General features: G+C 34.9%; 57 protein-coding genes and 1 tRNA gene (2 of these 58 cut by a window edge). 17 read left to right on the forward strand and 41 right to left on the reverse strand.

The window, feature by feature from the left end; translation table 11 throughout:
- On the forward strand, positions 1–119 hold the end of the coding sequence (locus tag J2772_RS20670) for a serine hydrolase (protein WP_209920038.1). 1,426 nt of this gene lie to the left of the window's left edge; the window shows 119 of its 1,545 coding nt (coding positions 1,427–1,545); its start codon lies off the left edge, out of view; its stop codon occupies positions 117–119.
- 254 nt (positions 120–373) lie between these two features.
- Here J2772_RS20670 and J2772_RS20675 read toward each other — a convergent pair whose 3' ends face one another.
- Positions 374–850 (reverse strand): SixA phosphatase family protein, encoded by a 477-nt coding sequence (locus J2772_RS20675; protein ID WP_209920040.1) that lies wholly within the window; start codon positions 848–850, stop codon positions 374–376.
- Positions 851–966: 116 nt separating this feature from the next.
- Between J2772_RS20675 and ruvX the strand changes: the two genes are divergently transcribed.
- From ruvX to J2772_RS20700, 5 genes are all read left to right on the forward strand, one after another.
- A complete protein-coding gene (gene ruvX, locus J2772_RS20680; RefSeq protein ID WP_209920042.1) occupies positions 967–1,383 on the forward strand; it encodes a Holliday junction resolvase RuvX in 417 nt (138 codons plus the stop codon).
- Positions 1,380–1,952 carry a peptide deformylase gene (def, locus tag J2772_RS20685; protein ID WP_066698489.1) on the forward strand — a complete coding sequence of 191 codons (573 nt, stop codon included), beginning with the start codon at positions 1,380–1,382 and terminating at the stop codon, positions 1,950–1,952. The genes ruvX and def overlap by 4 nt, the downstream gene beginning before the upstream one ends.
- Positions 1,953–2,028: 76 nt before the next feature.
- Entirely contained in the window at positions 2,029–2,586 is a 558-nt protein-coding gene (locus J2772_RS20690) for a DUF5606 domain-containing protein (RefSeq protein ID WP_209920044.1), read from the forward strand.
- Positions 2,587–2,855: 269 nt separating this feature from the next.
- Complete coding sequence (gene mazG, locus J2772_RS20695; RefSeq protein ID WP_209920046.1) at positions 2,856–3,623, forward strand: nucleoside triphosphate pyrophosphohydrolase; 768 nt, start codon at positions 2,856–2,858, stop codon at positions 3,621–3,623.
- A 59-nt stretch (positions 3,624–3,682) separates the two neighbouring features.
- A complete protein-coding gene (locus J2772_RS20700; protein WP_209920048.1) occupies positions 3,683–4,561 on the forward strand; it encodes a hypothetical protein in 879 nt (292 codons plus the stop codon).
- 77 nt (positions 4,562–4,638) lie between these two features.
- Here the strand turns inward: J2772_RS20700 and J2772_RS20705 are convergent, their stop codons facing one another.
- Complete coding sequence (locus tag J2772_RS20705; protein WP_209920050.1) at positions 4,639–5,094, reverse strand: hypothetical protein; 456 nt, start codon at positions 5,092–5,094, stop codon at positions 4,639–4,641.
- Between the two features lie 127 nt (positions 5,095–5,221).
- Positions 5,222–8,938: a metallophosphoesterase gene (locus J2772_RS20710; protein ID WP_209920052.1), complete on the reverse strand. Its 3,717-nt coding sequence runs from the start codon at positions 8,936–8,938 to the stop codon at positions 5,222–5,224.
- Between the two features lie 26 nt (positions 8,939–8,964).
- Here J2772_RS20710 and J2772_RS20715 point away from each other — a divergent pair, with 26 nt between their 5' ends.
- Positions 8,965–10,140: a Pycsar system effector family protein gene (locus tag J2772_RS20715; protein ID WP_209920054.1), complete on the forward strand. Its 1,176-nt coding sequence runs from the start codon at positions 8,965–8,967 to the stop codon at positions 10,138–10,140.
- 94 nt (positions 10,141–10,234) lie between these two features.
- Here J2772_RS20715 and J2772_RS20720 read toward each other — a convergent pair whose 3' ends face one another.
- The 26 genes from J2772_RS20720 to J2772_RS20845 all read right to left on the reverse strand — a co-directional run bounded on the left by J2772_RS20720 (position 10,235) and on the right by J2772_RS20845 (position 37,802).
- The gene (locus J2772_RS20720) at positions 10,235–12,553 is read right to left on the reverse strand and encodes a GAF domain-containing protein (RefSeq protein ID WP_209920056.1); all 2,319 of its coding nucleotides are present in this window, start codon (positions 12,551–12,553) and stop codon (positions 10,235–10,237) included.
- 209 nt (positions 12,554–12,762) lie between these two features.
- The gene (locus J2772_RS20725) at positions 12,763–13,254 is read right to left on the reverse strand and encodes a hypothetical protein (protein WP_209920058.1); all 492 of its coding nucleotides are present in this window, start codon (positions 13,252–13,254) and stop codon (positions 12,763–12,765) included.
- A gap of 13 nt (positions 13,255–13,267) precedes the next feature.
- Complete coding sequence (locus J2772_RS20730; protein WP_209920060.1) at positions 13,268–13,924, reverse strand: ankyrin repeat domain-containing protein; 657 nt, start codon at positions 13,922–13,924, stop codon at positions 13,268–13,270.
- Positions 13,925–13,937: 13 nt separating this feature from the next.
- Positions 13,938–14,393 carry a hypothetical protein gene (locus tag J2772_RS20735; protein ID WP_209920062.1) on the reverse strand — a complete coding sequence of 152 codons (456 nt, stop codon included), beginning with the start codon at positions 14,391–14,393 and terminating at the stop codon, positions 13,938–13,940.
- 2 nt (positions 14,394–14,395) lie between these two features.
- The gene (locus J2772_RS20740) at positions 14,396–14,893 is read right to left on the reverse strand and encodes a hypothetical protein (protein WP_209920064.1); all 498 of its coding nucleotides are present in this window, start codon (positions 14,891–14,893) and stop codon (positions 14,396–14,398) included.
- Positions 14,894–14,931: 38 nt separating this feature from the next.
- Complete coding sequence (locus J2772_RS20745; RefSeq protein ID WP_209920066.1) at positions 14,932–15,564, reverse strand: hypothetical protein; 633 nt, start codon at positions 15,562–15,564, stop codon at positions 14,932–14,934.
- Positions 15,565–15,566: 2 nt separating this feature from the next.
- A complete protein-coding gene (locus J2772_RS20750; protein ID WP_209920068.1) occupies positions 15,567–16,433 on the reverse strand; it encodes a hypothetical protein in 867 nt (288 codons plus the stop codon).
- A 216-nt stretch (positions 16,434–16,649) separates the two neighbouring features.
- Positions 16,650–20,009: a peptidoglycan DD-metalloendopeptidase family protein gene (locus tag J2772_RS20755; RefSeq protein ID WP_209920071.1), complete on the reverse strand. Its 3,360-nt coding sequence runs from the start codon at positions 20,007–20,009 to the stop codon at positions 16,650–16,652.
- Positions 20,010–20,026: 17 nt separating this feature from the next.
- Positions 20,027–20,530 (reverse strand): DUF4280 domain-containing protein, encoded by a 504-nt coding sequence (locus J2772_RS20760; protein ID WP_209920073.1) that lies wholly within the window; start codon positions 20,528–20,530, stop codon positions 20,027–20,029.
- Positions 20,531–20,569: 39 nt separating this feature from the next.
- Positions 20,570–21,643, reverse strand: a complete 1,074-nt coding sequence (locus J2772_RS20765; protein WP_209920075.1) for a hypothetical protein — start codon at positions 21,641–21,643, stop codon at positions 20,570–20,572.
- Between the two features lie 349 nt (positions 21,644–21,992).
- Positions 21,993–23,372, reverse strand: a complete 1,380-nt coding sequence (locus J2772_RS20770; RefSeq protein WP_209920077.1) for an NADH-quinone oxidoreductase subunit N — start codon at positions 23,370–23,372, stop codon at positions 21,993–21,995.
- Positions 23,373–23,524: 152 nt separating this feature from the next.
- Positions 23,525–25,018 carry a NuoM family protein gene (locus J2772_RS20775; RefSeq protein WP_160138896.1) on the reverse strand — a complete coding sequence of 498 codons (1,494 nt, stop codon included), beginning with the start codon at positions 25,016–25,018 and terminating at the stop codon, positions 23,525–23,527.
- Positions 25,019–25,020: 2 nt separating this feature from the next.
- Positions 25,021–26,934 carry an NADH-quinone oxidoreductase subunit L gene (gene nuoL, locus J2772_RS20780; protein WP_209920079.1) on the reverse strand — a complete coding sequence of 638 codons (1,914 nt, stop codon included), beginning with the start codon at positions 26,932–26,934 and terminating at the stop codon, positions 25,021–25,023.
- Positions 26,935–26,936: 2 nt separating this feature from the next.
- Entirely contained in the window at positions 26,937–27,266 is a 330-nt protein-coding gene (gene nuoK / locus J2772_RS20785; protein WP_045492868.1) for an NADH-quinone oxidoreductase subunit NuoK, read from the reverse strand.
- A 4-nt stretch (positions 27,267–27,270) separates the two neighbouring features.
- Entirely contained in the window at positions 27,271–27,768 is a 498-nt protein-coding gene (locus J2772_RS20790; RefSeq protein ID WP_045492870.1) for an NADH-quinone oxidoreductase subunit J, read from the reverse strand.
- Positions 27,768–28,325: a NuoI/complex I 23 kDa subunit family protein gene (locus J2772_RS20795; protein WP_040996950.1), complete on the reverse strand. Its 558-nt coding sequence runs from the start codon at positions 28,323–28,325 to the stop codon at positions 27,768–27,770. The genes J2772_RS20790 and J2772_RS20795 overlap by 1 nt, the downstream gene beginning before the upstream one ends.
- Before the next feature lie 57 nt (positions 28,326–28,382).
- On the reverse strand, positions 28,383–29,447 hold the full coding sequence (nuoH, locus tag J2772_RS20800; RefSeq protein WP_209920081.1) for an NADH-quinone oxidoreductase subunit NuoH: 1,065 nt from the start codon (positions 29,445–29,447) through the stop codon (positions 28,383–28,385).
- 77 nt (positions 29,448–29,524) lie between these two features.
- The gene (locus tag J2772_RS20805) at positions 29,525–30,526 is read right to left on the reverse strand and encodes a 2Fe-2S iron-sulfur cluster-binding protein (RefSeq protein WP_209920083.1); all 1,002 of its coding nucleotides are present in this window, start codon (positions 30,524–30,526) and stop codon (positions 29,525–29,527) included.
- Between the two features lie 41 nt (positions 30,527–30,567).
- Positions 30,568–31,440 carry a hypothetical protein gene (locus J2772_RS20810; RefSeq protein WP_209920085.1) on the reverse strand — a complete coding sequence of 291 codons (873 nt, stop codon included), beginning with the start codon at positions 31,438–31,440 and terminating at the stop codon, positions 30,568–30,570.
- A 5-nt stretch (positions 31,441–31,445) separates the two neighbouring features.
- A complete protein-coding gene (gene nuoF, locus J2772_RS20815; RefSeq protein ID WP_209920086.1) occupies positions 31,446–32,804 on the reverse strand; it encodes an NADH-quinone oxidoreductase subunit NuoF in 1,359 nt (452 codons plus the stop codon).
- A 103-nt stretch (positions 32,805–32,907) separates the two neighbouring features.
- The gene (gene nuoE / locus J2772_RS20820; RefSeq protein WP_045492885.1) at positions 32,908–33,417 is read right to left on the reverse strand and encodes a complex I 24 kDa subunit family protein; all 510 of its coding nucleotides are present in this window, start codon (positions 33,415–33,417) and stop codon (positions 32,908–32,910) included.
- A 91-nt stretch (positions 33,418–33,508) separates the two neighbouring features.
- A complete protein-coding gene (gene nuoD, locus J2772_RS20825) occupies positions 33,509–34,732 on the reverse strand; it encodes an NADH dehydrogenase (quinone) subunit D (protein ID WP_209920088.1) in 1,224 nt (407 codons plus the stop codon).
- Positions 34,733–34,793: 61 nt separating this feature from the next.
- The gene (locus J2772_RS20830; RefSeq protein WP_209920090.1) at positions 34,794–35,288 is read right to left on the reverse strand and encodes an NADH-quinone oxidoreductase subunit C; all 495 of its coding nucleotides are present in this window, start codon (positions 35,286–35,288) and stop codon (positions 34,794–34,796) included.
- Between the two features lie 6 nt (positions 35,289–35,294).
- Positions 35,295–35,855: an NADH-quinone oxidoreductase subunit B gene (locus tag J2772_RS20835; RefSeq protein WP_047377761.1), complete on the reverse strand. Its 561-nt coding sequence runs from the start codon at positions 35,853–35,855 to the stop codon at positions 35,295–35,297.
- A gap of 79 nt (positions 35,856–35,934) precedes the next feature.
- Positions 35,935–36,306 (reverse strand): NADH-quinone oxidoreductase subunit A, encoded by a 372-nt coding sequence (locus tag J2772_RS20840; protein WP_045492896.1) that lies wholly within the window; start codon positions 36,304–36,306, stop codon positions 35,935–35,937.
- A gap of 362 nt (positions 36,307–36,668) precedes the next feature.
- Positions 36,669–37,802 (reverse strand): GTP cyclohydrolase, encoded by a 1,134-nt coding sequence (locus tag J2772_RS20845; RefSeq protein ID WP_209920092.1) that lies wholly within the window; start codon positions 37,800–37,802, stop codon positions 36,669–36,671.
- Between the two features lie 105 nt (positions 37,803–37,907).
- On the opposite strand from J2772_RS20845, the gene J2772_RS20850 reads away from it, so the two are divergent.
- Complete coding sequence (locus tag J2772_RS20850) at positions 37,908–38,618, forward strand: zinc metallopeptidase (RefSeq protein WP_123859058.1); 711 nt, start codon at positions 37,908–37,910, stop codon at positions 38,616–38,618.
- Here J2772_RS20850 and J2772_RS20855 read toward each other — a convergent pair.
- The 9 genes from J2772_RS20855 to rbfA form a co-directional block, all read right to left on the reverse strand.
- Entirely contained in the window at positions 38,615–39,220 is a 606-nt protein-coding gene (locus J2772_RS20855) for an IMPACT family protein (RefSeq protein WP_209920094.1), read from the reverse strand. The two genes, J2772_RS20850 and J2772_RS20855, sit on opposite strands and share 4 nt — an antisense overlap.
- A 159-nt stretch (positions 39,221–39,379) precedes the next feature.
- Positions 39,380–39,565, reverse strand: a complete 186-nt coding sequence (locus tag J2772_RS20860; protein WP_209920096.1) for a bacteriocin-like protein — start codon at positions 39,563–39,565, stop codon at positions 39,380–39,382.
- Positions 39,566–39,607: 42 nt separating this feature from the next.
- Positions 39,608–39,772 carry a bacteriocin-like protein gene (locus J2772_RS20865; RefSeq protein WP_209920097.1) on the reverse strand — a complete coding sequence of 55 codons (165 nt, stop codon included), beginning with the start codon at positions 39,770–39,772 and terminating at the stop codon, positions 39,608–39,610.
- Between the two features lie 65 nt (positions 39,773–39,837).
- A complete protein-coding gene (ribD, locus tag J2772_RS20870) occupies positions 39,838–40,863 on the reverse strand; it encodes a bifunctional diaminohydroxyphosphoribosylaminopyrimidine deaminase/5-amino-6-(5-phosphoribosylamino)uracil reductase RibD (RefSeq protein ID WP_209920099.1) in 1,026 nt (341 codons plus the stop codon).
- A 64-nt stretch (positions 40,864–40,927) separates the two neighbouring features.
- Positions 40,928–42,730: a DUF349 domain-containing protein gene (locus J2772_RS20875; RefSeq protein WP_209920100.1), complete on the reverse strand. Its 1,803-nt coding sequence runs from the start codon at positions 42,728–42,730 to the stop codon at positions 40,928–40,930.
- Between the two features lie 74 nt (positions 42,731–42,804).
- The gene (locus J2772_RS20880) at positions 42,805–43,542 is read right to left on the reverse strand and encodes a shikimate dehydrogenase family protein (protein ID WP_209920102.1); all 738 of its coding nucleotides are present in this window, start codon (positions 43,540–43,542) and stop codon (positions 42,805–42,807) included.
- A 63-nt stretch (positions 43,543–43,605) separates the two neighbouring features.
- Positions 43,606–45,387 carry an endonuclease gene (locus J2772_RS20885; RefSeq protein ID WP_209920104.1) on the reverse strand — a complete coding sequence of 594 codons (1,782 nt, stop codon included), beginning with the start codon at positions 45,385–45,387 and terminating at the stop codon, positions 43,606–43,608.
- An 80-nt stretch (positions 45,388–45,467) separates the two neighbouring features.
- Positions 45,468–46,673 (reverse strand): ABC transporter permease, encoded by a 1,206-nt coding sequence (locus tag J2772_RS20890; RefSeq protein WP_209920105.1) that lies wholly within the window; start codon positions 46,671–46,673, stop codon positions 45,468–45,470.
- A 3-nt stretch (positions 46,674–46,676) separates the two neighbouring features.
- A complete protein-coding gene (gene rbfA / locus J2772_RS20895; protein WP_209920106.1) occupies positions 46,677–47,036 on the reverse strand; it encodes a 30S ribosome-binding factor RbfA in 360 nt (119 codons plus the stop codon).
- Positions 47,037–47,129: 93 nt separating this feature from the next.
- Between rbfA and mce the strand changes: the two genes are divergently transcribed.
- The 9 genes from mce (at position 47,130) to J2772_RS20940 (ending at position 54,277) form a co-directional block, all read left to right on the forward strand.
- Positions 47,130–47,528 carry a methylmalonyl-CoA epimerase gene (gene mce / locus J2772_RS20900; RefSeq protein ID WP_209920107.1) on the forward strand — a complete coding sequence of 133 codons (399 nt, stop codon included), beginning with the start codon at positions 47,130–47,132 and terminating at the stop codon, positions 47,526–47,528.
- Positions 47,529–47,590: 62 nt separating this feature from the next.
- A tRNA-Ile gene (locus J2772_RS20905) sits at positions 47,591–47,664 on the forward strand.
- Positions 47,665–47,754: 90 nt separating this feature from the next.
- On the forward strand, positions 47,755–48,579 hold the full coding sequence (locus tag J2772_RS20910) for a DUF6617 family protein (RefSeq protein ID WP_209920108.1): 825 nt from the start codon (positions 47,755–47,757) through the stop codon (positions 48,577–48,579).
- Between the two features lie 125 nt (positions 48,580–48,704).
- A complete protein-coding gene (locus J2772_RS20915; protein ID WP_209920109.1) occupies positions 48,705–48,950 on the forward strand; it encodes a helix-turn-helix domain-containing protein in 246 nt (81 codons plus the stop codon).
- Complete coding sequence (locus tag J2772_RS20920) at positions 48,943–49,368, forward strand: hypothetical protein (RefSeq protein ID WP_209920110.1); 426 nt, start codon at positions 48,943–48,945, stop codon at positions 49,366–49,368. The genes J2772_RS20915 and J2772_RS20920 overlap by 8 nt, the downstream gene beginning before the upstream one ends.
- Positions 49,355–50,683, forward strand: a complete 1,329-nt coding sequence (locus tag J2772_RS20925) for a DUF3987 domain-containing protein (RefSeq protein WP_209920111.1) — start codon at positions 49,355–49,357, stop codon at positions 50,681–50,683. Before J2772_RS20920 ends, J2772_RS20925 begins: the two co-directional genes overlap by 14 nt.
- A gap of 115 nt (positions 50,684–50,798) precedes the next feature.
- Complete coding sequence (locus J2772_RS20930) at positions 50,799–52,007, forward strand: site-specific integrase (RefSeq protein ID WP_209920113.1); 1,209 nt, start codon at positions 50,799–50,801, stop codon at positions 52,005–52,007.
- A gap of 118 nt (positions 52,008–52,125) precedes the next feature.
- A complete protein-coding gene (locus J2772_RS20935) occupies positions 52,126–53,103 on the forward strand; it encodes an AAA family ATPase (RefSeq protein ID WP_209920115.1) in 978 nt (325 codons plus the stop codon).
- A gap of 250 nt (positions 53,104–53,353) precedes the next feature.
- The gene (locus tag J2772_RS20940; protein ID WP_410494451.1) at positions 53,354–54,277 is read left to right on the forward strand and encodes a DUF3871 family protein; all 924 of its coding nucleotides are present in this window, start codon (positions 53,354–53,356) and stop codon (positions 54,275–54,277) included.
- Between the two features lie 34 nt (positions 54,278–54,311).
- Here the strand turns inward: J2772_RS20940 and J2772_RS20945 are convergent, their stop codons facing one another.
- The 3 genes in view from J2772_RS20945 to J2772_RS20955 are tightly spaced (at most 5 nt apart) and all read right to left on the reverse strand, a layout consistent with a single transcriptional unit that may run on beyond the window.
- On the reverse strand, positions 54,312–56,150 hold the full coding sequence (locus tag J2772_RS20945) for a metallophosphoesterase (protein ID WP_209920118.1): 1,839 nt from the start codon (positions 56,148–56,150) through the stop codon (positions 54,312–54,314).
- The gene (locus J2772_RS20950; protein ID WP_209920119.1) at positions 56,151–57,167 is read right to left on the reverse strand and encodes a hypothetical protein; all 1,017 of its coding nucleotides are present in this window, start codon (positions 57,165–57,167) and stop codon (positions 56,151–56,153) included.
- A gap of 5 nt (positions 57,168–57,172) precedes the next feature.
- Positions 57,173–57,671, reverse strand: partial view of a hypothetical protein gene (locus J2772_RS20955; RefSeq protein WP_209920120.1) — the final stretch only. It continues 773 nt past the right edge of the window; 499 of the gene's 1,272 nt are visible here — the last part of the coding sequence; its start codon lies off the right edge, out of view — the gene reads right to left on this strand; it ends in the stop codon at positions 57,173–57,175.

The raw sequence follows: 57,671 nt of genomic DNA on the forward strand, positions 1-57,671 counted from the left end.
CATATATCATATTCGATTATGATGAAAGCGGAAAAGCTCAGTCTGCAAAATTAAAAGCAATTTCCGATGTTACGGATTTCAGTTTTGATTTTGATGATCTGGATCTGAAGAGAAAATAAGAAGCAAAATAGTAATAGATATAAAAAGAACGGACCAGAGTCCGTTCTTTTTTATTCTCGCAGATTTTCAAAATACTTATAATAATGATTCTATGTAGAAACATATAAATGAATAATATCTGCACAATTTGCGAAATCGTGAGCTATTAACCACCCGTCAAATAATAATTTTTTTGCCACCCCTTCAGAGAAAGCAATATGAAGCTTGTAAAATAAATTAGGTTATTGAAGCACATTTGAAAGCTGGTGTAAAATTATATTTTCCCTGGCTCATAAAAGAACAGCAGTTTTTTCTTGGCACCGTCAAATTCGGACCAGGAATCACAATCTACTTCAAAACCGGCTACACCACAGGTAGGAAAATGGAAAATATCTTCTGAGATGGAATTGGCAAAATTGGAAATTCCATTGTTATGGGAGAAAAGGGCAACCGAACTCAGATTATCATCCAGATCATAGATTACAGATTCGAAATTTCTTTCCGAAGGATTGTATAATTTTTCATTCGTAGTACAATCCAGCTGATAAGCCTGATTGAAAATTCTACACGTATTCAAAGCACGTACTGCCGGGCTTGATACAAAATAATCGATAGAAATATTATTGTTTTTAAGGAATCTGGACATGTTCATAGCATCCTGCAGGCCTTTGTCTGCCAAGGGTCTGTCAAAATCCTCCGTTTCTTCCGGCCAGTCGCTTTTCGCATGTCTTACGAGGATGAGTCTCTTCATATAGTCTGTTTTTTGGAAGATTAAAATTATAAAAAAAAATATGGAATAAAACATGATTTATAGAAAAAAACAGCGTAATGAATAAAATCAGTAAATTTTACTAAATTTGCAGACTTATGGGACAAATCCTTGCAATAGACTACGGAAAAGCCCGTTGCGGTATCGCTGTAACGGATGATATGCAGATTATAGCCAGTGGGCTGGAGACTGTAGAGAACCGTGTTTTAATGGAGTTTTTAAAAAAATATTTCAATGAAAATAAGGTGGATGAAGTAGTGATTGGGCTTCCCATAGATTTGAAAGGAAATCTTTCAGAGGTGGAAACCGATATTTTAAAATTCATTGAAGAATTTAAAAAAGAATTTTCGGATATTGCAGTCCATCGTTTTGATGAAAGGTTTACTTCCAAAATGGCTTCATTCTTTATTTCCCAAAGTGGAAAAAACAAGAAAAAAAGACAGGAAAAAGGATTAATAGATAAAGTAAGTGCAACCATCATATTGCAGAATTTTTTAGAACAAAGATTAAGATGATACTACCGATAAGAGCTTTTGGGGATCCTGTTTTGAGAAAAGTGGGAAAAGATATAGAAAAAGATTATCCCGGATTACAGGAACTGATAGATAACATGTTCGAAACGATGTACAGTGCAAATGGAATTGGTCTTGCTGCGCCTCAGATCGGTTTGGATATCCGTTTATTTGTAATAGACGTAACTCCTCTTGCGGAAGATGAGGATTATGAGGATATTAAGGATGAATTGGCAGAATTCAAAAAAGTGTTCATCAATGCCAGAATCCTTGAAGAATCAGGGGAAGAATGGAAGTTCAATGAAGGTTGTCTTTCTATTCCGGATGTAAGAGAAGATGTGAAAAGAAAGGGCACAATCGTTATTGAATATTATGACGAAAATTTTGTGAAACATACAGAAACTTTTTCCGATATTAGAGCCCGCGTAATTCAGCATGAATATGACCACATTGAAGGGATTCTGTTTACCGATCACCTAAGTGCTTTGAAGAAGAAGCTGGTAAAAGGAAAACTGTCAAAAATCTCTCAGGGGGATGTAAGCATCGGTTACAAAATGAGATTTCCGAAATAATTTAAACAAGGATTAAAAGAAATAATAAAAAGCAAAAAGCTTAATGCTGATTGCAGAATTTACAAAAAATAAAATTATGCTGTTAGAAAAAATAATTTCAATTTCTGGAAAGCCAGGACTTTACAAATTAGTTTCTCAATTAAGAAACGGATTCATCATTGAAGATGTTACCAACAAGAAAAAAGTAAGCATTGGAAACTCAAGCCAGGTAAGCTTATTAGATAATATCGCAATGTTTACATTTGAAAAAGAAGTTCCATTGTTCGAGGTTTTTGAAAATATTGCAAAAAACAACGATTACAAAGAAACAATTTCTCACAAATCTTCAGATGCGGATTTAAAAGACTTTATGTTAGCGTCTCTTCCTAACTACGATACTGAAAGAGTATATGCTTCTGATATCAAGAAGTTGGCTCAGTGGTACAACACTCTTCAGAAAGCTGGATACATCACTCCTGAAAGTTTCGTGAAGGCAGAACCTGAAACTTTAGATGGTGAGCCTGCAGAAGAGGTAAGCTTAGATATTGATGCTAAAAAAGCAGCTCCAAAAGCAGAAAAGCCGGCCGCTCCAAAAGTAAAAGCTACTTCAGCAGCAAAATCAGCTCCGAAAAGTACGCACAGAAAACAAGGATAATTCATTTTTGAATTTACCCATATAAAACCTCGTCAGAAATGATGAGGTTTTTTTGTTTATAATAATTGATAAATATTGTTGATATCATTCTGGGTGGAACAAAGAATTTACAAAAGGTATATTCCAAAAACCTAACAGGTTTTCGAAACCTGTTAGGTTTAAACATTCAGTCTGTCTCGAACCTCGTATTTTATAACTTTCACTCCCAACGTTTGTAATGATGTCCGAATAACCCTTACATTTGTATAATATTGAATTTCCAATTACTTATGAATACAAAACAGGAAAAATTAGAAGCTTTCGGGAGATTACTGGATATTATGGATGATTTGCGTGAAAAGTGTCCGTGGGATCAGAAGCAGACCTTACAATCTCTCCGTCATCTTACCCTGGAAGAAACATATGAGCTTTCTGATGCCATTTTACAGGAAGATTTGCAGGAGATTAAAAAAGAATTGGGAGATGTATTACTTCATCTTGTTTTTTATTCTAAAATAGGTTCAGAAAAAGGAAGTTTTGATATCGCAGATGTTATCAATTCACTGAATGAAAAACTGATCTTCCGCCATCCTCATATCTATGGAGATACTGTAGTGAAAGATGAGGAAGAAGTAAAACAGAACTGGGAAAAGCTAAAACTGAAAGAAGGAAACAAATCTATTTTAGGAGGAGTTCCGAAAAGCCTTCCAAGCTTAGTAAAAGCCTATAGAATTCAGGATAAGGTAAAAGGTATTGGTTTTGAGTTTCATGATGCTGAAGATGCCTGGAAAAAGGTAGATGAGGAGATTCAGGAATTCCATGCGGAAACAGATTTAGATAAAAAGGAGCAGGAATTGGGAGATGTATTCTTCTCATTGATTAACTATGCAAGAATTTCAGGAATTAATCCGGATTCTGCGTTGGAGAGAACCAATCTGAAGTTTATTTCAAGATTCAAGAAGATGGAAGGCCTTGCCGAAGAACAGGATTTAAAACTTGCAGACATGTCTCTTGAAGAAATGGATGTTCTGTGGGAAAAGGCAAAACAGTTATCATAATTTCCGGATTGGAACAATTAATGCTACTTATATTCAGTTAAAAAAAATAAAAAATAAATATGCTACGTTTTCTTATACTTCCTGCTATATTTTTATTAAGTTGTAACCCAAAAGCTCAGAATTCACCTGCTCAGGGTGATGATCTGAAGCCGCAGTTTTCTTTACCTAAAAAACTAAAGGAAGTTTCCGGGATTACGTTGTCAAAAGATAAAAAAACAATCTGGGTCATAGAGGACAGAGGAAATAAAAATGCAGTATACGGTCTTAATGACAGTGGGCAGATGATGGCTAAAGTTCCGGTTGAGAATGCTGAAAATACAGATTGGGAAGATATTATATCAGATGCTCAAGGGAATATTTATATCGGAGATTTCGGAAATAATGATAACAACAGAACAGATCTGGCTATTTTAAAAACCGATCTGAAAGATATTACCCAAACCACCACAAAAGTTGTTCAAACCACTAAGTTCCACTATGAAGGGCAGACAGAATTTCCACCGAAAAAATCAAACCTGTTGTATGACTGTGAAGGATTTGTAGAAATGGACGGTAACTTCTATCTTTTCACCAAGAACAGAAGCAAAGGCTTTGACGGAACTTTCCTTGTATTTAAAGTTCCTAATAAAGAAGGAGATTTTGAAGCTAAACTGATTGGTAAATTAAAGCTGCAGGGTGGATATAATGATGCAGCTATTACTTCAGCAACCATCAACAGTACAAAAGATAAGATTGTACTGTTAACCCACAAAAATGCACATGTTCTTACAGGATTTAACGCTGATGATTTCAGTACTGCTAAGATTAATAAGATTCCATTAAATCATAATTCACAGAAAGAAGCGATTGTTTTTCTTAATGACCAGACTTTAATGATTGCAGACGAAAAAGGAAAAGACGAAGGAGGAAATGTATACCAGTTTTCGCTTAAGCCATAGATTTTGAAAAGGCAATATATAAACTAACAATCCTATGGAAAACTCCATGGGATTTTTTATAAACAGCTTCATTTTTATTATTGTTTCCTTTGAAATTCATCATAAAGCGGTTTCAATTCTTTTGGCGGATTACCGGAATCAAAACTTGCAGAAGTATAAGGTGTGCCATTACTTGTGATAATAAGATTGGCAATCATAGCCTGATCGGAATGTCGTCCTGTAGTAGGAGCTTCAAGAGTTGATATTTTAGATAAATCAATAGCTGCAGCCTGTTTTGAGATACGTTCCCAGTCAGAAGAAGACATAGGTTTATTATTTTCCTCACCATTAAAAGAAGTTGTTCTGGACTTTGGCGTAAAGGTGATTGTTGTATGGAAACCTCTGGTTTGTTCTGTTAACTGTATTTTTTCAATTTTTGTCTGTTGCATACTTACATTTGCATTTTTTTCAATGTTTCCATTTTTGCTTTGGTTCTGGCAATGAATACTTGATAAAACTAAAATGATATTAATAGAAGCAATTAGTGTTTTCATTGTGTGCTTTTTTATAATTGTTTGTTACAGCTAAAGTATAAAAAGGTATTGAATATAAAACTATTATGTTCGTTAAAAAAGAAAAACTCAGGAAACTCCTGAGCTTTTGTAGGTAAATATTTTTTAATTAAAATTTCATTCCTATACCTGCAGAGATTCGTCCACCATCTGCGCCATAGAAATAATTCAGTCTGGCAGACATCATTTCCACGACGCTTAGCCAAATCCCGGCCCCTACTGATTGATGCCATTTTCTGGAGTACTCCCCATCATTCCATACACGTCCAATATCATAGCCTACAAGGATTCCCAGATTGGCAGGGATAATATTATTTCTGATTCTTCCAAAATTCCAACGGATCTCAGAATTATTGATAAAATAAGATCTTCCTGAGAATCTTTCATTTCTGAAGGCACGCATACCATTGTTACCGCCGATAGCTGCAGCCTGATAGAATTCAAAATTATCATTATTGATCCACATGGCATTGCTGGCATTGGCAAATACGAAAACCCCTTTTTTATCAATTCTGTGGTCAATCGCAAATTTTCCTTTTATGGTAAGGAAGTTTCTGTTGAAATTGGAAAATGTAGCTTTCCAGTCGGCATTCAGCATCAGTTCCATTCCCAGAGTTGGGAAGGCAGGGTTATCTGCATTTTTATAACTGAAAGTATAATTAGCACCTAAGAACTGTTGGCTGTCAAAAACTTCAGATCTTACATCTGGGGAAGTATTGATAAAGCGTCCGTCTTTTCTCTGTACTTTATTATCTTCAAAAGTAAGCTGCATCTGATGATTAAAATTCATCCAGCCCTTCTTCGAGATGGAAGGGGCTACATTAAATTTGGAAATTCTTGCCCTGTTGTATTCTCTTTCCGTAGCTTCTTTATCATACGGGCTTTCATTGGATAGTCCAAAAAAGTTCTGTGAAAATCTTGGGGTAGTATAAGCTGCATCAATATTAAAATTCCATCCTGAAATTGCTTTCTTGAAAACACCTTTATAAATAAGGCTGAACCCGGCAGTAGCAGTATAAAAATTGGCTTTTAAACTATGTCTTTGGGTAAAAGGGTCACGGATGAAGTTATTCACAGTATAATTAGCCAAAACACCCACGATAACCCCGTCATCTGGGTTATAATCCAAATTAGGGTATCCTGCGAATGCATTGTATTTTGGATGCTTATAATTGTAGGTGTTTATCTCATAATCATCTGCAATATTTTTGGTAGTATTTCCTGCATTGTAGGTGTTTTTTTGAGATGCAAAGTCATAGATTTTTACTTTTCTTCCATCTGCCACATTATAGATATCATGGTTATAACCGCCAATCAGTCTGATGTTCATTTTAGGGCGGCCGGTTCCCACAACTTCATAAATATCATCATCTTCCAGCCCATAAATCCAAAGTTCTTTTGTTTTTGAATCATGATACGTTTTTTCAAAAACCAGTTCGTTTTTATCTTTGTTTTTACCTAATTTATATTGCTGTACACGTACGGAATGTCCGTTTTTGGAAATGACAAATTTATCAGGTTCCACAGTTCCTGCCAAAGGAACTTTTTCCTGCAGGACATTGTAGTAATCGGATGCGTATTTCTGCAGTTTTGTTTTTCTTATTTTAAGTTTTCTCTGGATCTCTGCTATGGTGCTATCCTGAACTTCTTTAGGAAGGTTATGGAATGCATCATCTATATCCGCATCGGTTAGATGTTCCTGAATGTATTTTGCCTGAGCTTCCCATTCTTCCTGACTAGAACTTTTTAAAAAGACAAGATCCATAGGATAAGGTTCCATAGCCAGCCATTTTACGCTGCTGATATCTTCTGTAAAGGTTTTCATGTGTCGGATAGCCGGAACATTCATGATCAGTCTGAATGCCGACCCGTCATATTTACTGAACGCCTGATCTCTGTCTTTTGGAATCGGTTTATAGATGATTTTATCACCTTTTTCATATTCTGCCCATTTCCACTGATCTGAATGCCTGTCCCAGTCACCAATCAGCATATCAAACAATCTTGCTCTGATATAAGACTCCCTGTCTACGGAGTATTTATAGTTTTTGGTCAGGTTTTTCAGGACATCGTCAGTGGAGACGATATCTTTTGCATTATCGAGGTAGGCCAATGTTTTAGGATCTGAAGAAAAACGTTCTTCAATCATATACATTTCATCACCGTAGTTTTGATTATATTTTCCTAAAGCCTGCTGCTTGGGAATATAATATAACTTCGGATTGCTATGGAAAATATTCAGCTTTTCTGACATATTTCCTATGGTAAACGGAGTAAAAGGATGGTTGGTGGTATAGAAGTCCAAAAGGAATTTCTCCGGGAAAGTATTGGTAAGTTCTTCTCCCAATGTGCTTTTTTGGAAAGCCATATTGTTGAGGAACCGTACTGCACTTTTTTTCACACCACGCATCACGAACTCCTGTCCGTCATTAGCTTTTAACCTTAAACTGTTAGACTGATTCCCTCCTCCTTCTCTGAAAGGGATATAACCGCCATTTAGCTCAGAAAGATTGGCCGTAGGGGCCTCAATAGGAATTCCGTAATAATTTCGGTAGTGATCTCCCCAAAGCCATCGGTAAAAACCACCTTTCTGGGTAAGCTGAACCGGATAGATGCTGGAAGAGAATGTAGCTGGGAATGTATTGGGAAAATTATTCACAAATTCATCAGGCTTGGATATAACGGAAATCTGTGATAATTTCTGAAGTTTAGCATCTTTTGTGGAAAAAAATTCCACATCGGTACTCTGGTCTTTTCTGATATTAAGGATAGCAAAGCCGTTTCCTCCATAGGAAAAGTCTGTTTTTTCAGCAATGGTAGAAGGATCTGTTTTAGAACCTGCACCACTGATGATCTGTCTCATATTTCCTTCTTCATGATACTGTAAATTGTGGTCATGTCCGGAAACGAAGATGACATTATCTTTATCCTGCACAATACTTTTCAGCCTGTTAGCTAGCTCTGTGTAGTGCTGATTGTTAATATCTGCCGGGCTGATTCCTGAAGAGCTTCTTAGAATATTAATAAGACTCGCCACTCCCGGTACTGGTATTTTACTTTTCAGAGGAAAAAGGTGCGACTTCGCTGAATGAAATCCTGCGTGGGTTCCACTGCTGATAATCGGATGATGCAGAGCAACAATAATTTTTTTACCCTGATTTTTAATGATAAGATCTTTAAATTCTGTGTAAAAGTCTTCACGGGTTTTGATGTTGCAGCTTTTATTAATTCCGGGATAGTTGTCCCAGTTGGTAATTGCCCATTCTGTATCAATGGCGATCAGTTTAATATCTTTAGTGATGCTGATGTCATCAATAGGACAGCCGTTTTTCGGCAGGAAGGCTTTTTTATCATCAAAATATTTTTTCACCAATGATTCCTGAGCATTTAATCCGCTCAAGCCACTATACCAATCATGGTTTCCAGGGATTACAAGAGTTTTCCCTTTAAAATTTTTAGTAATAGCCAGTTGATCTTCCAGTTTTTGTTTGGCTAAAGCATAGCCTTTATCAGATTCTTTAGGCATTCCGTTGGGATAGATGTTATCTCCAAGGAAGATCAGCATAGAGTTACTGTCTGCGGAATCGAGCTTGTCTTTAAGTAAATTCAGCGTTTTCTGTGCTTGTGGTTCATCTGCATTTCCGGCATCTCCAATCAGGAAAAGTTTAAAATCATTTTCAGATTTTATCTCGGAATCTTTTACTTCGAATAAGTTTTTGCCTTTTTGTACGTTATATGTTGCGCAGGAATACATGACTCCGGCGGACATTATTGTTCTCAGAACAATAGAAGTATTTTTTAGATGAGTTTTAAAGGATAAATTCATAAATTTACATTAACAAAAATTCAGAAATGAGCATTCTAGACAACGCTAAAAATTATGTTGAAATCTTATTCAAAGATAAGTTATCTTCAGTATATTTTTATCATAATTTTATTCATACTGCCTATACGGTGAATAAGGCCGAGGAGATTATGAAGCATACCCCTGTTTCTGAAGAAGATCAGGAAAAAGTACTTGTGGCCTTATGGTTTCATGATACAGGATATATAGAATGTGCCATGAACCATGAAGAAAGGGGAGTGGAGATCATGAAGAACTTTCTTCATCAGGAAAATTATCCGGAAAGCTATATCTCAGATGTGGAAAAGCTGATTCTGGCCACTAAAATTACTTATGTTCCTCAGAACTTACTGGAGAAAATTGTAAAAGATGCAGACTTCAGTCATTTTGCCGGTCATGATTACAGTGATATTTCTGATGCCTTAAGAAAAGAGTGGGAGCTTACCAATGTAAGATGTTTCTCTAATGAAGAATGGAATGCCGGAAATCTTGATATGCTTAAAAACAAGCATACTTTTTATACCGATTATGCTAATGAAAATTGGGAACCTTTAAAAAAGAAAAATATCAAGAAGATCGAGAAGAAGCTGGGAAAAGAAGAGGAGAAGAAAGATAATACTGATCCTAAATCTGAGAATAAAAAAGATAAAGAAAAATCAGACAGAAGTGTGGATACCTTATTCAGGGTAACGCTTAACAACCATACAAGGCTGAGTGATATTGCAGACAGTAAAGCGAATATCCTGCTGTCTGTAAATGCGATTATTATTTCAGTGTGTCTTTCGGTACTGGTGCCAAAGCTGGATGCTCCTAAAAATTCTCACCTGATCCTGCCGAGTTTTATATTGCTATTATCCAGTGTTCTTACCATTATATTTGCGATCCTGTCTACAAAACCCAATGTAACGAAGACTACGTTTACCACTCAGGATGTTACCAACAGAAAAGTGAATCTATTGTTCTTTGGGAATTTCCAGCAGATGCTGTTTGATGATTATCATAATGCAATGAGAGATCTCATCAAAGACAGGGATTATATTTATGATTCTATGGTGAAGGACCTGTATTATCTTGGAAAGGTACTTAACAGAAAGTATAAGCTTTTATCCATTACTTATAAGATATTTATGGCAGGAATTATTATTTCTGTGTTATCTTTTGGATTTGCTTTTCTTAGCCTTTAAATAAAAATAATAATGATTTTCAGCCAATTTGTATGTTGGCTGAAAAATGGTATTATTTCAAAGAGTATTTTTTGTGTAAATAAAAAAGCCGGTTTTATTTAACAGAATAATTCTGGCTGATAGAAACTCTCAATGCGAGCAATCCTGTAATTCCTTGAAGATCTTCTACTTTTAGAAATTCTATATCATGTTGTAGAATGCCTTTCTTCTGAAGTTTGGTAACATATTCCAGATATTCTTTTTGATTTTCCATACCAAAATATACGATGGTAATTTTTCCGGGAGCTGTAATACGCTCTGAAGAATCTTTTACATGGGCTTTATCCAAGCGTTTTTTAATGATCTCGTAGTAGGAATTATAGGCTCCGTCTACATCAAAGCGCTTTTCATCCATTCGGAAACGGATGTCTATTTTTTCATTATACACAAAGATCAGAGAAGCTATATCCAAAGAAATAGGAAGATCTTGTTTAAAGACTTGAAACTCAAGTTCCATTTTGCAGATGGTCTTCAGCTGCCAGTATCTTAGTTTGTGTACAACTTTTGAAGTATAGTGTAGCTCTGGAGAAATGTTATGGCCTATGTATAGATTGTGCTCTACACCATCAGATTTAAATCTTTCATAGTAATGAGGAAAGATCTGTTGGGCCTTGATCTGGTTTTCATCCAGCATATCGGCCAGTTTTCTGTTGAGAAGTGTTATAGAATCGTCCAGTTTTTTTCTGTGATTATAGAACAGATCGGTTTGGGAGAGTACCTGTAAAAAATACTCCTTAATTTTTGTTTTTACTTCCCGGGATGATCTCATTTCCAGCTTGGCTTGTAAAAAAGGATGAATTTCTTCTCTCAATAATCTCTGAAAACGTTGTTCAGTATCAGCTTTGATCTCATTGTTCAGTTCATTCTCAAACATATCAAGAGCCAATGTGAATTTTTCTGAATCAGAATTTGTCAAGGTCAGAATATCAATAAGCCACTCAATTTGTTGGTTGAGATCCTGAAGCATTAATTTAAAACGTTTTTCAGAGGAAGAACGAATATCAGATACCCCAAATAAAGGTGTTAGATTCTTAAAGGAAATCTGTTTTAAAGTATAGATTTTTTTGCCAAGCGAAGCTGTGAAATATTTTTCAGCTTCATTTCTGAACTTCCATACTACACTATCATGGATTGAAGTGTATTCACGCTGGATAATAGCTTCTATCTGGTAATTTTTTTCAAAATAGAACCTGCTTAGGGAGAAAAGAATCATGTCTGAGAAAAACTCCATTTTTTTGAGTTTTAACCCGTTAAAACTACCGGCAATAGGAGAGGTGAACTCCATGATAGCAAGCAGATCATTGTCTTTCATGATAGGAATTACCATGAAACTGTTAACATTATTATCCTTTAAAATAGTAAAAGATGGAAGCTGCCTGACACTTTCATCCAGGTTATTCACATTGGAAACCACAATGGGTTTTGAATTATGACTTAAGTTGTTGAAAGTATTTATTCTGGTCTCTTCATCAAAAGCATTGATCCAGAAGTCAAGGATATGATTTGTTAAGACACTTTCATAAATAGGAAGTTTATCAAGTTTCTGTTCCTTCTTATTGAAAGTCATCAGCCCGAAGTTGAGTTCAGCTACATCAAAATAAGATTTGAAGATTTCAGTAAGATTTTCATTGGGATTTAAATCTTCGGGATCAATTTCTATCATGCTTGATTTAAGATCAGACAATGCTACCTCAGAGGTGCAATCTACAAGAGAAATAATAGTAAAACCTTTCAGTATCCATGATTGAGAGGGAAAATACTTTTTCCACAGTTTAAAATCATCCAGATTTTCCAACAGCATATCCAGGATATCATCAGAAGGAATTTTGGCTTCTTCTGTAGGAAAAATTTCTGTAAAATCTGAATTTACTGTAATCTTATAGTGTTTCATGATTCCCAGTTTATTGGGGATATCATAATAAAAAGGAATGGAGCTTTTAATGTCTTTTTTAAAATAAGACTGAAGGATCAGGCAGCAACAGAATACATAAAACTCATTATCACTAATATTTCTGAGTTCGATCTCAAAGTCTTTTCCTGCATCTTTCAGTATTCCCTTAAATCTTTCGGTATAATTAAAGGTGATGTTGGAAAGAGGAATACTTGCTGCTTTTATTTCATTATGGGTAAGACCGGTAGGGAAGAGATCAGCAAGAAGAAGCTTGATGAGCTCTTCGTTTTTTTCCAAAAGGCTGATATCCTGAAAGCCATCTTTAAGCTCCTTAAAGTTCTTTGTCTTCTCTATTAAAGATTCAGCATAATTAACCCTGTATTCCAGACGGTCATTATAACGGATATGTTCCAATACATCCAAATATTTTTTGAATGATATATAAACCTGAAAGGGAGAGTCTTTTTTGTAAAGATTGGTCAACTGCTGAAATTTAGAGTAAAGTTATGAAAAAAAGACTATTTCCAACTCTGTTTTGGATTGGTGAAAATGATTCTTTAGAACTGCTTTATTTTATTTTGTTGAACAAATAATCAAAAAGAATAGCACATTGCATGTTTATGTTCTAATTTTAAAAAATATTTGTAGCGAGAAATCATTTCTACATGATCGAAAGATAAAACCGATCTTTTCTATTTTGTATTGACGGAGTTGTCCTGTCGCTTTGATAGAGGGATTTCAATCCTCTTATCTTTAACGAGTGATAAAGCAAATTCTTTGAATGATTCCTGAGCACTAAGGATATAATCATCCAGAATGTTTCTTTGGGTTTCCTCATTGATGATTTTATCAATTTCCCCAGTATTATGGTAGTAAAAAAGATAGGTTTCATAGTTGGTTTCTGCCAATTCATCATTCAAATAGTTGTCTACTTTGAACTTTACTTTTAAAGAGGTTCTATTCTGGGAAATATCTTCAGCAGTATAGGTAGCAGCACATCCTGAACCACAGCTTAGAGTGAAGGAATTGTTTTCCATATCCGTTATGGTTTCTTTGGAAGGAGCTGTTGCAGCTGTAGTTTGGACTGGAGGAAGATTTTCTATTTTTTGTTCCAGCGTTTTCTTTTTGCATGAAGATAGAATGGAAATTATGAACAGGGATGTTAGAATTATTTTTGTTTTCATATAATCCAATGGGTTATTTTTTGAATAAATTAAAGATGCTTTTATTATTCTCTTTGGCGTAATTATAGGCAGAGAAGCCTTCAAAGGTCATTTCATGTGGATCTGCTCCTTTTTCAAGTAATAACGTAACAATTCTGGGTTGGTTGCTTTGAGTGGCTTCCAAAATGGGAATAAATTTTTTGTTTCCTTCGGGATCGGTAAAAGTTTCTACCCTTGTTCCTGATTGTATCAATAGAGTCACGATATTAACATTCTTGGAATTAATGGCTGCTACAAGAAGGGAATATCCTTCATCATTGATCTGAGTATTGAGGTCTGCTTTATGGTCTATAAGAAATTTCGCCATTTTTTCATTTCCTGTATTAATGGCAATATACAATGCTCCATAGGCATAGTATTCATCTTCTGCAGCATTGTTAATATCGGCACCATTTTTTAACAGTTTGTCAACTTCTTCAATGTTTCCGGACTTTACAGCCAATCCAAGTGTATTATATTTTAAATGATCTTCCTGATCCTGAGATGAAGTTTCAACAACTTGCTGGGGTTTTGCTGTAGTATCTTTTATGATTGCTTTTTCAGCTGTTGGCTGGTTGTCTTTTTTTACTTCTTTAGAGCTACAATTCATTAATGAAATTATGGCTAATACAGCTACTACATTTTTTATCATAAACCAAAAGTATTTATTTTTCCTTTATTAAAGGCATTTCATTATTTCCCGGGTTAATAAAATAGATTGGGTAACCGGAAATTAAATAAGTATTATCTGATTTTTCGATGTAAATAATTCCCATTTCATCCTCTAAAGAAGGGTTGAAAATGATTTTTATTTTATCATCATTGAGTTTTTCCGCCCGTATATGAGAATAGGATTCTTTATCTCCACCGTCATTAATCTGGATTGAAATATCATTTATTGATTTGATCGTAATATCATAGCTCGTTTTAATCTGATCTCTGTTGGATGCTTCAAAATGATAATGTCCTTTCCAATGATTCGAAGCTCTTATAGATTTTGTTGGGTTATTCTGAGCTGTAGCTACTATATTTTCTGTGGGTTGAACAATTGCTTTATGGTTGTCTTTCTTACAGGAAAAAAGAGTTATAAGCAGTAATTGGTTGATAATAATATTTTTCAATTTTATTTACATGGCTCAAGAATCAAAGGAGTCTTACCACCGTTTTCTTTTATGAGAAGGAAGTCATTGCCCACAAATTCTAGCTTTTGTTTTTTCATATTATATAATCCGGTCCATTGCAATTCTGCTTTTCCATTTTTTTGCAGAATAAGTTTTCCAATCACCTTATCTTTTGAGATATCTTCATCTACAATTCTCAAATTCTCCTTATAGTAATCTTGCTGAGAGGCTAAACTTGCATACTTTAGAAGAAATTCATTTTTGTTGGATACCTTTTCGACTTTTAGGTTGATGTAAATAGCATTGAAATCATATAGAGATAAATACCCTTCGTTTTTATTGATCTCCAGTTCTGTTAATTCATTTTTACAAATTACAGCCCAGGTTCCTTTTAGATATGAAGGAATGGTGTCTTGCTCAGATTCTTTTAATTTGGTATTATTACAATTTAATAATAAGCCAAACAAAGACAATATAAAAGTTAAATAAGTCAATCTCATTGTTTCCAGAATTTTGAGTCTATCTTTAGAGAAACTAGTTATTGTTTTATATAATCAGAAATATTTTTAGTCATTGCTTCGTTGATGTTGATACTGTGTTTTAATTTAATCATCTTAGCATTTTCATCATAAAAGCTTTTTACTCCTATTTTAGCCAAATAAAAATTATCTTTTTTCCATTCAAATATTAACTGATAAATAGAACTTTCTGCTTTTTGGATTACATCTACTGAAAAAGAATTTTTGCCGATACGTTTGAAATCAGAATAAGCTTCCATGGGTTCATTGCATCTTAAACAAGGAATAATGTTCTTGTTACTGCTGATCTGAGTGTGTTTCTCATTGTTCTTACCAACAAGAATATCTAATGTCCTATAATATGAATCAATATTATTAAAATATTCATCACCCATAATCTCTTTTTCTTTTGAATTGGCGCGTATTAAAACTTTATCTTTTGTCTGATCATTGTTAAAATCAAAAATAAGACTGTCTAAAACCACTTCGTTGGAAGTAATAGCTATTGGAATATCATTTTGAGATTGAGCATTATGCTTTATAGCTGAAGTATCAGAGTTCATTACTTCAAATTGGGTGACCTCCTGTTTTGTTTCTTTGCAGGAGAAAAATAATATGAGCCAGATAATAAAAAATATTTGTGTTTTTATCATTTTTATTTACAGGGTTCAAGAATTAATGGTGTTTTACCACCGTTTTCTTTAATGAGAAGAAAATCATTGCCTACAAATTCTAATTTTTGTTTTTTCATATTATATAAACCAATCCATTGCAGTTCTGCTTTCCCGCTGTTTTGCAGAATCAGTTTTCCAATAACCTTATCTTTTGAGATCTCGTCATCTATAATTTTTAAATTCTCCTTATAATAATCTTCCTGAGAAGCTACACTTGCATACTTCAAAAGATATTCTTTTTTGTTGGATGACTTTTCTACCTTTAGGTTGATGTAAATAGCATTGAAGTCATATAGGGATAAAAAGCCTTCGTTTTTATTAATTTTCAGTACTGTTAATTCATTCTCACAGATTACGCCCCACATTCCTTTTAAATCTGAGGGATAAGTTTTTAAATTCTGAGAGCTTCCTCCTTTTTTATAGAAGTTGATTTTTTCAATTTCTTCATTTGCAATTGGGTCGGGTTCAGGATAAGATATTTCTGAAAATAGCAGATCATTATTTCCTTGTTTCACATAAATTCCTGGAGTTTTGGTTTTACCCTGTTTCAAAAAATAAATACGTTTTTCAGGAGGTGTATTTTTAATTTTATTAAAAATATCATTATTGTAGGTATGATTACCCAAATATTTGTAAGTTCCATCCTGAGAAAATTCTAAAAGGGTAAACGTTGTAAATCCTTCGCTGAATGTAGGTAATAGAATGTCATACTTATTATTTCGTTTAAATAATAGAATTTCTTTCGTTGTATCAAGATTCTCTGAATGAATAAAGTCAAAAGCTATAGGAAATTGTATGATATGATCATTTACTTCTAAAAAAGAGTTTCCTCCTTTAAACGTGTACATAACTAATGGAATGATACTATTTTTCAGTTGATGAACTACTATTTGATCATCTTCTTTAGAAATAATTGATTTTAAATCAACTGTTTCATAAGTATCTGATTTTATCTTACTATTATTTGCGTTAGTGGCTGTCTGGCTGGAGCTTTTTGTACAGGAGCACAAAAAGATGCAAATTATTAAATACTTGAATATATTAAGGTGCTTTGTAATCATTTTTTATTTTTGAAAAGTTGATTGATTGTAATGTGTTAGTTTTTCTTTTCCGTTAACTTCTTTAATCTTTCCTCTGTTTTTCTCTTGTTCTTGTTCTTTTCTTTCTGCTTCTGACTGATTTTCATAAGTTTTATAACTAATGAAATATGCAGGATTCATACGATAGTCTGTACCTACTTGCATTTTATAATTGCAAAATATTTCGAAATGTAAATGCGGAGCTCTGGTTCCATCAGTAACGCCAGATCTTCCTGTAGTACCCAGAATATCACCAGATTTTATAGCTTGACCAAATGTAAATTCCTTTACTGAATCCAGATGACCATAAAACAAATAAATATCTCCATTCTCATTCCAATAGCGACCATGTTCCTGTTCTCTCGATGTCTGCTTGGTATATTGTTTTTTCATGGCCATAAATGCTTTTGGATCATCTACTTTTATAGTTATTGTATTACCATAACCTCCATGCCAGCATCTATGATATACAGTTCCGTCAACACAAGCATAAATATTGGTTCCTGTTTTAGCGAATAAATCTAGGCCTGTATGAGGTCTACCTACTTCTTTTCTAATATCTGTTCCAAATAATCCCCATATTTTGCCTAGAGGTTCAACATCACCTCCGTTTTGCATATATAATGAGCATCTTGGATTATCTACAGGATCATGCCATTTGCCATCTGAAGGAACCTTTTCTACAGGACTACACTCATTAACTTTAAATACTTCTATTCCTTTTTCAAAATATTTTTTAGCGTCTTTCCATCCAGCAATACCTCCATTTACTTTAGCTCTGATCTTTTGAATACTATCATCATCAGATTTTTTTATCTCGTCTGCTACTTTCCATATTTCATTGTTTTCCCAATAAGCAAGAGCAGAAAGAACTGCATATTTTACTTCTTTTACTTTATCAGGATTGGCCTCTAAATCAATATAGTCATCCGGGAATATTTCTTTAAGTTTAAGAGATGCTTTTCTGTAGTTTTCTCTTCCTGTTAACTGCTTTAGACCCCGGCCTCTAAATTTATATCCATCTCCACTTGCCTCATTTCCGTTTCCATTACCTTTTCCATTCTCAGCAGCATATAGGAAATTTAATAACTTTATTTGTGGTCTTTGTGCACAAAACTCTTCAATTTGTCCTCTTCTTTCTAATTTACCACTTCTATCTCCAAATATACCTTTATTTCGGATGTTTGTTGGAGTATACGGATTGACATCGGTTTCAACAATCCAGGATGTATTGATTCCTAGTGTCTCTGCTCCAACCTGAGCAAAGAAATGGGCTTTCCGTAAGCAGGTATCTAAATGGATCGGTTTATCTGTATTCTTTCTTTGTTGGATATACTGGTTGAGATATTTTGCGATCTCTTCCCTATAAGCAGTAGAGGCTGGATGAACTCCAAAAAGATCTTCTATGAGTTTTAATGTAATCTCTGCTTCACATCTCGGACACTTATTCCCAATCTGGAAATAAGCTCCTTCTTTATTCAGAAACTTTTTATCATGCTGCTTTTGCCCCTGAGCTTTAGCATGAAGGTACAGGAATTCCGGTACTTTTTTCAGGAGCTTAAAGGTAATGGTATCTCCGGCCTGATAATTTTTTATGACTAAAACTTTTTTTATTTCTTCTTCGCTGGACGTTTTGCCGTTTTCTATTTTAGGATTTTTGGCATTTCCTTTCTGGGCATTTGAGAGGATGGTTTTAGCTATGGAAGCCTTTTGGGTTTCATTAGTTATGTTGGTAGCACTTCCAAATGTATAGGTGTAAGTTCCGTCTTCTTTTCCTTTGTTTATCTTATCTTGCCACTGTTTCAGCTCTTCTTCGGATTTCGGGCGGAGATGGATTGGAATTTGGACAATATTGTTTTTTACGATTCCTGTGAATACTGTTTTTTCAGTTCCCGGAACAGCTTGTCCGGCAGGTGTTTTTTGTTCCATCTGTTCTTCGGTAATTTCCAAAACAGGAAGAACAGCATCTGGAGCACCTTTAATAAGCCCATCTTTTTCTTTGATGGAGATAGTCACCTGTTTTCCGTCAAGAAGCATGGTTCTGGCTACCAGGTACAATTTACTATCTAATGGGGCACTGTCTACTTTCTTAAAGTCAACACCCAGTTTGAACGTTTTAAAGGTAACGGTCTTTTGATTTGTAGTATCTTTTCCATAAGCTTCAGCAGTTAATGCTGCTGTAATTACTTCCAGTGTAGTATATTTCTTTTGAGACTTCAGGCTATCTTTTATTTTACCAAGAATAGTCTTAGCCACTTTATTTTTCTCTTCAGCAGTAGAGGTTTTGTTACCACTCTTGCTTCCTCCGAAGGTATATGTATGGGAGCCATCTTCCTCACCAGTTTCTTTGATATATTCTTTTTTAGCAAAATAAGCATCCAGAAGTTCTTCAATATTTACAGGATTAACTGTGGAAGGGGAAACTCCTCCAGGAGCTGCAGGGGTAGGTGGCTGTGTATTATGAGCACTCCCGTGAGCTGATTGTGGATCAGGTTCAGGTTGTGCCGGAGCTGGGGCAGGTTGTGGCTGTTGGGGCTGAGGCTGCTGCTGTTGAGGTCGTTGTGGCTGTTGAGGTTGCTGAGGTTGTGATGGTTGTGGTTGTGGTTGTGGTTGTGGTTGTGGTTGTGGTTGTGGTTGTGGTTGTGGTTGTCCTGATGGAGGACGCAATTCCCCAGGAGTATTTACATTGACATTATTGGTTGCATGCTTTCTATTGGAATAATACTCCACAGTTACATAGAATTCAAGTTGCTGAGGGTCGGTTTCTCCTTCCATAGCTTTTCTCATGAGGGCTTTCGTCAGCATGAATTCTGCTCTGGCAGTTCCGTTAATGACCTTGGCTCTTTTATTCTCTATAGACTGATTGCTATTATTATGTCCTGAATCTCTGGAATCATCCTCCCAAAGAGTAAACATCAGATATTGCCCTTCCAGATTCATACATTTGGCTTCAGCAATCAGTTTTTCCGTAAAACTAAAAACTGTTCCGGGGGTATCATCTATATATTTTAATTCAACTTTATTGATTCTTGGGATATCACTAGGCTGTGGTTGTACCTCTAAGGCCATGGGAGTTCTTCCTTCAGGATTGTGAAGATAGGCTTCAATTCTGAAGGTATCTTTGTAAGCATTTGTATTAAAAGTAAAACTGCTTACTCCTGTTTTCTTGATATTAGTGGGAACAAATCTTCCATCTACTTTTTTGAACAGGTGCCAAGTGACGAGTGCTGGGTTTCTTTTTTCTAATGGAGTAGCAGGATACCATTCATCAATTTTGTAGGTAACACGTTCTCCAACCTTTGGTTTTGTATTTCCCGATATTTTATAAATTCCTTGTTTAGACATGGCTGAAAAGTTTTTAATTAATAAGCATCCACTTCATCATCTTCTGTCTCCTTCTGAAATTCTTTTAAATTTACAAAAGGATTGATATTATGCTGCTCTTGTGGATCAGCATTTTTTACATTCTGTTTGCTCATTGAGGCGGATTGCCCATGCTCCATAATGGTAATTTTTCCACCAGTAGAACACATCAGTTCTGACATCTCTGTGACACAGCTATTGCCCATCACTTTTACTTTGTCATAAGTTTTCTGCCATATGCCGGCAGGAGCGTAAGCACAAGGAAGATATCCTCCTGATGTTGGTTTCAATTTACATTTTCCAAAGCTTGGGCCCTGAGGATTAAATTGAAGATCTTGTTCGGTGACAGCCAAAAAATCAGCCTGCCCCTCTGCATTATTCCAATAATGTTTCTGATGGGTAGTTACTTTAAACTGTGGGAATTGATCTCCCTGATTACATTGTGCTTTCCCTTTCTGAATGACAAAGTGTTTTCCGTCATGTGGGGATGCGGATTCGGACATATTGTGTGGTTTTATTGGTGTTGTATCAAAGATACTAATTTATTTTAATTGCTTTTCCATTGTGAAAATATTCTGCTCTGTTACATCTCCAATCTGAATTTCAAATTGTGCGGTGACCTTTTGAACCATCAAACTGGTAAGATTTAGAGTATATTCAGCTTCATGACGGCAGGCAACTGAATACTCATTGATAGGAGACTGTTCATGATATTCGTAATCTTTATCATAAAGCTGATTCAGATTTCTGTAATCGCAGGAATTTCCAAATTGTTTAATCCTTACTATATCATTGTCCTGATCTTTAGGAAAAATACGATTATAAAGCTCAAAACGGATAGGAGAGGCAGTTGATAGCCATGGAATAAATTCATGGTAGACATCAGAGTCTGTCCAGTCTTTATACTTTGCTCTGTAAAAAGAGCCAAAAAGAAACTGAACAGGCAATGTATTTCTGATGCTTACTAAAATCTGATGACTGTCTTCAGCCGTTTTTTTCAGGTGATCAATGTAAGATGCAGAAAGCTCATCTGTAAAATATTTTTTTAAAGCATCCAGTTCACTTTTGATAACTGTTTCTGAATGAAAGAATTTCGTCTCTGTAATTTTGCCAGTTTTGTTTACCCTGATTTCTACAGGAAATAATATTGCTGCAGAGGCTTTTGATAAGCTTGAAACTTTACTGTCTGATTCTGTTCCATTTTTATGAGAACCAAATATTTGTAATGAAAAGAAATGATCATCCTGCTCAGCTCTCAGATATTTGAGTTCAGTTTGGTATGAATAGCTTGTCTGGACACTTCCATTTTCGAGCTTTTGAAGTGTTATTGTGTAAACTCCACTTAGTAAAGGTATTGGATGGGGTATTTTTCCATGAGGCGGATGGTAGTATAAACTATCTCCGTTTTTATTGATCTCTTGATTGAGTTTACTGATTTCATCACCAAAGGGAATAAGAAGCAGCGTTCCTGGGTTCATTTTCACCGGTTCTGCAAGCCTGTCATATACAGCGCAATGCTTGTTATGAAATTCTTTAAGATATATTGGATTTTCTACTTTCAGATCAGATGCAATTTTTTCCAAAGTATCGCCTGGAAGTGTCATATAAGTAATCATGTGATTGGTGATTAATGATTATTAAAATACTGAGATTCATTTCTCAGCGTGTAATTTAGAAAAAATCTCACAAAAAAACCTTCCAAATCATGTGAAAGGTTTATTAATAAAGTAATTATCCCTGAAATCAGGGAGTAATTTTATACTTTGGATATACTTAATCTGGTGAGAATTTTTTTCTATTCTGATTTTATTCTGCTTGTATGAATATATCCTTCTTTCTTCAAGTAAAACAAACATTAAATATAGATATGTGTTTACTTCCATTTCCCCTATCTATTAAACTCACCAACACAAAAAAAACCTTTCAGATCATCTGAAAGGTTTTTGATATTGTATGAATAACTTTTTACAGTCCGAATACTTTTGCAAACAGATCCGGGAAGATACCCAGAACGATAATTGCTACAATTACAAATACTGCAACAATATTGTAAGTAAGTGTTACCTTTTCTGATGATTTGAATGTTGATTCTTTAAAGAAGAACATAGCTATAATCAGTCTTAAATAGTAAGCGATGGATAGGGCAGAACCTAAAACTGCTACCAATACTAAGAAAGCTGCTCCGTTCATCGCCTGAGAGAATAAAGCAAATTTCCCCATGAAACCAGCCGTTAGCGGAACTCCTGCCATTGAAAGCATAGAGATGGTTGCTGCTGTTGCCAATAAAGGTTCTGTTTTTGCCAATCCTTTGAACGCTCCGAAAGAAGTTTCTCTTTTTAATTTCTCTACCCAGATCAGACACATGAAAACTCCTACTGTAGATAGAGCATAAGCGAATAAATAGAACGCTAAGTTATAAGTAGAAAGGCTTGTCATTCCGAAGAATACCAATCCTATGTATCCTGCGTGAGATACTGAAGAGTAAGCCAACATTCTTTTTGCATTTGTCTGAGCAAGACCCATAACGTTTGCCAACAATAAAGTGATGATTAAGAATACTCCAAGTACATTAATCCATTCGTGGGTAACTCCGGCAAATCCGATTGTCATTAATCTGAACAATGCGAAGAAACCTGAAATTTTTACCACACTCGCCATGAAAGCTGTAATTAATGAAGGCGATCCTGCATATACATCAGGGCTCCACATGTGGAAAGGTGCTAAAGCTACTTTAAATGCCAATGCACAAAGGATAAGCAATACTCCTAATATGAACATTACGTTCCCAGTGTTTGCTACTCCAAAGTCGTGGATCTTATATAAATCAAAGCTTCCAGCACTTCCATAGATGAACGCAATTCCGAAAAGTAAGAAACCTGTTGCGAATGCACCCATTAAGAAATATTTGATTGAAGCTTCGTTTGATCTCAGATCAGTTTTGTTAGCACCAGCCATTACATATAACGGGATAGAAAGAATTTCAATACCTAAGAACATCGTTACAAGGTTCTGGTATCCGAAAAGTACAATTCCTCCGCATAATGCAAATAACATCAGTGCATATAATTCTGATTGGTGGCTTCTGTGATTGCTGAATGCAAAACCTCCCAAGAAGAATAACAATAAGGTTGTTACAATGGATAATTTAGTGAATAATGCAGTATTAGCACTGTATTCATACATATGCTTGTATTGATCGAAGAACGAACATTCAGGCATAAAGCTTACGTACAATGCGATGATTAAACCCAAAATCCCAATGTATCTTGCGAATTTTCCTTGTTCGAAAACTCCTGAAAATAACGCAATAACTGCCGTTAGGAAAACAATAATTAAAACACTCATAATATAGATTTGAGATGTGAGATTTGAAGTTTAAAGTTTCTGATTCAGAATTAAAAGTTTCCGGTTCAAATGTTCCGGGCTCTTATCTCTTCGTCTTTTATCTTTATTCTTTCTAATCTCTTATTTTTTTAATTTTTAAATCTTTTAATTTTTTAGTTAGCCATCGCTGTGTAGATAAACTTCACTGAACTACTCACCATATCGATTACCGGTTGTGGGAAAATACCAAGTAAGATCACAAAAACCGCTAAACTGGCCAATACAGAGAATTCTACACCAGATAAATCTTTTGCAGTGCTTAAAACTTCTGCATTTCCTTCTCCGAACATTGCTTTTCCGTAGAATCTCAATAAATACACCGCACAAAGAATTACCGTAAGACCGGCAATTACTGCTGCTGTTCCGTTGAAATCATATACTGATTTTAACAGAATAAATTCTCCGATGAATCCATTGGTCAATGGAACTCCCATAGAACCTAATATAATAATCAGGAACAACACTGCAAACTTAGGCGCTACTTTAGCTAAACCACCCATTTGTCTGATGTCTCTTGATTTAAATCTCTTGTATAAAATATCACAACAGTAGAATAATCCCACCACGTTGATACCGTGAGCGAAAGTTTGTACCAATGCTCCTTCAGCACCTTCTACATTGAAAGTTCCTCTTAAAGTAACTACCGCAGAAGCAAAGATTCCCGCTACCATCAATCCTACGTGAGAGAAAGATGAATAAGCAATGATTCTCTTCATATCTGTCTGGATGATTGCAATCAATGCACCGTGAACAATTCCTACGATAGCAAGGATGATAACAATCTGTCCTGAAATTCCTGCAATAGGGAGTGGAGTGATTGGTAGTAAATAACGCATTACACCATAAACCGCCATTTTAAGCATAATACCGGATAACAACATCGATCCCTGAGTAGGAGAGTAGGTATACGTATCAGGCTGCCATGTATGGAAAGGGAATACTGGTAATTTCACTGCAAAAGCAAAGAAAATGAACCAGAATACCACAGTCTGTTGTGTTTCATTCAGTTGTGCATTGTATAGATCTGTTAAAGCGAATGATGCAGAGTGGTTGTACACATAGATCAATCCGGCTAACATAAATAAAGATCCAACGAATGTATATACGAAGAACTTCGTAGTGAATTCAAACCTTTTATTCTCTTGTCCCCAAAGTCCGGCAATAAACCAAATTGGAATCAAAGTGACTTCCCAGAAAATGTAGAACAATAATCCGTCTAAAGAAGTAAATACTCCTACAAGACCGAATTGCATCAACAGAATCAATCCGTAGAATGTATTTCTGTAGTTTACACTTTCGTTGAAAGAAGATAAAATGATGATTGGCGCTAAAATGTTAGTCAGCAATAAAAGAAGCATGCTCATCCCATCGATACCGAAGTGAAGAGAGCTCTTCATAAATTGTGACCACGGATAATTGATTTCATGCTGCAATACGCTGTCTACTGTCGGAGTAAAATCAAAATCCGATAGTATATAGAACGTAAGAAGCATTTGGACCAATGCAATCCCTAGTGCCAAATATTTGCTGGAATTACTCTTCCACGCAAAAACTAATCCCGAACCTACTAGAGGTAATAGTAATAATGTTAATAATAAACAAGACATTATTATTGTAATAAAAAGTTAACAATTAATATAATTCCCACAGCTAAAGACATGATAAGAATATACGTCTCTACATTTCCGTTTTGAACACGCTTCATAGCTTTTCCGCTGTCTTCAGCACCATCACCTACAAAGTTTACAAAACGGTCTAAGATACCCTTATCAAACATCTTTCCTCCGCGTCCTAATCCTTCAACAGTTTTTACAATCAATGCGTTGTAAAGTTCGTCAACGTATAATTTCTTAGCAGAAAGCTTTTCCCATCCGGTATAGTTTTCTTCTGCCACAGCCATTTTTTTCTTTTTCACGTAGGTATTTCTAACGATAAACCATACAGAGAAGAACATAAGAACTGTAGCTGCTAATAAGATCATTTCAGTGTTGAAATCTACTCCTGAAAGAGTAGCTTCCATCTGGCTATAGCTTTGTTCTGTAAGAACAGGCTTTAACCATTCCATCAGTTTAGCATAGTGTCCGTGACCGATGAAGTGTGGCAAGTTGATGAAACCTCCAACTACAGAAAGGATAGCCAATACGATCAATGGTAATGTCATATTAAATGGGCTTTCATGTAAATGGTGTTTTTGCTCTTCAGTCCCTCTGAACTCTCCGTGGAAAGTCAGATAGTATAGTCTGAACATATACGTTGCAGTCATTGCCGCTAAAACAAATAAGATTACCCAATACATTGGATTTTTAGCGAAAGCTGCTACTAAAATTTCGTCTTTAGAGATCATCCCTGATAATAAAGGGAAGCCTGAGATCGCTAATGTTCCGATAAGGAATGTAGCGTGCGTAAGAGGAATGTATTTTTTAAGACCTCCCATGAAACGCATATCCTGTTCGTTGCTCATAGCGTGGATTACAGAACCTGCTCCTAAGAATAGTAAAGCTTTAAAGAATGCATGCGTCATTACGTGGAACATAGCTGTTGTATAAGCTCCAAGTCCTAAAGCAATGAACATAAATCCAAGTTGTGAAACGGTAGAGTATGCCAATACTTTTTTGATGTCGTTCTGACGTAGTGCATAGAATCCCGCTAAAGCCGCAGTTAAGAATCCGATTAATAGAATTCCTCCTTGTACCGTTGGTGCTAAAGTAAATAAGAAGTTTGATCTTACTACTAAATAGATCCCTGCTGTTACCATCGTTGCCGCGTGAATTAACGCAGAAACAGGAGTTGGTCCGGCCATTGCGTCCGGTAACCAAGTATATAATGGAACCTGAGCAGATTTACCGGTAGCACCGATGAATAAACTCGCTGTGATAAAGATAATCACTGTTCCGTCTAATTCAAATTTTGAAGCATTTTCTGCTACTGAAAGGTAATCTACAGCATTGGTTTGAGCAGCAATCATAAAGATACCGATCAATAATGCTAAGTCACCAATTCTGTTCATGATGAAAGCTTTTCTTGCTGCTTTACCGTATTCTTCGTTCGTATACCAGAATCCAATCAATAAGTAAGAACAAAGACCTACACCTTCCCATCCGATGAATAAGATAAGGTAGTTGCTTCCCATCACTAAAAGTAACATTGAGAAGATGAAAAGATTCAGGTAAGTAAAGAACTTATAGAATCCTTTATCGTGACTCATATATCCGATAGAGTATAAGTGGATCAGTGAACCGATACCCGTAATGATCATTACCATCATTAAAGACAGCTGATCGATCTGGAATCCAAAATTGATTTGAACCCCATTTACTCTAAACCATTCAAAAGCTTTTACGATTACAGGCTGGCTTTCAGAATTGAAATTCATGAAAAGACTTACAGCAATACAGAAAGATCCGAATACTGCTGCCGTTGCCAAAGAACCTACCAATATTTTTGGAAGATTTTTTCCGAATAAACCGTTAATAAGAAACCCTAAAAGTGGTAAAAGTACTATTGCATATACTAAATTCTCCATTCTTATCCTCTTAATTTATTAAATATACTCACATCTACAGAACGGGTATTTCTATACAGCATAGCAATAATTGCCAGACCTACCGCTACTTCAGCAGCAGCAACCACCATAATGAAGAACACTAAAAGCTGTCCGTCTCCGTTGCCTTTGTATGCTGAAAAAGCAGCCAATAAAAGGTTTACAGAATTAAGCATAAGCTCTACACAGCCCAGAATCACAATAGCATTTTTTCTAAGCAATACTCCCATCACTCCTAAGCAGAACAATACTGAACAAAGGATAATGAAGTAGTTCAAAGGGATGCTTTGTATAAATGTATTTACTTCTCCCATAATTTTATAAATCTTTTTTACCGATTAATACCGCGCCTACAATACCTGCTAAAATCAGGATGGAAGCAAGCTCAAACGGTAAAACATATTCATTAAACAAAAGTCTACCCAGGTTTTTAGTAAGACCAACACCTCTGTCTACATTCTCAACAACAATTTGGTTTTGCTGAACTCCTCTGAATACTCCTAAAACTCCTACTAAAAGAAGACCTGCAGTAAAAACTCCAATAAATTTTAAAGTATTACCCTTCTTACTTTCGTCTGCTTTATTAAGGTTAAGCATCATAAGGATGTAAAGGAAAAGTACCATGATGGCACCTGCGTACACTATAATCTGGATGATTGCAAGGAACTGAGCATTCAGAAGAATGTACATTCCGGCAATTGAAAACATCGTAACAATTAATGACAAAATAGCATATAAAGGATTTCTAGCAAATACAAAGTAAACTGCACTTGCCACTGCTAAAAACGCCACCAAGAAAAATAAAAACTGATCCATTATTTTACCGCATTTTTTTGTTTCTCGGATTGTCTTGTCGTGATGTCAATCCTTTCATTTATTTTTTCAACTAATTTATCTTTTCCATAAATGAAAGAACCTCTGTTGGTTTCCACATCTACCAATCTGTCTGTAAGATAGATGGCAGATTTAGGACAAGCCTCTTCACACATACCGCAGAAAATACATCTTAGCATATTGATTTCATATACTGAAGCATATTTTTCTTCTCTGTAAAGTCCTTTTTCCTCTTTAGTTCTTTCAGCAGCAGTCATCGTAATGGCTTCTGCAGGACAAGCTACCGCACAAAGTCCGCAAGCAGTACATCTTTCTCTGCCTTCCTCGTCTCTTTTCAAAACGTGCTGACCTCTCCAGATGGTAGTTCTTGGCTTCTGTACTTCCGGATACGAATATACTGCGGGAGCACCTTTTATCACGGTTCTTACAGCATGCTTAAATGTAATCCCCATCCCTGTAAAGATTGCAGGAAGGTAGATTTTTTCAGCAAGGGTCATTTCTTTATTGGAAACAACTTTTGATCTGTTTGTAAGTTTCATTTATTTAATTTTTTTAGGCTGAACCTGTATCCAGCATTAAAAATATATTCTTATCTCTTAGTTTGCAAATGCTAAAATTACAGCTCCTGTAATTAATAGGTTTACCAATGCCATCGGGATTAATGTTTTCCATCCTAAGTGCATTAACTGGTCGTATCTGAATCTTGGAAGCGTCCATCTGATCCACATGAAGATCAGAATTCCGATTACAGTTTTCGTTAAGAATGCTACGATACTTAAGATTCCTGCAACGTTTTCTCCCCAGTTCTGAGTTACCCATTCAATACCAGGATAGTTGTAACCTCCAAAGAAAAGAACAACCATGAAAGCATTGGAGATAAACATGTTCACGTATTCCCCGAACATATATAAACCTAACTTCATAGAAGAGTATTCTGTAGAGTATCCTGTTACCAATTCAGATTCACACTCAGGTAAATCGAACGGGTGTCTGTTTGTTTCTGCTAAAGCAGCTACAAAAAATACAAGGAAAGCAATTGGTTGGTAGAAAATATTCCAGTTCATTCCGGAAACCCAAGGAATAATTCCCCATAGTTTTCCAGTAGTCTGGCTTTCCGTGATTACTTTTAAATCTAAGCTTCCAGACATCATAATGATAGAAAGAAGCGCTAATCCCATTGCCAATTCATAAGAAATCATCTGAGAAGAAGCACGGATAGCACCCAGTAATGAATATTTGTTGTTCGAAGCCCAACCTCCGATCATAATTCCGTAAACCCCAATGGAAGCCATTCCGATGATGAAAAGTACACCAACATCAATGTTAGCCACCTGAAGATCAAAAGAAGTACCTGCAATATTTAAACTTTTACCCCAAGGAATAACTGCTCCTGTGATTAATGAAATAAACATTACTAAAGCCGGTCCCAATACGAAAAGGAATTTTTCAGCATTGGCTGGCGTAAAGTCTTCCTTAAAGAAGAATTTTCCACCGTCAGCAAGAGGTTGCAGTAATCCGAAAGGTCCAGCTCTGTTAGGACCAATTCTATCCTGCATGATAGAGGCAACTTTTCTTTCTGCCCAGGTAGAGTAGGCTGCAATCGTTAACGATAGCAGGAAAAGTGCTAATACAAGTATAAGTTTAAATGTAAGTAAATCCATTCTGAATTTTAGATTTTAGATTTTAAATTATAGATTAATGAATTCATTTAAAATTTATAATTTAAAATTTATAATTTTTATAAATTTTCGTCTTTTTCACTGATTTCCTTAGCCATAGGATTGTCTAAAACTCTTAGCTCATCTTTCGGCTTTTCGTAGTGATTCAATGAAATTACAGAGTGTCTGTCGATATGTCTAGGACCTTCGATGTTCCAGTCTGATAATCCTTTTCTTTCGAAACGGCATGTATCACAAATGAATTCTTCAACTTCACCCCACTGGTCTTTTCTTGCAGTAACTCTTACAATTTCGTCACCTTTCATCCAAACTACAGCTTTTCCGGAACATTTATCACATTTGCAAGTAGCATTCATTGGTTTTGTGAACCATACTCTGCTTGCAAAACGAGATGTTCTGTCTGTTAATGCTCCTACAGGACAAACGTCGATAATGTTTCCGATGAAGTCATTATCTAAAGCTTTATTTAAATAGGTGGAAATTTCCGCATGATCTCCTCTGAAAAGAATACCGTGTTCTCTTTCACCCGTCAATTGGTTAGCTGCTAATACACATCTAGCACAAAGAATACAACGGTTCATGTTCAGCTTGATGTGTGGCCCAAGATCATCGGCTTCGTAAGTATTTCTTTCGAATTCTGTTCTTGTTTCAAGATTTCCATGCTCATATCCAAGATCCTGAAGGTGGCATTCACCAGCCTGGTCACAAACCGGGCAGTCTAGCGGGTGGTTTACTAATAAGAATTCAGTAACCGCTTTTCTTCCTTCCTGAGCTTTCTCAGAAGTAAGGTTTTTAACTTCCATCCCGTCCATTACATTCGTTCTGCAACTTGCTACCAATTTAGGCATAGGACGCGGATCTGCTTCAGATCCTTTAGAAACTTCTACAAGACAAGTTCTGCATCTTCCTCCACTGGTTTCTAATTTGCTGTAGTAACACATAGCGGGAGGTACAGATTTACCACCAATTTGTCTTGCAGCTTCCAAAATAGAAGTACCAGGCAAAACTTCAGCAGTCTGTCCGTCTATCGTTATTTTGAATTTTTTAACTTCTTCGCTCATATTGTATGCTTTAAGCTTTATGCATTAAGCAATAGGCTTTGTTATTTATATTTCTTTGTATTAAATGTATATCCAATTCCCCCCATAATCTGTCCGAAAACAAAATCCTGCTGGGCTTTGTCAGGTTTATTATTTAATGTGGTTTTAATATCCCACATATTGATATAACCTGCTTTTCCTTCTAGTCTTACCATTACATGGTTCCAAAGTACTAAGTTAAGACTGGCTCTTACATCAGTTCCCATACCTGCAACGTGGAAACGGTCACTTCTTTCATTTCCAAAAAGCTTTACATTACTTTTTGGGAACATAAATCCGATACCGGCTCCATAAGACCAAACTAAATCAACATTTTTCTTGTTGATAAGACTTTGATATTTTTCAAGACCTAAATTTTCATAATTAAGTCCGTCCGTATGTTCAAAAGTAAGAAACTTCTCATCTGCAAGATTAACCTGCCCGTTTTGTACCATGGCTGCATATTCAGGATCTGAAATGTGTCCTTTAAAGTTAACGGTTTGATCCTGATCCATCACATACTTCATGTGGTCAATTCCCAAAACAAGCGCTAAATTATCTTTAATAAAATATCCTATTCTGAAGTTATACTGTGTTACCGTAAACCAGCTTGGATCAAAATAGACAATTCCAAATTTTGTAGGCCTGTCTTGAGCCGTTACATTATTCAGTTGGAAATCATATCCATTTCCTTTAAAATGAATATCAGAATTACTGAACGCTGCTCTGTTCCATCCATAAAAAAAGAACATCTGTCCTTTTTTGCTTAAAGGTTCCGGTTTCTTAGAAACAGGAGTTTTAAACAGGTTTGCATTATTTTCTACTAGTATAGAATCTTTTTTCTGTCCGAAAACAAAACTCGACATCATTAAGCCGACAACCAATAACTTTTTCATTTTACCTATGCATTCTTTTCAACAGCCGGAATAGGATCTGCGTAATGTGCCAATCCATAATTTTGGGTCTGAGATAATTCAGGGTTTTTCACGTGCCACTCAAATTCATCTCTGAAGTGACGGATGGCTGCTGCAACCGGCCAAGCTGCTGCATCACCTAATGGACAGATGGTGTTTCCTTCGATTTTTCTCTGGATATCCCAAAGTAGATCGATGTCTTCCATTTTTCCTTCTCCTTTCTCTATTTTCTTTAGGATCTTATGCATCCATCCCGTTCCTTCACGGCAAGGGGTACACTGCCCACAACTTTCATGGTGATAAAATCTGGCTAAAGTCATTGTGTGTTCTACGATACACTGGTCTTCATCCAAAACGATGAAACCTCCTGAACCCATCATTGTTCCGGTAGCGAAACCACCATCAGCCAATGATTCATAGTTCATATATCTTGGCTCTCCGTTCACTGTTCTCAACAATAAATTAGCTGGAACAATTGGAACAGAACTTCCTCCAGGAATACAAGCCTTTAATTTTTTTCCGTCTTTAATACCACCGCAATATTCATCAGAATAGATGAATTCTTCTACAGTGATCGTCATATCGATTTCGTATACGCCCGGTTTGTTGATGTTTCCACAAGCAGAAATTAATTTCGTACCTGTAGATCTACCTACACCAATTTTAGCATACTCCGCACCTGTAATATCAATGATTGGAACAATTGCTGCGATAGACTCAACGTTATTTACTACCGTTGGTCTCTCCCAAAGACCTTTTACAGCCGGGAATGGCGGTTTTAATCTTGGGTTACCTCTTTTTCCTTCAAGAGATTCAAGCAATGCAGTTTCTTCACCGCAGATGTATGCTCCACCACCTCTCTGTACATAGATTTCAAGATCGAAACCTGTTCCTAAAATATTTTTACCTAAAAATCCTGCTGCTTTAGCTTCTTCAATAGCTTCTTCTAAAATATCCGGAATCCATGAATATTCTCCACGGATGTAGATATAAGAAACATTTGAACCTAAACAGAAAGATGAAATTAGCATTCCTTCAATCAATAGGTGAGGAAGGAACTCCATCAGATATCTGTCCTTAAATGTTCCAGGCTCAGATTCATCCGCATTTACGACAAGGTGTCTTGGAACGCCTTCCGGTTTTGCCAAAAAGCTCCATTTCATCCCTGTTGGGAATCCAGCTCCACCACGACCTCTTAGTCCTGAAGCTTTTACTTCTTCAAGAATTTCGTCAGGAGTCATCTTCAAGGCTTTTTCAGCTGCCGTGTAACCTCCCTGTTTACGATACGTTTCAAAGTAGCGAATACCTTCTATATGTGCGTCTTTAAGTAAAAGTTTTTTACTCATTGTTTATTATGCTTTTCGCTATCGGCTGTGGGCTTCTAGCTTTTTATAATTATTAAAAAAATTAACTGAGTTTAAATCCAAAATTCAGGATTCAAAATCTTTATTAGTCTAAAGCAACCTGTCCCTGTCTGCAAAGTTCAAGGATTTCGTCTACTTTTTCTATCGTTAAATTTTCATGAAAGAACTTTCCAAGCTGTAACATGGGTGCGTATCCGCATGCTCCAAGACATTCAGCAGGTTTTAAGGTGAACATACCGTCTTCGGTAGTTTCTCCGTCCTTAATGTTCAGTTTGGTTCTGATATGATCAAGAATTTTTTCGCTTCCACAAACCATACAAGGTCCTGTTCTGCAAACCTCCAAAACATATTTACCTACCGGCTTCATGTTGAACATTGTATAGAAAGTAGCCACTTCATATACTTCGATCGGTTTGATACTTAATAGTCCGGCAACATAATCCATCACAGGAACATCTAACCATCCTCCGAATTCTTTCTGTGCCAAGTGAAGTACAGGAAGAAGAGCAGATTTTTGTCTTCCTTCAGGATATCTTGCGATAATTTTGTGTACCTGTGCTAAACTTTCCGGTTTAAAAGCTATTGTTTCGCTCATTTTTGAAATTTTAGATTTTAGATTTTAAATTCTAAATGAATAACGGTCTAAAATCAATTTATAATTTATAATTCAAAATTTATAATTCCAGTTATGCGTCTAATTCTCCCGCAATAATATTCATACTACACATCGTTACAATGGCATCTGAAATTACAGAACCTGTAATCATTTCAGGATATGCCTGATAGTAGATGAAACATGGTCTTCTGAAGTGAAGTCTGTATGGGCTTCTTCCTCCGTCACTCACAAGATAGAAACCTAATTCTCCGTTTCCTCCTTCTACCGCATGGTAAACTTCTCCTTTCGGTACATCAGTTTCTCCCATTACGATTTTGAAGTGGTAGATCAGCGCTTCCATTTTCTGATATACATCTGCCTTTTCAGGGAGATAGAAATCAGGAACATCTGCGTGGAATGGTCCTTCCGGAAGGTTTTCGTATGCTTGTTTGATAATTTTTAGTGATTCCCAGATTTCCTGTTGACGAACCATGAAACGGTCGTAAGTATCTCCTGAAGTTCCTACAGGAATAATGAAGTCGAAATCTTCGTATGAAGAATAAGGCTGTGCAACTCTTACATCGTAATCTACACCTGCTGCACGTAAGTTTGGACCAGTGAAACCATAGCTTAATGCTCTTTCGGCAGAAATAGCTCCTGTACCGATGGTTCTGTCCATGAAAATTCTGTTTCTTTCTAATAGTGTACAGAATTCTTTGAATCTTGGTGGGAAAGTCTTTAAGAAGTCTTTCAATAACTCATGGAACTTAGGGGTGAAATCTCTTTCAAATCCTCCAATTCTTCCCATGTTAGTAGTCATCCTTGCTCCACAAATCTGCTCATACATATCATAAATACGTTCTCTTTCGATGAACATATAGGTAAGTCCTGTAATCGCTCCTGAGTCCATCCCGGTTACCCCGTTACAGATTAGGTGGTCACCGATTCTCGCTAGTTCCATGAGAATAACACGCATATAGTCTACGCGTTTTGGAACTTCAATGCCAATCAGCTTCTCAACTGTCATGTGCCAGCCTAAATTGTTAATTGGAGCAGAACAGTAATTCATACGGTCAGTAAGGGTAGTGATTTGAGAATAGTTTCTTCTTTCAGAAATTTTCTCAAATGCTCTGTGGATATATCCTACCGTTTGCTCAGCATGAAGGATTCTTTCTCCGTCCATCGTTAAGATATTCTGGAAAATCCCGTGAGTGGCAGGGTGGGTAGGTCCTAAATTGAGGGTGTATAATTGTCCGTCAATCTGTTCCTTACTTTCGTACTGGTTTAGTATATTAGATAATGAGTTATCTTTCATAATGATTGCTTTTAGCTATTTGCTTCTGGCTATTGGCTAGCTGCCATTGGCCATTCGCTTTTTATCTTCCGAACATATTATCGTCCTTGTCGGTTCTTGTACCATCTTCAAGGCGATATTCTTTCAGCATTGGGTGGTATCCAAGATCTTCCATATTCAAAATAGGTCTAAGATCCGGGTGTCCTTTAAATTTAATCCCATAGAAATCATACGTTTCTCTTTCCATCCAGTTGGCTCCTGCATATAGCTCAACAAGTGAGTCTACTTCAATGTTTTCTCTGGACATAAAGATCTTCAGACGTAATCTGAAGTTGGCCATCATATTATGTAAATGGTATACAACACCAATTTCCTTTTCCGGGAATTCAGGGTAATGAATACCGCAGATATCCGTAAGGAAATTAAATTCCAATGATGAATCTTTAAGATAATGAATGATTTTCTTGATATCTTCTTTCTTCACTTCAACGGTCAGCATTCCATAAGGTTCTGAACTTGAAATAACAGATTCCGGAAATTCTCTGGTGATTGCTTCTAATACAAATTCGTTTGTCATTTCCGTTTAGTTGCTTATGTTGTAAGAATCTAATAATTTCTGATATTCAGGCATATCTCTTCTTCTGATGCTTTCGCTTTCTGCCAAAGCCTGTACCTGCATTACGCCTTCAATAATCTGTTCAGGTCTTGGAGGGCATCCAGGAACATAAACGTCCACCGGAATAATTTTATCAATTCCCTGAAGTACAGAATAGGAATCAAAAATACCTCCGCTGGAAGCACAGGCTCCAACAGCTACTACCCATTTCGGTTCAGCCATCTGAGTATATACTTCTTTTAGGACTGGTCCTAATTTCTTTGATATAGTTCCGCAAACCATCAGCATATCCGCTTGTCTTGGAGAGAAAGAGTTTCTTTCCATACCAAATCTTGAAGCATCATAAGTAGGGTTCAGGGTAGCCATAAACTCAATACCACAACAAGAGGTTGCAAATGGCAATGGCCAAAGTGAAAACTTTCTTGCCATCCCGATTACACTGCTCAGTTTTGTTGCGAAAAACCCTTCTCCTTCATAGCCTTCGGGAGCAGGTGCATCTGTTCTTATTACTGGTTTTTTATCTGACATGTTGTTTGTTTTTAGATTTTGAATTGTAAATGCTGGATTATTGATTCAAAATCCATCATTCAAAACTCATAATTTGCTTTTATTTATCCCAATCTAGTGCACCACGTTTCCAAACATAGAAAAACGCCACGAAGAATATCGCAACGAACGTAAGCACAGCCAGGAATCCTTCCATACCGAATTCTCTGAAGTTTACCGCATAAGGATAAAAGAATACGATTTCAATATCGAATAGTACGAACAATACCGCAGTCAGGAAATACTTGATAGAAAACGGTGTTCTTGCGTTTCCTTCACTAGGAACCCCACATTCCCAACTTTGGTTTTTTACAGAATCTCCTTTTTTCTGTTTTGGACCTAAGAAATGTGCTCCCAGTAATGAAACAGCGACAAATCCCACTGCTACACCTGCCTGGATAAGGATTGGAATATAACTTTCAGGTAAATTCATTTTTGCATTATTATCTCAATTTGCAAATTTAACGAATAAACAAGAAAGCATGAAATTTATCAGCTTAAAAGTCGGGTGAAAATAGAGAAAAGTTACAATTTAGAATCAATAAAAATAACGGATTATTTCTTCATTTTTTTTAGAAGAGAGTATGCCATAAATGCAATATATCCAAAAAGAAGACTCGCAAAAACAATGTTAATCACTGTATTTGTTCGGTTGTCTTGCGATTGGAAAAAGAAATTGTACGCAATAAATCCGGCAATTAAAACAGCGAAAATGATAAGTTGTGGCTTCATGGGGAGGTGAGGATTTGAGGGTGGGAGAATTTTAGAGTGGATGAGTGAGATTGTACCCACTCATCATTTATCACTTATCACAAGTGAATATGTTCTTCTTCTCTTATGATTTACAGGGTTGTAGTCCTGCCATAAAAGCTGTACACTTTTGTTTTCTTCAAGTTCAGGGTTGGTTTCAGCAAAATTAATTCCCATACTTGTAAATCGGACAAAGATTTCCTTGAAAATAATAGCGGTTACTCCACGTCTCTGATATTCAGGATGAATTCCGATAAGATAAAAATTAGCACGGTCATTTTTCTTGGCAGCCTGTAAAAAATGCCACCATCCAAAAGGAAATAGTTTGCCTTTTGACTTCTGTAAAGCCTTTGAGTAGGAAGGCATGGTAATGGCAAAAGAAACCAATTGCTGGTTTTCGTCTACAACACAGATTACATAGTTTTTATCAATAAGCGGGAAGTACTTTTCTTTGTAGGTTTTGATCTGTTCGTCCGAAATTGGAGTGTAAGTAGAGAGATGTTTATAGGTTTCATCCAATAGTTTAAACATAGGTTCTACATAAGGAAGAATCTCTTCTTTTGATTTGAATTTAAGAACACTAAGTTTATATTTTTGAGCAATCAATCCACTGAATTTCTCTACTTTTTCAGGCAGTACTTTCGGAAAATTCATTTCATATTCTACCCATTCTTTTTCTTTTATTAATCCAAGGTTTTCAAGATGTTCCGGATAATAGGCATGATTATAAATTCCAATCATAGTAGCCAGCTTATCAAATCCCATTGTCAACATACCTGCTTTGTCAAGATTGGTAAATCCCATGGGACCTTCGATCTTGTCAATATTATGTCCTTTGGCGTAATCAATTGCAGTTTGGATTAAGGCTTTCGAAACCTCTGGATCATTAATGAAATCTATCCAGCCAAACCGTACTTTTTTGATGCCTAACTCTTTTTCTTCTTTATGGTTAATAATTACCGCAATTCTTCCTGTTATCTTGTTGTCTTTTATGGCTAGAAACTGTTTGGATTCGGAATATTGTAATGCAGGATTTTCTTTTGCATCCCAGATTTTCATTTCATCTTTAATAAAGGATGGAACATAGTATGGATTATTTTTATATAAATCCATTGGAAATCTTACGAATTGCTTGAGATGATCAGCTGTTTTTACTTCAATAATTGAAACCTTAGACATAACTTTTGATGGTAATTTAGTGACAAATATAAATAATAAAATCGTATACTTTGGCACAGTTTTTATATCATTATGCTTAAAAATTGAACACAAAATCTAAATAAAATGACGGGTTATTATATCATTATTGGTATTTCAATGCTGGTGAGCTGGTGGGTTTCATCCAGGTTGAAATCAAAATTTGAATATTATTCCAACGTACATCTTCGAAATGGCCTTTCGGGAAAAGAAGTAGCGGAAAAAATGTTGAGAGATAACGGGATTAATGATGTTCAGGTAATATCAGTTCCCGGACAGCTAACGGACCACTATAATCCGGCAGATAAAACAGTAAATCTTTCTGAAGGCGTTTACATGCAGAGGAATGCAGCAGCAGCAGCTGTAGCAGCTCACGAATGCGGACATGCCGTACAACACGCAGTAGGATACTCAATGCTGAACTTACGTTCAAAATTGGTTCCTGTTGTTAATATAAGTTCCAATCTGATGCAGTTTGTTCTCATTGCAGGTATTGCGATAATGGCAGCCACGAGAACAATAGAGAATCCTAACGGAAATACAGCGATTCTGGCAATTGGTGTAGCGATGTTTGCAGTAACCACTTTGTTTGCTTTTGTAACATTGCCGGTAGAATATGACGCAAGTAACAGAGCGATGAAATGGCTTAAAGATACGGGTACTGTAACTGCTGAAGAATTTGTAGGAGTTCAGGATAGCTTAAAGTGGGCAGCAAGAACTTATGTTGTAGCGGCTTTAGGGTCTTTAGCTCAGCTTCTTTACTGGGGATCTTTACTTCTCGGTGGAAGAAGGGATTAATCATTAAATTCAAATGAAACATACTGCATCTCGGATAATTTTTCTGAGATGCTTTCTTTTTGTGCCAGTTTTAATGAGGCTGTAAGGATGCAGTTTTCATTGGCGTCAAAATTAACAACCTTAGCGTCAAACTTTGAAAGCAGAGTAAAGATGGTGTTTTGCTGATTGAAGTTGAACTGGATCTCAATTTCTGTTTCCAGTTCCCTTGTAATAATATTGGCTTCTTCTAATGTGATCTTCGCAGATTCCTTATAAGCCTTTACTAAACCTGAAACGCCTAGTTTAGTTCCACCATAATAACGAACTGAAATAACAAGAACATTGGTTATTTCGTTTGCTAAGAGTTGATTGTAAATGGGGAGTCCTGCACTTCCGGAAGGCTCACCATCATCATTAGCACGGTAATTTTCCCCATTCAATCCCATTCTGAAAGCATAACAGTGGTGTGTTGCTTTTGGATGTTCTTCCCTGATTTTTTCCAATGCAGCTTTTAATTCCTTATCATTAATAACCGGAAAAGCAAATCCGATAAATTTGCTTCCTTTTTCTTTTATTAAGGTGTTTTCTATGGGTTTCTCAATGGTTTTGTATTCAAACGTCATTTGTATTCCGGCTTTATTTATGCAAAAATATTAAATGCTTTATAAATTTATACCATTATCGGAAAAAGAATCTGCCGGAATTCCGGCAGATTCTTCAGTATTTTATTTTTTAATAATTTTTTGTGTCAACCACTTCCCTTTGGATTCATAAAATCTTTTTTAAATTCCATCTCCGCAAAGGTCCATTGGAATCAGGCACATATAGCTTGTAGGGCCACAGAAATCCTGAGGACATCTGTCTCTACATCTTGTTGGTTGTCCATTAGGCAATGTACATGTTACAAAAACAGCACCTCCCTGAATTGTTTTCAATCCTGCTCTGGATATTTTTTTTGAATTTTTCATGATAATATTTTTAGTTTGATTAATTTGTATGGTTATTTAATATTAACATGGGAATGTTCCATCTGCCCAAGGTGGTGGGCAACTCATACTTGACGGTGTTGCACAACAATGCTGTAATGAAGGCGGATAAAATGAACAGCATTCAGGTTCTATACCTCCCTGTACTTTTTTTAAACTCTGTCTTGAAATTTTCTTTATGTTTTTCATGGTAATATTTTTTTGGATATTACTAAGGTAAAGAAATTATTTCATTTCGAAGTGATAAATAAGCTTTATTTTGATTTAAAAAAAGAAATGGTATTATCCCTATAATTTTCTGTTTTGCAAGCGATATGGCTAAATTCCGGGGCTTTTGTTCCGTTTTCTAATTTCAGATTTTCATTTTTAATAATGATGGCTTCGTCCCAAAGACCAGTATTTATGAACTGTTGTAATGTAAAGCGGCCACCTTCAATAATAATAGACTGAATCTGCTCTTTGTATAAAACTTCCATCAAATCAGACAGGAAATTCTCTTTTTTTATTTTAATGAATTGGATGTGGTCTTCAGTTGTATCTTTAATTGCATTTAAAACTAATGTTCTGGCTTGGTGGTTGTAAATCTTAAAATCTTCAGGGACTTTCAGCTCAAAATCAATTAAAACTCGTACAGGATTAATGCCTTCAATATTTCTGACAGTCAGACTTGGATTATCGGTTAAAGCAGTTTGCGTTCCCACTAAAATAGCATGTTCATCTGCTCTTAACTGATGAACAAATTGATTAACCAAGGTGTTGGAAATAGCAGTTGGTTTAAAATCTTTATCCAGAAATCCGTCACCGGACTCTGCCCATTTTAAGATGATATAAGGTCTTTTCTTTTCATGATAGGTGAAAAATCTTTTGTTTAGTTCAATACATTCTTTTTCAAGAATCCCAGAAATAGCTTCTATTCCTGCATCCTGAATGATCTTTTTCCCTTTTCCGTTAACTTTATCGTGAGAATCCATGGCACCAATAACTACCTTTTTAAAGCCGAGTTCTTTAATCTTTAGAGCGCATGGCGGAGTTTTTCCATAATGAGCACACGGTTCCAAAGAAACATAAATAGTTGATTCCGGAATGAGACTTTTATCTTTTACTGAATTGATGGCATTGATCTCTGCATGGTTTTCTCCAGCTTTGTGATGGTATCCTTCTCCAATAATTTCGCCGTTGTGAACAATCACACTTCCTACAAGAGGGTTAGGGTAGGTTTTACCGAGAGCTTTCTGAGCTAGCTCAATACATCTTTTAATATAGAGTTCGTCGTTATTCATAGTGTATAAAAAGAAAAAGCGAAGACAAATTGCTTTGCTCCGCCCTTATGTATTTTGTTAAGATTTATTCTCCGGCAATAATACTGTGGAGATTTTGTTTTAAAGTTTCCAAATGAGCTTTCTTTTCATCAATGGTGTTAAAAGTATCTCTTAATAGAGGATTCTCTCTTGATGGTTTATTAAAGAATGAAAGATTATTTTCAAGTTTAACAATTTCAGCTTCAAGATCAGAAATCTGGTTTTTGATCTTTCTGGCCTTATCGGTAAGTTGATTTTCAGATAATCCTTCTTCTTTCAATTCAAGTTCATTGATCTTATTGATCTTCAGTTTCTCTCTTAAAGTCTTATTGAATTCAGAGTTGATTGCAATCTTATCTCTTGGAACTTTTCCGATATTATTCCATGCTGTTTTAATCGCTTCTATTTTTTCAATGCTTCCTTCGTCATTGGAAACCAATTTCAATTCGTCAAGAAGGGCTTTCTTGTTTTTGTGATTTTCTTTCCAGTTGTCGGTAGAAGTGTTGCTCTTTTCTCTATAGTTGTTGAAGAAGGCATTGCAAGCATCGCGGAATTCATCCCAGATTTTATTGGTCATGCTCTTTGGAACGTGCCCAATTTTTTTCCAGTCTTCCTGAAGCTTTTTGAACAATGGAACAGCGATATCCCACTCTTCATTACTCTGATTATCCTGAGCAGTCTGGATCAGTTTTAACTTTTCTTCCAGATTAGCTTGCTGAGAACCTTTTAAGGATTTATAATAATTATTTTTTGTAGTATTAAAGCCTCTAAGGGTTGTTTTGAAATCATTCCAGTTCTGATTGGATAGTTTTCTTGGAACACTTCCGGTTTTCAGGAAATCAGAACGAAGATCTTCAACTCTTTTGATGGCACTTTGCCAATAATTATGGTTAGGGGTTTCAGAAGGTTCTGAAAGTTTTTTGATTTCAGCAATAATCTGACTTTTCTTTTCAAGATTAGCCGTCTGTTCTTTTTCAATAGATGCTGAAAGTTCAGACTTTCTTTCGTGAATTTTATTGGAGATTTCTTTGAATTCTTCCCAGGTTTTTTCACGGAACTCTTCTGCCACAGGCTCTGCTTCTTCTTTCCAAAGTTTATGGAGATATTGAAGTTCATTTAAAGCCTTTTGAATAACGGGTTCATTCTCCAACTCCTGGGCACGGGCAATAATGTGCTGTCTTTTTTCAAGGTTGTGGCTGTATTCCTGCTCCAAAAATTCCTTATTCAGATCCAGCATTTGATAAAACTGGTTCAGATGGTGAAAATAATTGTTGTTAAGGATTTTGAATTCAGATTTGGCAACCTGTCCGGCTTTTGACCATTCTTCTTTAATTTCTCGAATAGATTTGAAAAGATTGACTCCCGGTTCGGAATTAGTATATAGATTTTTTAATCTTTCAATAATGTTCTGACGGTGCTCCAAGTTTTTTTTCTGTTCTTCTTCCTGTCCTTTCTGGAATTCGTCATGTTTTTCTCTAAAAATATTGACTAAAGCAGAGAATTTAGCCTGTGAGGGATGCTCATAACTGAACGTTTCAGTAGTATTTCCCGTTTCTGCAAACTCGTGTTTTTTATCTTCCACTTCATCATGGATGTGATGACTTGCTTTTTCTTTTAGCTGAATGAATCTTTTGGAGTTCTCACCAGCATTAGGTGCATTGATGAGTTTTTCCATTTCTTTCAGGGCATCAGCCAGAGAGATTTCAACTTCTTCATGTTCTTCCAGGTGCTCAGCATCATCTTCATGGGAATTGGCATCATGAGAAACTGTGTTCTCCGATGTCTCCTGAGATACTTCGTTAGGATTTTTCTTTTCTTCGTTTTCAGAAAGATTGTTTTCTGTAGTCATAGCAAATCTTTTATGTGAGTGGCGTTAATATCCTTTAAATATAGCTATAAGGACAATTAAAGTACTAATTTATGTTATTTTTTTTGAAAATTCCAAATTTCCCAAGCTTTTTCTGCTTGCTGCTCAAGCATATAATAACCGTTTACCGTTTTGGCTCCTTTTTCAGATGCGTTGATGATAAACTGTGTATAATTGGGGTTGTAAATTAAATCGATCACCAAATGTTCCGGGGAAAGTGCATCAAATGGAAAGCTCAGGCAGTCTTCAACATTCGGAAATGTGCCTACCGGTGTACATTGGATAATAATTTTATGCTCCTGTACGGTTTCCTTATCCAGATTTTCAAAATTGATTTCTGTACTTCGTGAAATGGTCTGGGATGGAATATTATGCTTGTCCAAAACATATTTTACTGCTTTTGCTGCTCCTCCGTTACCTAGGATTAATGCTTTGTCTTGTGATGGTTTTTGGTGAAGAAAAAGGGTTTTCTCAAAACCAAAAGCATCTGTATTGTATCCTGTTTTTTTACCGTCTTGAATTAAAACACAGTTCACGGCACCTATTTTTTCAGCTTCATCACTTAATTCATCAAGATAGCTGATGATCTGTTCTTTATAAGGAATGGTAACATTAAAGCCTAACAATTCCGGTGAGGAGAATAGGTGTTCTACTTCATCAATTTCATTCAAATCAAAAATATCATAGGAAAAACCTTTAAGCATAAGCTTTTGGAACTTATTTTCGAAGAATTTTTTAGAAAAGGAATAGGAAATATTTCGGCCTATTAATCCTAATTTTTTATTGGAATCCATACATCAAAATTATAAAAAAAGACCGGATAAATCCGGCCTTTAGTTTGAAATATTTTGTAATAATTATTCTACGATGAATTTAGTAGAGAAATTATCTGTTTTTAAGATGTAAGTTCCCCTCACTAAACCTTTAAGATTAATTTTATTTGAGTTTTTGAAAGGATTAACAAGTGTTTCAATTACTTTTCCTGAAAAGTCATAGATTTCAGCTTTTGAAATTTTGCTAAGGTTTTCACCTTTTACAGACAGTTCATTATTTCTTACCGGGTTAGGATAGATGGTGAATTCTGATTTATCTTTCTTCGTTTCAGAAGTTGCTAATGATCCGCTATAACATGTCCAACTAAGGTCATCAATTGCTACTCTGTCATTGCTAGGGTTTACAATTTTAATGACAGCATTTCCTGTAACGTTTACATTGATGGGGGTTGTTGTTGCTGTTGCACTGTAAGGAACAGTTCCTACTAGATTATCATTTACAAAAACATTCAGGTTAGCATCACCACCATTATATTTACGTTGAGTTGTTACTGTTAATATCTGAACACCACCAGGAACACTAGAGCTAGTTAGATCTCCTCCTTGAAGTGTTATTGCTTTTCCGTTAATAGTTTGGTCAGTTCTTGCAAACGTTGCAGTCCAGTTTACATTATTGTTTGTCCATGTTCTGGTTTTATAATCACTTGCATTTGCAGGGATATTAGTAAAGTCCTCATTACCGCAGTTACCAACATTTACTGGTCCGTCTAGAGTAGTTCCTGGAGCAATATTACTTTGTGGTGATGTATTTCCAAATGCATCTTTAGCTATTACATAAAATGTATATGAAGTAAGTGGAGATAGTCCTGTTACTGTAGCAGTTGTTGATGTTCCAGAAACAGATGTTTTTAATGTTGAACCAACATAAATGTCATAAGATGTTACTCCAACATTATCCGTTGATGCAGTCCAACTTAATGAAATAGAGTTTGAAGTTGGAGTATTGGTAGTAAGATTAGTTGGTGCTGTAGGAGCTTGGTTATCTACAACCGGAGTTCCCCAGATTAAATCAACATAAGCAGGGTTGTCAATGAATGGATTTCTATTTCCCTGAAATGTATAGGATGCGTTATTTCTCGCAATTTCTGCAGCAGATACAGGATCCATAGCATGCCATTGTAAAAGTTGTTGAAGTTCCCATGGCTGAAGACCTGGAAAAGCAGATCCTCCAAGCATACTACCCGTAGTGAACGTAGAAAGTTTATCTTCATATCTTGTTACAAAATAAAAGATCATTCTGGCAACATCTCCTTTAAATGCATCAATAGGTTCAAATACAGTTCCTGAATATCCTGGAGATACTGAGTTACCTAATTTAGATTGATTTTGAGAAGTAAAAGATGGAGATCCTACCTTTCCGAATGGATAATTTGATCTCATCCCATTTACTTTTCCATCTGTAGGGCGAATGAAGTGAACATCTGCCACCATTGGTGATTTCTTTCCAAATAAACTCTGAGGAACGATATGTTCACGATTATAACAATCACTTTCGTCGTTATAGTTGCCACATTTCTTTAACCCTGGTGTATAGTTATATGGATCCGGTCCTGTAGGATTTTCCGAGTAAATGTCTAAAACAGTACCGTCATTTTCATAGAAATAGTCGCGATCTGTAGTATTGTAAGCAGTCCATAGTCCGTCATATCCATGATCCACATGTCCGCTTTCTATGATCCCTTTAAGGGCTGTTTTAAGAGGAGCAGCTGTTAAGCCGTTTGCTGCATTATAATAACCAGCAGGTGCTTGTGCAAATGCATTAATGAATGCATAGCTTAATAAGAAAAAAGATAAAATTCGTTTCATTTTTTTAAAATTGGGGCGTAAAGGTACAAAAAAATGAAACTGGAAAAGTTTTTAGGAGTTAAATCTATTAACTTAATATATTAATTTTTAGTAATATACTCTTTGCTGATCTTGGAGAAGAACCATGAAATAGCAATCCCAAATATAGAAGCTGTGAGGGCAACAATAAGATAATTTTTACCCACTATTTTGACAGGGAAGGGCAATACTTCATTTGCTCTAAAGAATTCTGTGTAAAGCTGGAAATAACATAAAGCTGTTCCACAGATTAAACCGGTAATGACTCCGGAAATAACAATAAGAAGTCCGGTATAGAAATAGGTCATTCTCAGGTGGCTTACAGGAAACCCTAAAGAAATAAGAGATTTTGCCTGTTCTTTTTTATCAAGCTGTAAGATGATAATAGCTCCTGCAAGATTGAAGGTAGTGATGAAAATAACCAGTGCAAAAATCAGGTAGATGAATAGCTTTTCAGTATTAATCATTTTCCAGAAGGCTGCATTTTCCTCTTCCTTGGTTTTGATTTCAATATTTTTACCAAGAGAAGATAGTAGGCTTTGTTTTACAGCATCAGCATTTTCAGGGTTTCTTAATTTGATAACAATCTGGTAAGCTGATTTTTTTGGAAGACTTAATAATTCTTCGGTAAGCTCAATAGGAGAGATGATATAGCTGTCCAATTGGTCTTTACCAGGGAAAACACCTGTTACCAGGATATCTCTTTTATTGTAAATATCTTCTTCTTTATTAATGATTCCGGTTCCAGGCTTAGGCATGAAAACAGTTGCATAGTGATTGGAAGAATCTACCGGAATGGATAACCGATTGTCAAGACTATTTTCCATCAATACTTCATTAGAATATTTGAAACTTGGATAAGTTCCATAAAATACTTCTTTATTGATAGGATTTACCTTTACATAGGCAGAGTCAACACCGCGTAAGTAGGCAATGTCACCTTTTCCGTTAAAGCTGATATATACTTTTTCTTCGATAACACGGGAATAGCTGTTGATTTCTTTATTGCTCTTTAAAATCCTGTTAACCTGATCCAGGTTTTTAATGGTTTTACCTGATGCGCTTTTTAAGGTAAGGTCAGCATGAAGATTAGAAATTAAGTCTTTGTTCAGATTCTCAAGACCTGAAAAAACTGAAATAATAACGAACATTGCAGTCACAGCAACCGTCATGGCACCTACTGCCAGCCACGTGATAAATGTAACAGCGGTACTGCCTTTTTTTGCCAAAAGGTATCTGGATGCTATGTAAAATGCAATATTCTTCAAGATCTATAAAACAGGATTGTCACCTTCGCCTCTTAATTCTTTTTCTAATTTTTCTACATCATCAAGAGCAGTGTCTAAGTAAAAGTTAAGCTGCGGAATGATACGTACCTGTTTTGCCATTTTCTGGCCAATAAAGTTTCTGTATTGAGGTTTGTTTTCTTCAATTTCCTTCATTACCGCTGTACGGTGTTCCTGAGGGAAAATACTTAAATAAATTTTAGCAATACCTAAATCTGCCGTTACTTTTACATCAGAAACGGATACCAATATACTTTGTTTGCTGTCAGCAGCCTGTTTGCGGAAAAGTTCTGCGAAGTCTTCCTGAATAATCTGTGCTACTTTTCTTTGTCTGTTACTTTCCATAATTTCTGCAAATTTAGTACTTTTGTTTGAATTGATACTTTGAAATTCAGCGATCGTATCAAATTTACGAATTAATTATATTCATTAATATTTATGAAGCTAGAACATATCGGTATTGCCGTAAAGTCTTTAGGTGTCTCTGACGAACTTTTTGCTAAACTATTAGGAAAAGAATCCTACAAACAGGAAACTGTAGAAAGGGAAGGAGTGGTAACTTCTTTTTACGAAACCGGAGAAAGTAAAATTGAGCTTTTGGAAGCCAGCAATCCTGAAAGTCCCATCTCAAAATTTATCGAAAAAAAGGGGGAAGGCATCCATCACCTGGCATTTGGGGTTGAAAACATCGTGGAGGAAGTAAAAAGATTAAAAAAAGAAGGATTTCAATTTATCTCTGAAGAACCTAAAGAAGGTGCTGATAACAAATTAGTTGTGTTCCTTCATCCGAAATCCACAAATGGTGTGCTGGTAGAACTTTGCCAAGAAAAGCAATAAAAAATTTTGTAGTGAAAGAAATTTTACTATTTTTGCAAACACAAAATTTAACCAAGTTTTGAGGTCCTATAGCTCAGTTGGTTAGAGCACCTGACTCATAATCAGGTGGTCCCTGGTTCGAGCCCAGGTGGGACCACTTTTTAAATCAAGCACTTACGGAAATGTAGGTGTTTTTTTTATTTTTTGACTGCAACAATACTGCAACATTTTTGTATTTTAGCTTTAAATGGAAAAGGAGAAACTTTTAGCACTAAACGAACTCCAAAACTTTATGACATACTCCAATGTCGTAAAGTTAAAAGACCAGTTTATAAAGGAAAAATTAGACCCAGATGAATCTTATCATTCAATCGACTCTGAAAAAGGAGAATTTGAATATTATCATTCAGATAAAGCAGAATTTGTATGGATTAGATTTGAAACTGAGTTAAAAAAGTATTTAGAGCGGTTAATAAGTTCTCTAAAAGTAGATATTGATAATTCAATTTACCTATATTCATCTAATGAACGAAACAGATATTTTAAAAATGTATTTATCACTTTCGATTATATAAAAGATCATCAATCCAAGTTATTCAAGCTATTTCCTATTTGCTCCTTCCTTTTTGAAGAAATTAAAAGCTATTTATCTGCTAAATATAATTTTCATCATTCTGATAAGCAGAATACTAATTCTTATTTTGGAGTTAAGCCATTTGTTAAAAAGTCAGACATTGAAAAAGTCTATGAATTTTTAATTGATAATGATTACTTAAATGAAGATATTACTTCTTATGACGATTTTTATTCTGCATTAAATGATTTGGACACATCCAAAACAATACGCTTTAATTGTCCTACCACTATAGCAAGTAAAATATTAAACGAAGTACAAAGGCTATTTAATGATCTTACTCCAAAGTCAATAGAAGAATCAGGAAGATTTATTACTAAAAGAGGAACTATCATAACAGCTCAGAATTTATATGCAGTTAAAAACAGAACTAAGGATAAATCGAGTAAAGACTACGTCCTTATTGAAAGCTTTTTCCAAGAGAAATTATCTTTGTAGATAATCTCACACTTTTTCTCACACCTCACTCATACTTTCTGATTTCCACTTTTTACATGTACTAATATTGCTGTGTCAAACCAATGCAAATTGTGCGCACAAGCAGCATTATAAATATAGGCAAAATGGAAACAACTTCCCAAAAGGAAATTTTAAGCTTTAAAGAAGCACTCGGATACTTAGATGTATCACCAAGTTTACTTTACAAACTAACATCCCAGCGAACAATCACGTATTTTAAGCCCAATGGTGGTAAAATCTATTTCAAGAAAACAGACTTGGATAGCTGGATGCTTCAAAATGAGAATAAAAGCAAGGAGCTTTTAGAAGAAGAATTATTGAACAAATTAAAAGTGAGAAAAGATGTATAAGAAATTAGAAAATTATAGAATAAAACATGAAAATGAAGTGAATTTTCATGAATTTAATAAAAGAATTTTGAGAACTGTTGAAAAAATTTCGATTACGGAGGTTGCAGCTAATAGTTTTCATTATGAAGTAGATCAAAAAACTAATAGAGGTATTCGTATTTCTTATTTTCCAGAAAAAACTGAAATTTCAATTTTTCCTTCAAGTAGTAAATACGACTATAAATTAGCTGACGTGTTGGTCAATTACTTAGTTTTTTATTCGAATGGTTTTTTTCTGGATACTTCACCAAAAAGTAAAAATAATCCTCCTTATGATGATAGGATGAAGAATGATAATCGTGGGTATTTTATTATTCCAGAGGTTATTAAAAATACCAGTGCTAAAATATTAAAAGGATATGATTATGGAAGAGCTTAAAATAAACGGCGGAGTGATCAACGAACTGATTGAAGAAGGTGTATATCGTAGACTTCCTAAAATATTGCAAAATATTACTAATCCATTTACAGGACGTGAAAGAGATATAATATTAACATCAGCTATTGGAGTATTAAGCGCTTGTTTACCGAATCTGTATGGAGTTTATGATGGAGATAAAATTTATTCCAATCTGTATGTAATGATTATTGCTCCGGCAGCATCAGGTAAAGGAGTGATGAATAAATCAAGGATTTTAATTGATGAAATTCATGATAAAGTCTTAAAAGATAGCATTAATATTCAGAAGAACTGTAAAGAAGAAAAAAAGAAGTCAAAAGAAAAAGACTCTGATGATTGTCCATCGTTAGAAATCAAAATATTGCCTGCAAATATTTCTACGGCAGAAATGTATACCTATATGGGAGCATCTAATCATGGATTGTTAATTATGGAATCGGAGGCAGATACTATGAGTAATATGCTCAATAATGACTGGAGTAATTATTCTGATATATTGAGAAAGTGCTTCCACCACGAGCCTATATCTATAAGTAGAAAAGTGGAGAAAATTTTCGAAGATATTAAAGAGCCAAAGCTGTCTCTGGTGATGAGTGGAACACCAGAGCAATTAAAAACCTTGATTAAATCCAAGGAAAATGGCTTGTATTCTAGATTTATAGTGTATACGTTTGATGAAATCAGTCAGTTTAAGAATGTATTTTCTAAAGGTACCAGGAACAATAATGCTGTATTTGAAGAAGAAGCGAAAATAGTATTTAAACTTTATGCAGCATTAGCAGATCCTACTAGAAAAGAAGTCGAGCTTAAATTCACTGAGAATCAAGTGGAAAAATTTCTAAAAGAGCTTACTGTTATGCATGGGGTAATATTAGATTCTCATCCACAGTCTTTTATCTCTAACCTCAATAGGCATGGACTTATTCTATTCAGAATAGCCATGATATTGACAGCTTTACGCAATATTGACAATATTTTAGCTCCTGGTATGAAACGCCAAGAGTTGATATGCTCCAATCTGGATTTTATACTGGCATTGAGAATAACGAAAACATTTTTAAAGCATTCATTGGTTACATATAATTCATTTGATGACGGTATATTGTCAGAAAATGATGAAAAGTTATTGTTTGAATTAAGTAATCCATTTACCAGAGCGCAAGCTGTTGAATTAGGAAAGAAACATGATATACCGGAAAGAACTATAGATGATAAGCTTCGGCAATGGAAAAAAAGAAAGGTCATCATTCCAGTAAAACATGGACTTTATAGAAGAACCAGAAATTTCATGTAAAGGATGTAAAAGTTGCAGTTTCTGCAAATTCAAACACATTTAAATTAATCTAACTGCCCAATATAACCAATGTCCCATTGGGCAGTTATTTCTTCAATTTTAAAATTAATAAATTATGAACACAAGTATCAAATTTATACTTGACAGTAGACCTATGTCTAATAATTTGTATACAGTATACCTTAGAATTATCAAGGACAGAAAAAGAAAAAATATCGCTTTAGGCTTAAAATGTAAGAAAGAACACTTTGAAAATGAGCAGTTCCTGAAAGGGCATCCAGACTATAAAATCGAAAATAATTTGCTTATCAGCTTCAAGGCAAGGGCTAATAAGATTATAAGGGACTTTCAGAACGAGGGCAAAAACTTCGATCTTGATGAATTTGAATATAAGTTCAAAAATAGAACAATGGAACAGAATGTTCTTGTAGCTGGGTTCTTTGATGAAATTATTGATGAACTAACTCGGTCAGGAAGGATTGGAAATGCGAAGGCATATAAGGATACCAGAGATTCTTTCGTGAGTTTTGGAGGTAAAAAATTAAGAATTAAGGATATAACTCCTGTTTTGCTGGAAAAGTACGAAGTCAGTTTAAGGGAGAGAGGGAACGGTAACGGTGGAATAAGCTTTAAGATGAGACATTTAAGAGCATTGGTCAACAAGGCTATAAAACGTAAGCTTATAACGAAAGAAAATTACCCATTTGAGACTTATAAAGTTTCAAAGCTCAAATCAGTAAATAATAAAAAGGCGCTCAGTATAGAGGAGTTTAAAAAGCTCAGAGATGTTGATTTATCCAAGTCTCCACATCTACTTGAAGCATACAACTATTTTATGTTTTCTATTTACGCAAGGGGAATGAACTTTATTGATATGATGAAGCTTAAATGGACAGATATTCAGGACGGTAGGATTTATTACGTAAGGTCTAAAACTAAAGCCAGTTTTAGTATCGAGATTAATCCTGCCATGCAGGAGATAATAGATCTATACAAAGCTCAGGGAAGAAACAGTCAATATGTATTTCCGATTCTACTGAAAGATGATTTGACACCTGTCCAGATTGCTAATAGGAAACATAAGGTATTAAGCAGGTACAATTCCAAATTAAAAGAAATTGGAAAATTGGCAGGTATTGAAAAACCTGTTACCTCTTACGTTGCCAGACATAGTTTTGCAACTATACTGAAATATTTAGGAACAAGTGTTTCAAAGATTTCAGAGATGATGGGCCATAGTGACGTTCAAATTACGATGACCTATCTTAAAGATTTTGAAAATGAAGATTTGGACCAGGAAATAAACAAACTAATAGAATTATAAGATTAGATACAAAAGAATCAATAATAGCCGAAGGTTAATTTCAATATGAGATTAACCTTTTTTCATTTAAAAAATTAACATTTAAACAAAGAATATTAACCATTAAATTTTAAAACGTATGCAATTAAAACAATCACAAAGACAACAAGTAAAGCTCAGATTAGGACTATCAGGAGCTTCGGGATTCGGTAAAACGAAGTCAGCACTTCTACTAGCCTATGGAATGACACAGGATTGGAGCAGAATAGCTGTTATAGATACAGAAAACTCCTCAGCTTCCTTATATTCAGACCTGGGAAATTACAATGTACTTGACCTAGAAACACCTTATTCTCCTGAAAGGTATATTCAAGCAATTGAACTATGTGAAAAATCAGGAATTGAAGTAATAATCATTGATTCTGTAAGCCATGAATGGAATGGTACTGGTGGATGTCTTGATATTCATGAGAAGCTGGGAGGTAGATTTCAAGATTGGGCTAATGTCACGCCAAGACATCAGGCATTTATCAATAAAATTCTGCAATCAAGCTGCCATATTATTACTACCACCAGGAGAAAAATAGACTACTCTTTAGATGTTGGAAGCAATGGTAAAACCCAGGTAGTAAAGCATGGAACAAAAGAAATTACAAGGGAAGGGTTCGAATATGAATTGACTATTAATTTTGAACTGGTGAATGAAAATCACCTCTGTAAGGCTTCAAAGGACCGCACAGGGTTATTTATGAACAAACCTGAATTTATTATTACCTCTGACACAGGACAACTTATTTTAGACTGGTGTAATTCCGGTATTGCAGAAACTGCAAGTTTTGCAACCTCTTCTGAACCCTCTATTGATTCTCCGAACTCAACAGATTATTTTGGTCCTGGTGATGAGCGCTTCCCTAAAGAACATGATATTAATAGTAATACCGGCAAAGAAAGTATTCTCAATAGAATCAAAACCAGCAATACGATTGCAGAACTTTTGGCTATTTACAAACAGTACCCGGAATATCAGCAGGAATTAAAGCCTGAGTATGAAGCCAGAAAATCATTTTTAATCAAATTATCCAATCCTCAAAACTTTTCAACCAATGGACACCATTAATAAAATAAAACCTGCTACACTAGAAGAAGCATTTGAACTCAGACCAGCACAGAGTATTAAAGAGATTTCTTTATATGAAAGCAGGATGAATAATGACACAGCCCACCATTCAAATCAGGATTATTTTGTTCCAGGTACTGTTCCAACTGAAACAAAATCAAGAGAACAGGAAGAGATAGTGCATAGTAAGGAGTATCAGACGTTGGATAATTCTCCTCAAAGAATTGAAGTTCACCAGGAACACAAACCAATGGAAGTGATACAATATGAACATAAGCCCTTTATTGAAGCCAATACACAAGCGGTCAATCTCTACCATTTAAAGAATGACTGTATTATCCCGGTTTTCAGTAAAGATAATGAAAAAACGATTGCTCATCAGGAATTTATTGATGTGGTGATGAATGCTGCACAAAAGGTATTTCCCATGCAGACTGAGATAAGGGTATCACATCAGATTAAAGGTAGGACACCAGATGCTATACACTTAAATGTAAAAGATTTACTAGACCACCAAAAAACCATTTATTATGAAAGAATGGCCTTCATCATCAGAATTCCTGGTATTACAGATATAGTAAATGGAAATGGACTATCACTAACAATAGGCGGTGTCAGAAGCTATAATTTGGAAAATCTTTACAATAAGAAAGCTTTGGAGCGAATGAAGTTCTTCATTGGTTTCCAGAACCAGATATGCTGTAATTTATGTGTATCAACAGATGGATTCAAGGAAGATATGAGAGTATCTGGTACTCAGGATTTATATTCCAAAACATTGGATGTAATGCAGAATTATAATGCAGAGCTTCATTTAAAGGAGATGAAGGAGCTTACCCATGATTCTCTCTCTGAACATCAGTTTGCACAGCTTATAGGGAGAAGCAGGTTGTACCAGCATTTACCAAAGCCAAAGAAATTGAATATTCCTTTACTTAATTTCAATGACAGCCACATTAATACAATAGCAAAGGACTATTACGAAGACAAGAACTTTTGTAGGCAGGAGTATGGGAGGATAAATTTATGGTATTTATATAACCTCTTCACACAGGCTAATAAGTCCTCATATATAGATACTTTCCTAGATAGGAATCTGAACGCTTTTGAATTTAGCAAAGGTATTCAGAAAACGCTCAATGGTAATTCTGATTACTGTTGGTTTTTGAGTTAAAGAAACTGCCCTTTTTCTAAGGGCAGTTTTATTTTTATGTTGTTTTAGACTTGTCATAAAATAAATGTACACAATCTAATTTATCTTTGTATATAACACATTCTGTTTCATAATTATTATTGGCATAAGGGCATTTTTCAACTTTTAATTTTGCAACAGTATAATAATCAATATTGTCGATATCAGTATAATCATTTTCCCAATCATAATTTTCTGGAAAGGTTTTATCTTTTGTATTTAATACATCGATATTTAATTCTCTTTCACCTGAATAGAATAATGATACAACTGTAACTTTTTCAACATTATCGAAAAAAGCTTTTTCTCTATTTTCTTTTTTCATAAGTTTTCTAATGGTCCTTCCATCATTTACAACATCGGTTATTATTATCACATTTTTATATTTCTTTTCATCATTTTTGAAGTATAATTTTTTCTCAAAATCATGATGATCATTATATCTATATGAATATGGTAGAGACGAATAAGGAACATTATATTTAATTGCTGCCTTGGAAGAGATTATGTTTCCTTCATAGCCTAATCCTATTATTAGATCACAATTTTTGCTTAAGTCAAATGTTTCAATTATATCAATTATAGAACTTTTAACTGTATATAAATCATCTTTATCCTCAAGTAATTTAGTTATGTCAATCCAGTTATGAGCTCGTGAAGTCTCACTCCAATGAAAGTGTCCCGAATGAAATAGTTTTTTTTTCTTTACTATTTCATATATTTTATCTGAATATTCACCCTTATAAGTGATTATTTGGTTAATTTCTTCTGGTTCATCACTTGTGGTTTCTACAAATTCTTCTGGAGCTGCTTCGGGAATTCCTAAATCAAATTCTGTTTGTGCTACGGTGTTGGTGTTGTCCAAAATTACAAATTCATCAATCTCTGTTTTATGTCTAGAGGGAGGGGTAATGGGATTCCAGTTTCCACCGTTGGTTTCTAAAATTGTATTAAAACTAGCGAGATGATATAAATGGTTTTTTAAAACTGTTTTATTCTCAGTTTTAATAATTTCATAACATCTAAAAGTTCCTAGTGGTGATTTACTTGCAATTGCACCTGATTCACTGATATAAAATAGGTCTTCTAGCTTACCCGAGCGAGGAGTATGTTCATTTCCATAAAATGTAATTTTGAGATCATGCTTACTAATAGATTCTATAAAATATTTTCTATTTTCAGGATCCCATTGACCTGATTGTTTGTCTTCATAAGTACCACTTATATTATGATGGAATGCTATAAATATTTCTTTATCAGGGTGTCGTGTTTTTATGTTTTCAATTTTCGTATCAAAATCTAAAATGTCAATTTTTCCTAAGCCACCGTGCTGATTAATATATAAATTGGAATTTAAACCAAGTAATAAAATATTTTCTGGCAATTCAATTTGATTTACAATCAGATCATTATGGCTAAATTCATACCCCATAATTTGTGAGTATAATTCTGAAAAGTTTGAAAATTTAACTTTGTTTATTTCTTCATTAGTAGGTGAAGAATTATCTCGTAGTAAATTTTTAATAGAATCTCTATGCACGTCATGATCACCGGGCAATAATAAAATTTTCTCTTTAGGTATGGATAAGTCATTTATTATCTTATTAATATATACAATTGCGGCATCATATTCGATTTTCTCAGCAATATTTGAAATGTCACCTGTTATTAAGAGGTTTAGATCACTATCAGGAAAATCCTTTTTTATTGTAGAAATAAATTTTTCTATAAATGAATTATTAGCTGGATCTGATAGATTAGAAGAAAGTAAACTGTTTTTATTTTTTTCTTTGAAAATTTCTGTATGATCAGATATGTGTAAATCAGAAATATGTATTATTATAGGATTACTCATTTAATTTGTCTCTTCAAGGTTAGTGTATATTTTATATCCTAATTCTAGATTGTTACTATTTCGAATAGAAAAAACTGCTGTTGTTGTATCAATTTTATCAATATGACTTTTATGTAATGTTTCAACTTTTATAAGTGCAATACTTCCAAGATATTTACCTCCTAAAAATTGAATTAGATTTCTGACAATTTTTACTTCAGTTCCTAGGCACACTAAATCAGAAATTACTATATATTCGCAATCTTCTTCAATTACTTTGTTCAAACGAGAATAAAGTTTATTCACGGGACCTATCTTATCGAAAATTACAATGTCAAGATTTAAATATGTTGATAAAATAGAAGCTATAAATGATCCATTTAAACTTTGACAAACCAGTTTGGGAGCTGTTTCTTTATTTTTTAGAAATTCTTCAGAAATTTTGATTGCTAATTTATAAATAGCGTATAAAATAAAATTTCTTTGAAATGTGATGATTTTTTTTATATCAATATAAGACGAAATGTAAACGAATGATGAGGTATGTTTTATATTCTGTTCATTACATTTATTAGCAATTAATATTTCTTTAAATTTTTTATAAAAAACACTATCAATATCAAGTTCTACAGACATTGTAGAAGGATCATTGCCTTCAAAAAAGTAAAACTTTTTAAACATTGAGCCTTCATATTCATTACTGGTATTTGTAACAATATCAAATCCGTTTTCTTCAATAATTTTCTTCTCAATATTTAAAAAAATAATTTTGTATCCAGCGTTCTTTAACTCTATAAAAATATTTTTTAAGTTTGGTTGTAAAAAGGCTAAAAAATTAAAATCTAAAATTAAAATATCTCTTTTATCTTCATTAGTCAGTAATGATAAATCTTCTACAACATTTTTTAATGTAGTAAGATTTAGTTCTGTAACAAAAATTCCTTCTCTTGAAGACTCCAAATAATTTGCAGTAATAACCTGTTCAGCATGCAAATTAATGTAAATATATTTTTCTGTGATTAATTTAGAAATGATCATGATTATTAATTTGGAATTTCAACTTCTATATGGACACCCTTAAATCTTACTGGAAAAAAACGGATTGAAGAAAATTTAACATCTCTAGTGTATTTTCCGAGAGTTTGTACATAAAAATCTACAAAAAGCCCTAAAGCTTGAGATGATAATAATTCCATTTGTGAATTTAGCTCTTCATCACTTATTTTTTCTAAAAGTTTTTCATCGTGTAATTTTATTATTTGTTTTCTTTTATTATAAAGTTTTACAATAGTATCATTAACTCTTTTAGATAGAATTAATTGAGTGTTTTCTGTATGAATTCTGAAAACTCCGTCTAACATCAGAATTACATTGCAGATTAGATCAAATAAGCCTAGTCTATTTTTTAACATTGAAAAATATAATGTTTCGAAGATTGAATGAAGGTGTGTAAGATAACTAGGGTTAATATTAAAAGTATTTTTTTTAGATAATTCTTCTTTTAATCTATTTCTTTTGTAGAATCCTAAATTTTTCTTATTA

This window comes from Chryseobacterium jejuense (assembly GCF_017877355.1).
GTDB lineage: Bacteria > Bacteroidota > Bacteroidia > Flavobacteriales > Weeksellaceae > Chryseobacterium > Chryseobacterium jejuense_A.

Coding starts and splice junctions, on each gene's coding strand:
- J2772_RS20675 (WP_209920040.1), bottom strand. CDS start 850: ATGAAGAGACTCATCCTCGTAAGACATGCGAAAAGCGACTGGCCGGAA.
- ruvX (WP_209920042.1), top strand. CDS start 967: ATGGGACAAATCCTTGCAATAGACTACGGAAAAGCCCGTTGCGGTATC.
- def (WP_066698489.1), top strand. CDS start 1,380: ATGATACTACCGATAAGAGCTTTTGGGGATCCTGTTTTGAGAAAAGTG.
- J2772_RS20690 (WP_209920044.1), top strand. CDS start 2,029: ATGCTGTTAGAAAAAATAATTTCAATTTCTGGAAAGCCAGGACTTTAC.
- mazG (WP_209920046.1), top strand. CDS start 2,856: ATGAATACAAAACAGGAAAAATTAGAAGCTTTCGGGAGATTACTGGAT.
- J2772_RS20700 (WP_209920048.1), top strand. CDS start 3,683: ATGCTACGTTTTCTTATACTTCCTGCTATATTTTTATTAAGTTGTAAC.
- J2772_RS20705 (WP_209920050.1), bottom strand. CDS start 5,094: ATGAAAACACTAATTGCTTCTATTAATATCATTTTAGTTTTATCAAGT.
- J2772_RS20710 (WP_209920052.1), bottom strand. CDS start 8,938: ATGAATTTATCCTTTAAAACTCATCTAAAAAATACTTCTATTGTTCTG.
- J2772_RS20715 (WP_209920054.1), top strand. CDS start 8,965: ATGAGCATTCTAGACAACGCTAAAAATTATGTTGAAATCTTATTCAAA.
- J2772_RS20725 (WP_209920058.1), bottom strand. CDS start 13,254: ATGAAAACAAAAATAATTCTAACATCCCTGTTCATAATTTCCATTCTA.
- J2772_RS20730 (WP_209920060.1), bottom strand. CDS start 13,924: ATGATAAAAAATGTAGTAGCTGTATTAGCCATAATTTCATTAATGAAT.
- J2772_RS20740 (WP_209920064.1), bottom strand. CDS start 14,893: ATGAGATTGACTTATTTAACTTTTATATTGTCTTTGTTTGGCTTATTA.
- J2772_RS20745 (WP_209920066.1), bottom strand. CDS start 15,564: ATGATAAAAACACAAATATTTTTTATTATCTGGCTCATATTATTTTTC.
- J2772_RS20750 (WP_209920068.1), bottom strand. CDS start 16,433: ATGTACACGTTTAAAGGAGGAAACTCTTTTTTAGAAGTAAATGATCAT.
- J2772_RS20755 (WP_209920071.1), bottom strand. CDS start 20,009: ATGTCTAAACAAGGAATTTATAAAATATCGGGAAATACAAAACCAAAG.
- J2772_RS20760 (WP_209920073.1), bottom strand. CDS start 20,530: ATGTCCGAATCCGCATCCCCACATGACGGAAAACACTTTGTCATTCAG.
- J2772_RS20765 (WP_209920075.1), bottom strand. CDS start 21,643: ATGATTACTTATATGACACTTCCAGGCGATACTTTGGAAAAAATTGCA.
- J2772_RS20770 (WP_209920077.1), bottom strand. CDS start 23,372: ATGAGTGTTTTAATTATTGTTTTCCTAACGGCAGTTATTGCGTTATTT.
- J2772_RS20775 (WP_160138896.1), bottom strand. CDS start 25,018: ATGTCTTGTTTATTATTAACATTATTACTATTACCTCTAGTAGGTTCG.
- nuoL (WP_209920079.1), bottom strand. CDS start 26,934: ATGGAGAATTTAGTATATGCAATAGTACTTTTACCACTTTTAGGGTTT.
- nuoK (WP_045492868.1), bottom strand. CDS start 27,266: ATGGGAGAAGTAAATACATTTATACAAAGCATCCCTTTGAACTACTTC.
- J2772_RS20790 (WP_045492870.1), bottom strand. CDS start 27,768: ATGGATCAGTTTTTATTTTTCTTGGTGGCGTTTTTAGCAGTGGCAAGT.
- J2772_RS20795 (WP_040996950.1), bottom strand. CDS start 28,325: ATGAAACTTACAAACAGATCAAAAGTTGTTTCCAATAAAGAAATGACC.
- nuoH (WP_209920081.1), bottom strand. CDS start 29,447: ATGGATTTACTTACATTTAAACTTATACTTGTATTAGCACTTTTCCTG.
- J2772_RS20805 (WP_209920083.1), bottom strand. CDS start 30,526: ATGAGCGAAGAAGTTAAAAAATTCAAAATAACGATAGACGGACAGACT.
- J2772_RS20810 (WP_209920085.1), bottom strand. CDS start 31,440: ATGAAAAAGTTATTGGTTGTCGGCTTAATGATGTCGAGTTTTGTTTTC.
- nuoF (WP_209920086.1), bottom strand. CDS start 32,804: ATGAGTAAAAAACTTTTACTTAAAGACGCACATATAGAAGGTATTCGC.
- nuoE (WP_045492885.1), bottom strand. CDS start 33,417: ATGAGCGAAACAATAGCTTTTAAACCGGAAAGTTTAGCACAGGTACAC.
- nuoD (WP_209920088.1), bottom strand. CDS start 34,732: ATGAAAGATAACTCATTATCTAATATACTAAACCAGTACGAAAGTAAG.
- J2772_RS20830 (WP_209920090.1), bottom strand. CDS start 35,288: ATGACAAACGAATTTGTATTAGAAGCAATCACCAGAGAATTTCCGGAA.
- J2772_RS20835 (WP_047377761.1), bottom strand. CDS start 35,855: ATGTCAGATAAAAAACCAGTAATAAGAACAGATGCACCTGCTCCCGAA.
- J2772_RS20840 (WP_045492896.1), bottom strand. CDS start 36,306: ATGAATTTACCTGAAAGTTATATTCCAATCCTTATCCAGGCAGGTGTA.
- J2772_RS20845 (WP_209920092.1), bottom strand. CDS start 37,802: ATGTCTAAGGTTTCAATTATTGAAGTAAAAACAGCTGATCATCTCAAG.
- J2772_RS20850 (WP_123859058.1), top strand. CDS start 37,908: ATGACGGGTTATTATATCATTATTGGTATTTCAATGCTGGTGAGCTGG.
- J2772_RS20855 (WP_209920094.1), bottom strand. CDS start 39,220: ATGACGTTTGAATACAAAACCATTGAGAAACCCATAGAAAACACCTTA.
- J2772_RS20860 (WP_209920096.1), bottom strand. CDS start 39,565: ATGAAAAATTCAAAAAAAATATCCAGAGCAGGATTGAAAACAATTCAG.
- J2772_RS20865 (WP_209920097.1), bottom strand. CDS start 39,772: ATGAAAAACATAAAGAAAATTTCAAGACAGAGTTTAAAAAAAGTACAG.
- ribD (WP_209920099.1), bottom strand. CDS start 40,863: ATGAATAACGACGAACTCTATATTAAAAGATGTATTGAGCTAGCTCAG.
- J2772_RS20875 (WP_209920100.1), bottom strand. CDS start 42,730: ATGACTACAGAAAACAATCTTTCTGAAAACGAAGAAAAGAAAAATCCT.
- J2772_RS20880 (WP_209920102.1), bottom strand. CDS start 43,542: ATGGATTCCAATAAAAAATTAGGATTAATAGGCCGAAATATTTCCTAT.
- J2772_RS20885 (WP_209920104.1), bottom strand. CDS start 45,387: ATGAAACGAATTTTATCTTTTTTCTTATTAAGCTATGCATTCATTAAT.
- rbfA (WP_209920106.1), bottom strand. CDS start 47,036: ATGGAAAGTAACAGACAAAGAAAAGTAGCACAGATTATTCAGGAAGAC.
- mce (WP_209920107.1), top strand. CDS start 47,130: ATGAAGCTAGAACATATCGGTATTGCCGTAAAGTCTTTAGGTGTCTCT.
- J2772_RS20910 (WP_209920108.1), top strand. CDS start 47,755: ATGGAAAAGGAGAAACTTTTAGCACTAAACGAACTCCAAAACTTTATG.
- J2772_RS20915 (WP_209920109.1), top strand. CDS start 48,705: ATGGAAACAACTTCCCAAAAGGAAATTTTAAGCTTTAAAGAAGCACTC.
- J2772_RS20920 (WP_209920110.1), top strand. CDS start 48,943: ATGTATAAGAAATTAGAAAATTATAGAATAAAACATGAAAATGAAGTG.
- J2772_RS20925 (WP_209920111.1), top strand. CDS start 49,355: ATGGAAGAGCTTAAAATAAACGGCGGAGTGATCAACGAACTGATTGAA.
- J2772_RS20930 (WP_209920113.1), top strand. CDS start 50,799: ATGAACACAAGTATCAAATTTATACTTGACAGTAGACCTATGTCTAAT.
- J2772_RS20935 (WP_209920115.1), top strand. CDS start 52,126: ATGCAATTAAAACAATCACAAAGACAACAAGTAAAGCTCAGATTAGGA.
- J2772_RS20940 (WP_410494451.1), top strand. CDS start 53,354: ATGGAAGTGATACAATATGAACATAAGCCCTTTATTGAAGCCAATACA.
- J2772_RS20945 (WP_209920118.1), bottom strand. CDS start 56,150: ATGAGTAATCCTATAATAATACATATTTCTGATTTACACATATCTGAT.
- J2772_RS20950 (WP_209920119.1), bottom strand. CDS start 57,167: ATGATCATTTCTAAATTAATCACAGAAAAATATATTTACATTAATTTG.